Raw genomic sequence first — 54,502 nt, 5'->3', positions numbered from 1 at the left:
TTCACGGTGCCAGCACTGAAGAAGGACCAGCTCCAACCGCAGCCGGCCTGGTTCAACTGGGCCGAGACCGCCCTGCGTGAGGCTCATAGCGCAGGCGATCTGGACGGGTTCGCTCAGCCCAGCAGCGGGCTAATAGCCACTGGAGATCGTTTCATCAGCAATCCAGCCGTGCTGCAAACGCTGCGAAATGCCCTGCCCGACCTGCGGGCCGTTGAGATGGAAGGCGCGGCCGTCGCACAAGTGGCTGAGCAAGAAGGCGTCCCCTGGCTGGTGCTGCGAGTGATTTCCGATGGTGCCGATGCGGCGGCGGCCCAAAGCTTTGAAGACTTCGTCAAACTCTACGAACAACAGGCCTGGCGGCTCATTGAGGCCCTGCTTCAGCGCTGCAACAACACGCCCCGACACTGCGCATGATGCCTCTGCTCAACTGATTGCTGCACTTTGGCCTGATGTTGGAGGGGCACGGCCGCAGCCGTTCACATCAGCGTGTGCTGCTGCTGGGCCCAAAGATGCGCCTGAGCCTGGCCAACCCCATCGCCTCCGTGGCATCGGACGAACCGTCATCAATGAGCAGAAGATGATCCACATCCGGCAAGGCCATGAGCCGCTCTAAGAAGACGCTGATCACCTCGGCTTCGTTGAAGCAGGCCGCCACCACCCACACCTGCTCGCTGGCCATCAATGCGCGGTCTGCACTGTTTGAAACCGAAGGGCTCCCGGCTCAGTCATAGGCTCAGCCTGCTGACGCCCGACCAACCGCCATGGCCCAGTTCGAGAAGCTCACCGCCCCCAGCCAGGGCACACCGATCCGCTTCGAGAACGGCCAGCCCGTGGTGGCCGAAAACCCGATCATCCCCTTCATCCGGGGCGATGGAACCGGCGTGGACATCTGGCCCGCCACCCAGATGGTGCTGGATGCGGCGGTGGCCAAGGCCTACGGCGGCAGCAAGAGCATCGAATGGTTCAAGGTCTACGCCGGCGATGAAGCTTGCGACCTCTACGGGACCTACCAATATCTGCCGGAAGACACCCTCGAGGCGATCCGCACCTATGGCGTGGCCATCAAAGGTCCCCTCACCACTCCTGTGGGTGGCGGCATCCGTTCGCTGAACGTGGCCCTGCGCCAGATCTTTGATCTGTATTCCTGCGTGCGGCCCTGCCGCTACTACGAGGGCACCCCAAGCCCCCATAAGCGTCCCCAGGATCTGGACGTGATCGTTTACCGGGAGAACACCGAAGACATCTACATGGGGGTGGAATGGGAAGCCGATGACGCCGTTGGACAGGAGCTGCGCAAGCACCTCAACGAGGTTGTGATCCCTGCCAACGGCAAACTGGGCAAGCGCCAGATCCCAGAAGGGTCAGGCATCGGCATCAAACCGGTGAGCAAAGCCGGCAGCCAGCGCCACATCCGCAAGGCCATCCAGCACGCCCTGCGTCTTCAGGGCGACAAGCGCCATGTGACCCTGGTGCACAAGGGCAACATCATGAAGTTCACGGAAGGAGCCTTCCGCGACTGGGGCTATGAACTGGCCACCACCGAATTCCGCGATGTGTGCATCACCGAGCGGGAAAGCTGGATCCTCGGCAACCTCGAGAAGGATCCCAACCTGAGCGTGCAGGCCAACGCCCGCATGATCGAGCCTGGCTATGACAGCCTCACTCCAGAGAAGAAAGTCGACATCGACGCCGAGGTACAGGCGGTGATCGACGCCATCGGCAGCAGCCATGGTGGCGGCAAGTGGAGGTCGATGGTGCTGGTGGATGACCGCATCGCCGACAGCATTTTCCAGCAAATCCAAACCCGGCCCCAGGAGTATTCGATCCTCGCCACGTTGAACCTCAACGGCGATTACATCTCCGACGCCGCCGCCGCGATGGTCGGTGGCTTGGGCATGGCCCCCGGCGCCAACATCGGCGAGAACGCCGCCATCTTCGAAGCCACCCACGGCACCGCCCCGAAACACGCTGGCCTCGACCGGATCAACCCCGGTTCGGTGATCCTCAGCGGCGTGATGATGCTGGAGTTCCTCGGCTGGCAGGAGGCTGCTGATCTCGTGACCAAGGGCCTCAGTGCCGCCATTGCCGACAAGCAGGTCACCTACGACCTGGCCCGACTGATGGAGCCCCAGGTGGATCCGGTGAGCTGCAGCGGTTTCGCCGAAGCGATCATCCAGCGCTTCTGATCACCAGAGCTGCCATTCACGCCAGACTCAGGCGATGGCCTCTCCAACCCAGCTCCCCGGGCTTCCCGCAGGTGCAGCAGACCCCTGCGTGCACTGCGGCTTCTGCCTGCCCACCTGTGCCAGCTACCGCGTGCTGGCCAGTGAGATGGACTCACCCCGCGGCCGCATCCATGCGCTGCGGGCGATCGAAACCGGTGACCTGGAGCTGGATGCCACGGTGGCCAGCCATTTCGACACCTGCCTGGGCTGTTACGCCTGTGTTTCCGCCTGTCCTTCGGGAGTCCGCTACGACCAGCTGATCGAAGCCACCCGGCCCAAGCTGAATCAGGCCAACCAGCGCAGCAGTTGGCAAACCAGCTTCCGCAAGGTGCTGCTGCAGGTGCTGCCCTACCCCAAGCGCCTGCGGGCCCTGCTGCAACCCTTGCGGGCCTATGCCGGCACACCGCTGCAACAGCTGGCCCGCCGCTCCGGGCTCACCCGTCTGTTCGGGCCGGAAATCGAAGCGATGGAGCAGCTGCTGCCACCCCTGGTGCCGGAGAGCTTCAGCGACCGACTGCCCCAGATCAATCCCGCCTCCGGCAAACGCCGCGGCCGCGTGGCGCTGTTGCTGGGCTGCGTGCAGCGCTGCTTCGATCCCAGCGTCAGCACCGCAACGGTGAAAGTGCTGCAGGCCAACGGATTTGAGGTGGTCATCCCAGCAGACCAGGGCTGCTGCGGGGCGGTGAGCCATCACCAGGGGGAGCTGGAACTCACGCGCCAATTGGCAACGGATCTGGTTCGGAGCATGAATGCCGTTGAGGGAGATCTGGATGCGGTGCTGGTGGCTGCTTCGGGCTGCGGCCACACGATGAAGGCCTACGGCGAGCTCCTGAACGGCAAAGCGGCCTTCCGCGCTCCGGTGTTGGATGTGCAGGAATTCCTGGCGGACCGCGGCCTTTTGGAGTCGTTCCGCGCCCAACTGCAACCACTTCCCGGCGTCGTGGCCATGCATGACGCCTGCCACATGATCCATGGCCAGGGCATCCAGGCCCAGCCCCGCCAGCTGCTGCGGGCCATCCCCAACGTTCAGCTGCGGGAAGCAACCGAGGCGGGGGTGTGCTGCGGCAGCGCCGGCATCTACAACCTGGTGCAGCCAGAGGAAGCCGCCGAACTGGGCCGAATCAAGGCCGACGACCTCAGCAGCACAGGCGCCGAACTGGTGGCCAGCGCCAACATCGGTTGCACCCTGCAGCTGCGGCGCCATCTAGGCGATCGGGCCCAGGTGCAGCATCCGATGGAACTGCTGGCCGCCTCAGCCGGCCTCCATCCGCTGCCAGGCGTCCCTCAACGTGCCAGCAACGCCGAGATTGCCGGGGAAGGTGAGAATCGGCAGTCCGCTGAAGGGTCCCGCTGACGGACGCACCAACGACAGACCCGGCAGCAGCTGCCCTTCCAGCTGCACCGACTCGAGGGCCAGACCCCGGGCCAGCAGCGTCTGGGTGGTGATGCCACCTTTGCTGAGCAGATAGCCCAGATCAGGAGCCAGGGCTGACGCGAGTCGCCCCATCAACTCGGCCAGAGCGCAGGACAAGCGCCGGCCCTCCTGTTCGGAAGCACAACGCAGCTCACCGCGGCTGGTGAACAACACCGGCGTCAGACCTTGATCCAGCAGTGCCCGCAGCTGCTGCAACCAGACCCGCTCAAGATCCGCCAGCAACAGATCGGGTGTCGGCCCCTCCAGCACCCGAGCGATGCGCGGCACCGACAGTTCAACCCCTTGGCAACCCGATTCCTGCAGCAACAGCTCCAGCTGCTGATCCGCCAAGGGCACGTGGGAGCCCACCATCACCAGGCCCGGCAGAGGCGTTCCATCGTCAGCTAACCGTCGCAACCCCGCTAAGCCCTTGGGATCAAGCGGCGGCGGCCCTGGATCCGCCAGGGCCTTCACCATGCTGGCGGCGGAACGGAACAGAAAGCGTTTCTGCCCCTGAAGGGCGCGCGCCGCTGCTGCCAGAGCGGTGAGCTGCTCCTGCCGCTCGGCATCCACCACCACAGAGGCATTGCCCTGGAGCCCACGCAGACGCTCGATCAACAGCGGCAGGCCTGCTGCGCAGGCGGCATCAAGCTCCCGGCCACAGATGCGCTGCACGGACGCCGCGGCAATGGACCCATCACTCTTCTCCTCCAACCAGCGGGCCAGATCACTGCTGGTGAAACCGAACAGCCGATCCTGAGCGAACGGCGTGGTGTGCACCGGTTCCCCGTGGAGGAGATGCACCCCGTTCACGGTAGTGCGGCCCCCTTCCAAGAACGCCGGAACATGGAACGTGGCATCAAAGGGCCCGAAGGACGCCTGCAAAACCTCAGGCTCCAGCACCCCATGGCCGCGCAAGGTCGAATCACCACGACTCACCAGCAGCACCTGATCACGGGCCAATCCCTCCAGCTGCAGCGCCTGATCCAAGGCCACCGCAATACCGCGGTTGCGTTCCGCGGCATCCGTGGGCATCAGCGCCCGGGTGTCAGCCAGCAGAAACAACAGAGGCGACGCATGACGCAGCCCCTTACGCAGAGTGTCGACATCCCAGCGCAGCAGCAGCGGGCAGCTGTGCACCGTCTGCGAGCCGGTGGGATCGTCGTCAATGACAACAACCTTCATGGCACCATCGTGCCGTGAGCCATTCCCCCGCCAGCCGCAGTGCCCTGATTGATCTGGTGCGCCAGTGGCACCAGAGCGGCACCCCCTGGAGTCCCAGTGGCCTGGGCACACGCCTGGACTGGGGTCCGCCGCTGGATCCCCGCCATGAGGTGCTCTCCTGCCGGCAGCTCAACCAGGTGATCGACCATGCCGTGGACGATCTGACCATCACGGTGGAAGCCGGCATGCCATTGCAGGACCTGCAGGATCTGCTGGCGGAGCAGGGGCAATGGCTGCCCATTGACTGGCCACGAGCCGGCGCTGCCGGAAGCATCGGCGGCCTGGTGGCCCGTGGACTGGCGGGGGGACTGCGGCAGCGCCATCTGGGGGTGCGCGATCAGATCATTGGCATCGGCCTGTTGCGAGCGGATGGCGTCGAAGCCCACGCCGGTGGACGGGTGGTGAAAAACGTGGCGGGCTACGACCTGATGCGGCTGCTCTGCGGCAGCTGGGGAAGCCTGGCGCTGATCACCGAACTCACCCTGCGGCTGCAACCGCTGCGGCCCGCCCGGAGCGGCCTGCTTGTGGAAGGCGACCTGAAGGCCCAGGAGGCCTTTCGCAGCGAACTGCTGCGCTCCAGCCTGACGCCGGAACGCTGTGACTGGATCAACGGCGGCGATGGTGCCTGGCGGCTGCGGCTGGTGGTGAGCAGCGTCTCGGAGCAGGCGGTGAACGATCAGCTGAAGCAGCTCGAGGCGTTGGCGCTGAACCAACAGCTCAGCTCCGAACGCCAGACATGTTCCGATGCCCTCACCACACCCTTCGATGCCAGCCCCTCTGCGCAGCTGGTGCGGCTGGTGCTACCGCCGGCCCAGTTGCACCGGTTGTTGCGGGATGAGGCGATGAGGGCCCTCAAACCATGGACCTGGGAGCTGGCCGCAGGAGCCGGCTGCGGTGATGGCTGGCGCGACGCGGCGACAGCGGATCACCAGCTGGAGGCGCTACGCCGCAGCGTGATCAGCCTCGGCGGCGAAATGACGCTGTTGAAACGGGCGGCCAGATCAACCGTGCCGGTCTGGCTTGACCGTCCTTCCCGACCGCTGATCGAAGCGGTGAAACGCCAGTTCGACCCCAAGCTGCAGCTCAGCCGCGGCCGCCTGCCGGGGGTGAATCAGGAGACGCTGTAGCGACAGGCGAGGGTCTGCATTGCACCGGGCTCGAGCACTAGTTTTCGATCACCACTCACCAGGGCCTGGCGCGGACCGGTCCACGGTTCCAGACAAACCATTGGCCGCGGGGGCTCGGTCCAAACCACACTGAGGTCCAGCGGTGCCTGATGCTGCAGCTGCAGCGTCACGCCGGTGGCGTCGTCGATCAGGCTGACAGGACCCGCAGGCCGGCAGAGGAAATCCACCCCTTCGGGCAAGCGCTTGAGCTGATCGGCGGTGGCGGCCTCCGCCATCTCCAGATGATTGAGGCAGCGCTCTGCCAGACCCGTGAGCCGGGTCTGGGCCAGATCGCTCACGTTGAAGTAGGGGTGCAAGCCGAAACTGAACGGCATGGCGGTATCACCGCAGTTGTGCACCGTGGTGGAGATCTCCAAGGCAGAGACCACCGGGCGCAGCTCCATCTCCAAACGGAAGGGGAAGGGATAGGCCTTCAGCGTTTCGTCGGTGCTGGAGAGGCTGAGGCACACACCGCACTGATCCTCCAACAACTGAAGCTGCCAGGGAAGATCCCGGGCGAAGCCGTGCTGCTTGAGGGGATAGTCGACGCCATCCACCGGCAGAACATCTCCGGGCAAATTGCCGCAGATCGGAAACAACACCGGAATGCCGCCGCGAATGCTTTTGCTGGGATCGGCGTAACGCTCTTGATCGAAATACAGGATCTCCCGCCCCCCGCAAGACCAACCACTCACCAAACCACCCCGCTCGGGAATGATTCGCAACCGATCACCGCTGCTGGGATGCATGAAGTCCCAGTGGGCGTAGGGGGCCGACTGCTGGGTGAGGGTCATGGGCATCCGCCGATGCGGGGTGGCTCATCCATTCACTTAGCCAGCAGATCCGCATTTGTCGGTGTCGCAGCCAACTTGAGGCTCTCCAGCCATTGCAGCAACGCCGCATTCACCTGATCCGGCACCTCATCGTGGGGGCAGTGCCCGGCCTCCAGAACCACCTCAGTGGTGGCCTCAGGAGCATGGCGCTGGAAGGTGGAGCGGCGACCGGGGGCGTTGATCCAGGGATCACGAATGCCCCAGAGCAGCAACAGCGGCGCCGTCAGTTCCGCAAAAAGCTCATCGAGGGGCTGACCGCGAGGGATATCGAAGACCGTGCGGAACACCCCGAAGGCGCCGGGATCGAGGGAGGGGCGCCGGATCGACTCCACCAGCCAATCGTCGACGTTTGTCTTGTCGACGTACACCTGATTGAGGGTGCGGCGGATCGTGGCGGGTCGGCGCAGGTTTTCGAACAGCAACCGCTGCAGCAGCGGACTCTTCAGCAGGGCCGTGCCGATGCTCTGGCGGGCGATGGAGCCCCAGCCTTGCGGCGGTTTCTGCTCATCACTGAAAGGACCGGCGGCATTGAGCAGCACGACGCCCGCACAGTCCGATCCCAACGCGGCCCCGGCAGCAAGGGCCGCAAAACCACCGAGGGAATTGCCCGCGATCACCGTCGGACGGCCGATCCGCTCGCGCACATAGGCCACCAGTTGATCGCGCCACAGAGCGCCGCCGTAATTCAGACCCGCCGGCTTGGCACTTCTGCCGAAGCCCAGCAGATCAATCGCATGCACGGCATGGGTCTGGGCCAACACAGGGATGTTGTGGCGCCAGTGATCGGTGGATGCCCCGAACCCATGCACCAAAAGAAGCGCCGGATGATCGGTGCTGTCTTGCTCGGGATGCTGCTGCACCGTATGCACGGCGTGGCCGAGATGGCTCCAGGTGACGCGATCCACAGCCGGTTGCGAAGGACGCGATGCTAAGCAGCACTGAAGCGGCCTGGATGGTGAGCTACGAGGTGATGGGCGGACCGCTGGCGGACGCATCCGTCTGGCGCGGAGCTTTGCTCTGGGCCATCGCCCTTTACGTGCCGCTGAGCGCACCGCTCAGCACATTGGAATCCAGCCTGGAGGAGGGTGGGCTCCCCGAAGCGGTGCGTCAACCAGTCCTGGTGATCAGCAGCCTGATGCTTGCAATAGGCACCGGCATCGTCACCCAGCTCGGATTCAGTTGGGTGCTGGGTCCGAGCTGGGCCTCCAGCCTTGGTGTTGTGGCCGTGGGCTGGAGTGTTCTGATCGTCCTCGCCAAGGCCGGAAAAGACGACTGATTCAGGAAGCACCCGCCAGGGGATCGGCAGCGAATTCGTCGGGAACCTGATTGCCGTCTTCAGGGGGCTTGTCTTTGAGGACGATGCGCAACAGCACCGGTGCGAGGAACGTGGTGCCGATCACCATCAGCAGAATCGCCGCCTCAAGGCCAGGGCTGAGCAGCCCTGAAGCGGTGCCCAGGCCCAAAAAGATCAGGCCAACTTCGCCGCGGGGCATCATTCCCAGCCCCACCACCAGGTTGTTGGTCTTTTCCTTACTGAAGATGGCCCAGCCTGCAGCCACCTTGCCGATGATCGCCACCACAAACAGGAAGGCTGCCACCACCAGGGCGGAACGGGCCCCCGGATCAGAGGGGTTGATCACTGATAGGTCCATTCCTGCACCCACCAACACGAAGAAGACGGTGGCGAACAACCCAACAATGGGGGTGACCGCCGCTTGAATCTCGTGGCGGTGTTTGGATGTGCTGGCAATCAAGCCGGCAGCGAAGGCCCCGAGGGCTGCCTCCAGTCCGATGGCTGAAGCGACGAAACAGCTGACGGCCAGCAGCAAATAGGAGCCGATCAGCTTGTCACCGGGAGCCTTGAGCTGGTCAATCACCCAGTCGAAAGCTGGGGCAGCTTTCTGGCTCAACAACAAGGCCACCACCACAAACAGAACGGCCGCCACCACCAGCTGAACGATGGGCCCGATCTCCAGAGTTCCGCCGGCCGCCAGGGACACGACGATGGCCAGGATGACGATGCCGAGGATGTCGTCAAGCACGGCGGCGCCGATCACGATCTGGCCTTCTCGGGTGCGCAGATAGCCCAGTTCACCGAAAACGCTGGCGGTGATGCCGATGCTGGTGGCTGTCATCGAAGCACCGGCGAAGATGGCCGGGATCGCATCCACGTGGAAGATCGCCATCAAGCCAAGGGTGCCGAGGGCGAAGGGCAGCACCACGCCGACCACGGCAACACTGAAGGCCTGGGCCCCCACCGCCATCAGTTCCTCCAGCTCACTTTCAAGACCCGTGAGGAAGAGCAGGGAATAAAGCCCCAGCGTGGCCACCACCTGCAAGGCACCGAAGCTCTCGTTGTAGAGGGCCGGAATCTCATCCACTGGCACATGCGAAAGGCCGGCCACCACCTCGGAGAAAGCTCCGGAAAGTTGCACCTGGGTCTCCGGTGGCACCAGAAGGTGAAGGCCCGAAGCACCAATCAGCACGCCAGCGAGGAGTTCCCCAAGAATCGTGGGGAGCTCAAAGCGCACCAGCACCTCAGCGAGGGTGCGGGCCGCCACAAAGATCAGCATGAAGCGAAGGACACCGATCAGCGTTTCCGCCAATTCGAGGTCGTGACTGCTGATTTCGCTCAGCAGGGTGGGCAACAGCATCAAGCCGGGCATGTCTCACGCCGAACCTTAATGGTGATTCCGCCGCTGAACTGTTCGCTGGATGATCCCAATTGACCGGGAATGCTGTATTAAGCGCTTTTTTTCAGGCAGCCCCAGTTGTGATGGCTACGGTCCGGGTAATTCATTGAGTTGGGCTCCGAGCACCCCTGGCCTGACGGTGATTCCACGCTCCATGGCTCGCTGAACCCCCATGACCACGTCACAACCGTTCGATCTGCGTCTGCCGACCCCCGGCTGTCACAACGACCCAGAACGCGCCGGCCTCGATGCCAAGAGCGTGTTCGACGGCATGACGGAACACCTGTTCTTCACGCTCGGCAAGCTCGCCCCCACCGCCAGCCGCCATGACCTCTACATGGCCCTGAGCTATGCGGTGCGTGATCGGCTGATGATGCGCTATCTGGCCACCACTGAAGCGATGCGGGCCCGCCCGCAGAAATCGGTGGCCTACCTGTCGGCGGAATTCCTGATCGGCCCACAGCTCAACAGCAACCTGCTGAATCTTGGAATTCAGAAGGAAGCCGAAGAGGCACTGAAGAATTTCGGCATCGAGTCGTTGCAGCAGATCCTGGATGTGGAGGAGGAACCGGGCCTGGGCAATGGAGGCCTCGGCCGTCTGGCCGCTTGCTACATGGAGTCGTTGGCCAGCCTGAAGATCCCGGCCACCGGCTACGGCATCCGCTACGAGTTCGGCATCTTCGATCAGCTGATCCGCGACGGCTGGCAGGTGGAGATCACCGACAAATGGCTCAAGGGAGGCTGGCCCTGGGAACTGCCCCAGCCCGATGAGGCCTGCTTCGTGGGCTTCAGCGGCCGCACCGAGAGCTACATCGACGACAAGGGCAACTACCGCTCCCGCTGGATCCCGGCGGAACACGCCATCGGCATTCCCCATGACGTGCCGGTGCTGGGCTATCGCGTCAACATCTGCGACCGGCTGCGGCTCTGGCGTGCCGATGCCACCGAAAGCTTCGACTTCTATGCCTTCAACATCGGCGACTACTACGGCGCCGTTGAGGAAAAGGTGGGCAGCGAAACCCTCTCCAAAGTGCTGTACCCCAACGACGGCACCGACGAAGGCCGGCGTCTACGCCTGAAGCAGCAGCACTTCTTCGTCAGCTGCTCGCTGCAGGACATGCTGCGCAGCCTCGACAACCGCGGACTGTCCGTCGAGGACTTCCCCAACTACTGGACGGTTCAACTCAACGACACCCACCCGGCCATCGCCGTGGCGGAGCTGATGCGACTGCTGATCGACGATCGGCATCTGGAGTGGGACCGGGCCTGGGACATCACCTCCCGCTCCGTGGCCTACACAAACCACACCCTGCTGCCCGAAGCGCTGGAGAAGTGGGACCTCAACCTTTTCAGCAGTCTGCTGCCGCGCCATCTGGAGCTGATCTACGAGATCAACCGGCGCTTCCTGCAGCAGGTGAGGCTGCGCTACCCCGGCAACGACGCGATCCAGCGCAAGCTCTCGATCATCGATGAAGAGGGCAGCAAGGCCGTGCGCATGGCCCACCTGGCCACAATCGGTGCCCACCATGTGAACGGTGTGGCTGCGCTGCACTCCGATCTGGTGAAAACCGATCTGCTGCCTGAGTTCGCGGCGCTGTGGCCGGAGAAATTCACCAACGTCACCAATGGCGTCACCCCGCGCCGCTGGGTCGCCCTGGCCAACCCCGAGATGTCGGCTCTGCTGCATCAGCACGTTGGCCCCGACTGGATCTCCAACATGGAGAGCCTGCGCAAGCTGGAGGAGCGGCAGAACGACCAGGGCTTCCTCGAGCTCTGGGGCAACACCAAATTGTCGGTGAAGCGCAAGCTGGCCACCTACATCCACCGCAACACCGGTGTGCTGGTGGACCCCGCCAGCCTGTTCGACGTGCAGGTGAAGCGCATCCACGAGTACAAGCGTCAGCACCTCAATGCCCTGCAGGTGATCACCCAATACCTGCGGATCAAAAACGGCCAGACCGACGGCATGGCGCCCCGCACCGTGATCTTCGGCGGCAAGGCCGCTCCCGGCTATTACATGGCGAAGCTGATCATCCGCTTCCTCAACGGCATCGCCGACACCATCAATGCCGATCCGGACATGGATGGCCTGCTGCGGGTGGTGTTCCTGCCGGATTACAACGTGAAGTTGGGGGAACAGGTGTATCCCGCCTCCGACCTCTCCGAACAGATCTCCACCGCCGGCAAGGAAGCCTCCGGCACCGGCAACATGAAGTTCGCCATGAATGGGGCCCTCACCATCGGCACCCTTGATGGGGCCAATGTGGAGATCCGCGAGCTGGTGGGAAGCGAGAACTTTTTCCTGTTCGGCAAGACCGTGGAAGAAATCACGGCCCTGCAGCAGGACGGTTACCGCCCTGGCGATGTGATCGCCGCACTGCCGGAACTGCAGGAGGCCCTGCGGCTGATCGAGATGGGGCACTTCAGCAACGGCGACGGCGAACTGTTCCGCCCCCTGCTCGACAACCTCACCGGGAACGACCCCTTCTATGTGATGGCCGACTACGCCGACTACCTGCGGGCCCAGGAGGCGGTGAGCCGTGCCTGGAGCGACCGGATGCACTGGAATCGGATGTCACTGCTGAACACGGCCCGCACCGGGTTCTTCTCCTCCGACCGTTCCATCGGCGAGTACTGCAAGAACATTTGGGCCGTGGATCCACTCAACGTGGAAATCACCTGCGACGTGCGCTGAAAACGACCACAAAAAGCCCTGGATTCATGTCCAGGGCTTAAACCAAAAAGCAAGTACTTCAGTCAGCTTCGATCGGGTAAGTCCGGCGTCTGGTGCAACAGGCGGTTGAGCCGCAGACGGTCCACATTCAAGGGGTCTGGAGCCAGCTCACCGGCCAGTTCACGGAATTTCTGCTCGATTTCTTCCGGGACGCGCACATCAAACACCCGCTCCATCAACGCCTCAATCGAGAACAGATGGGCGTTGATGTTCTCCAGATCGGCAATGGCCTGCTGGATGCCATCACCTGAATCCTCAGGCACAGGCGCGCCGGATGCTGCGGGCTTCGAAGCGCCTGCATCGGCGGTCTGGCGGGAGCCATGCTGCTTCTGCAGATCCTCGAGCACCCGGCCCGACAGGGTGCGGAACGACTGGAGTGCTGCCCAGTTGAGCTCCTGTTGCTGACGAAGCGTGGGGGACTCCCGGATCAGCCGGTCATGCTCCCGGTAAAACCGTTGGCAATCCGGGCACTGGCAGGGCTCTTCCGGCAATGCAGTCCCTCGCGGTCATTCCCCACTATGCCACCGATCAAGCCGCCTGAGGCCCCAGATCCTCCTCGGCCTGAGGGCCATCCTCACCAGCGGTGTCGGGCAGAGGGATCTCAATGGACGACACCACACCAATCACATCCCGCAGCCGCATCGAATCGGCGAACCAGCCCATGGCCTGTTCCGTGTCGCCGCGACGTTCCGCGTCACTGGCCTGGTCTTCGTGGGCTTCCGCCAGGAGAGCAAGCCAACAAAGGCAGCGGGCCTGCACCACGGATAAATCCAGATCCGTGGGCTGGGATTCCGCAATCCGCTCACTTTCCTGCTGCACCAACAGCCGCAGACGGAGATCGTGAAGCTGGGTCATGGCACCCAAACCCGGTTGCACTAACCCTAGCGGTGGTGAACGATCTGAACACCCCACCAGATGTAGCGCTCACTACCTCTTGAGCAAGTCTGACGGGGCTGGCGGGACTCGAACCCACGACCTACGGTTTAGGAAACCGCCGCTCTATCCAGCTGAGCTACAGCCCCAAACTTCTGAATTATGCCCACGAGGCATGATGAGATCTGAAAGCAGGCGAGGTGGTTGCGGCCGATCTCTTTGAGTGTCGGCTGAGGAAAGTCCGGGCTCCCTGATGGCCAGGCTTGCTGGGTAACGCCCAGTGCGGGTGACCGTGAGGAGAGTGCCACAGAAACACACCGCCGATGGCCGGTTCGCCGGCACAGGCAAGGGTGCAAAGGTGCGGTAAGAGCGCACCAGCAGCATCGAGAGGTGCTGGCTCGGTAAACCCCGGCTGGGAGCAAGGCCAAGGAACGACGGCTGGCCATTGGCCCCGTTCCGCTTGAACGCGCCGCTTGAGGCCGTCGGCAACGGCGGTCCCAGATAGATAGCCACCCACCCTCTGCAGACCAACCTCTGTGGGGCGTGAACAGAACCCGGCTTATGTCCTGCTTTCACCCCTTTTTCAGCGTTGCTCAGGAGTCCTGATGGATTCATCCCGCGCCGCAGAGCTCACCGACTTCATCCAGCAGCTCGACGCTGAGATCCCCATCAACGCTGAGCTGCTCGCCCTGGTGGATCAGGCCCTCACCCACGTGTCGAGCGGCCGGGCCCGCAACCTGGAACGGCTGGAGTTCCTTGGTGATGCGGTGCTGCGGCTCGCCGCCACCGAATTCATTGATCGCCACCACACCGATCTGGCGGTGGGTGCCTGCTCCAACCTGCGGGCCCAGCTGGTGAGCGATCGCTGGCTGGCGGACGTGGGTGCAGCACTTGGCATCGAACAGCATCTGCTACTGGGGCGGCACGCCCAGGGGGATCGTTCCGCAGAATCCAGGCTGCGAGCCGATGCCACCGAAGCTCTGATCGGTGCGTTGTATAGCGCCCTCGGCAACGTTGAAGCGATTCACCGCTGGCTCACCCCGCACTGGTGCGCCACTGCCGAAGCGGTGCTGGCGACTCCCCATCAGTTCGCCGGCAAAACAGCCCTGCAGGAGTGGAGCCAAGGCCAGGGACTGGGACTGCCCAGCTACACCACCGAAGAATGCAGCCGCCAACACGGCGACCCCGAACGCTTCCGCTGCCGGGTGAGCATCCAAGGCCAAGATCTGGCGGAGGCCAAAGGCCGATCCCGCAAGGAGGCTGAGCAGAACGCGGCAACAGCCGCTCTTCAGGCCCTGGAGGGCAGCGACTCACCGCAGGCATCGCAGTGACGGGCATCCCTGCGGTGCCCCTGACGCCCAAAGCTGCTGCAGACCAGTTCAGCCGACCGCTGCTGGTGATGGCGCACCCCCGACACCGTCAGGATCCTTGTGGGAATGGCAATGATGCCGAAACCCAAGAGCATCACCACTGAGGCCAGCAGCCGCCCCAATTCCGTCTGGGGAACCACGTCGCCATAACCCACGGTGGTCATGGTGACGATCGCCCAGTAGACGCCGCTCGCCACCGTCTGGAACTGGGAATCAGGCCGGGCACTCTCGATCACAAAAATGCTGTAGCCGAGCACCACCTGCAGCAGGAAGACAAAGAACAAGAAGACGCTGATGGTGCGGGCACTTCCCCGCAGGGCCTGCCCCAGCACGCGGGCTTCATCGATGAACTTGAGCAGCTTGAACACCCGCAGGATGCGGCCGAACTTGAACACCCACAGCAGCAGTTCACTGCGCACCTGCGGCACGAAGAAAAACAGGACTGCCGAGGCGTCAATCAGCCCGGTGAAGCTGAACAGGTAACGGCGAGGCCTCTCCACCAAGGCCAGATGAAGAACGAAATCCGCCGCGAACACCGCCAAGCAAACGTTCTGAACCAGATCGATCCAGGGCACATTGGATTGGCGCAGGGCTGAGTTGCCCAGGGGGTCGGGTTCCAGCAGCAGCGCCAAAACACTCAGCAGCATCGCCCCGAAAATGACAACGTTGTAGGTCTTGCCCGCCGGGGTGCTGGCTTCCAGCACCGTGGACTGCAGCCGTTGTCGCAGGCTTCGGTGGATCTCTATCGCCTCAGGCCGGCTGGAGGTCCTTCAACCGCAGGGTCACCAACTTGTCCCAGTTGCCACCTTCGAACAAAACAGCCGCACGGTCGCCGCTGATTCGCTGCACGAAGCCGGTGTAACCGTTGTAGATCGAGGTGGCATCCGCCACGGTGACGGTGGAGCCGGGGAGGATCGGAGCGGTTGCAGGCGCCATGGCTCGTTCACGGACGGGTCTGGCGCCATTATCGGCAGAGTGCGTGGCGGATGGCATGACGGAGAGCGACGACTGGCTCAGCGTCGGCAAGATCGTGGGGGTCCAGGGGCTGCAAGGGGAACTAAGGGTGAACCCCGCCAGCGAGTTTCCCGAGCGTTTCACAGCGCCGGGGCCCCGCTGGCTGCGCAGTCGCAAGGGGGTTGAGCCGACAGAGATCCAACTCAAGAAAGGCCGGCAACTGCCCGGCAAGTCGCTCTTCGTGGTGCGGCTTGAAGGAATCGACAGCCGCAGCGCCGCCGAAACTCTGGTGGGCCAGGAACTGCTGGTGTCAGCGGATGACCGGCCCGAATTGGACGAGGGGGAATTTCACCTGCTCGATCTGCTGGGCCTGGAGGCACGTCTCGCAGCCAATGGACCTGCCGTTGGCACCGTGAGCGATTTGATCAGCGGCGGCAACGACCTGCTGGAAATCACCACAGCGGAAGGCCGCAAGCTGTTGATTCCGTTTGTGGAGGAGATCGTGCCGGAGGTGCAGTTGGAGGACGGCTGGCTGCTGCTCACCCCACCGCCGGGCCTGCTGGAGCTCTGAAAGATTTCTCTGGGCATCGACAGAACCCCCTGGGGCAAGCGATTCTGAGTCACCGTTTTCAGGACGTGATGGCCGCCACACCGCTGATTCCTGTGATCCTTTGCGGAGGAACCGGCACACGGCTGTGGCCGCTCTCGCGGGCGAGTTACCCCAAGCAGTACTGGCCTTTGAGCGGTAACGGCGAGGCAACGTTGCTGCAGCAGACCCAACAGCGGCTCCAAGGCCTGGATGCCCTGGAGGCTCCCCTGCTGATCTGCAACGAGGACCATCGCTTCATCGTGGCCGAACAGATGCGGCAGATCGGGGTCGAGCCGAACGCAATCCTGCTGGAACCGATGGGCCGCAACACCGCTCCAGCGGTGACGGTGGCCGCACTGCAGGCCACCGCAGATGGAAGTGATCCCCTACTGCTGGTTCTGGCGGCGGATCACCTGATTCGCGAGGGCGCCCATTTCCGCCAAGTCATCGACGCTGGTCGTCAGCCTGCCGAAGAAGGGCGACTGGTGACCTTTGGAATCGTGCCGACGGCCCCCGAAACCGGGTACGGCTACATCGAAGCCAGCGAACCTTTCTCCCTTGGGGGACTGGCCCATCTGCCGATCAAGCGTTTCGTGGAGAAGCCCGATCAGGCCACGGCGGAGCAATTCCTGGCCACCGGCCGCTTCACCTGGAACAGCGGCATGTTCCTGTTCCGCGCCAGCGCCATGCTGGCGGAACTGGAGCGACTGGCCCCGGAAGTGGTGAGCTGCTGCCGGGCAGCTCTGGAGCAGGACACGGCTGACCTGGAATTCCAGCGGCTGGAGCGAGAGGCCTTTGCTAAGTGCCCCAACGTGGCCATTGACGTGGCCGTGATGGAAAAAACGGAACTGGGTAGTGTGCTGCCGCTGGATGCGGGATGGAGTGACGTCGGCAGCTGGAGCGCCCTCTGGGAAACCTCAGAGCACAAGGATTCCCAAGGCAATGTGTTGCAGGGCCACGTAATTAGCGAAGACAGTCGCGACTGCTACCTACGCAGCGAGCACCGCCTGGTGGTGGGGCTAGGGGTTAAAAACCTCGTGGTAGTAGAAACCGACGACGCCGTATTGATTGCGGATCGCTCCAAAGCCCAGGACATCAAAAAAGTGGTGAAGCAGCTGGAGGCCGCCGGCAGCCCAGAGGGCAAGGCCCACCGCAAGATTTATCGCCCCTGGGGCCACTACACCAGTGTGGTGGATGACAGCCGCTGGCAGGTGAAACGAATCTCTGTCAAGCCTGGCGCCAGCCTTTCGCTGCAGATGCACCACCATCGCGCCGAACACTGGATCGTTGTGCATGGCACTGCGATCGTCGAACGCGACGGAGAGGAGCAACTGCTGGGTGAAAACCAGAGCACTTACATCCCCCTGGGATGCAAACACCGGCTCAGTAATCCCGGGAAAATCCCTGTGGAGCTGATTGAAGTGCAAAGCGGGGAGTATCTCGGTGAGGATGACATCGTGCGCTTCCAGGATCGCTATGGCCGTAGCGACCTCAACATCAGCGCAAGCTGAGGCTCACTCCACCGTGACGCTCTTGGCCAGGTTGCGGGGTTGATCCACGTCCAAGCCCCGATGGGCGGCAATGTGATAACTCAGCAACTGCATCGGCACCACTGTGAGCAGAGGGCTGATCCACTCGCTCACAGTGGGCACAGGCAGCAATTCATCAAAGAGTTCAGTGTCGGGCCCCTGGGGCGCCACACCGATCAACTGGGCGTCGCGGGCCTTGGCTTCCTGGGCGTTGCTGAGCACCTTCTCAAACACCACACCGGGCACAGCGATCGACACCACCGGAACCCGGGAATCGAGCAGGGCGATCGGACCGTGCTTCATCTCCCCGGCCGGATAGCCCTCGGCGTGGATGTAGCTGATCTCCTTGAGCTTCAAGGCTCCCTCCAGAGCGATCGGATAATTGATGCCCCGGCCCAGGAAGATCACATCCTGGGTGTCGGCAAAACGAGGAGCCAATGCCTCAGAACGCTGATCGTGCAGATCCACCAGCTGGCGCAGTTGCTGGGGCAGACCGCGCAGTTCGTCCGCCAGAGCATTGATCTCAGCCGCGGGGCGAGCACCACGGCGAACCGCAAAGGCCATGGCCAGGCCATAGAAGGCCAGCAGCTGACCGAGGAAGGTCTTGGTGGCCGCTACGCCCACTTCGATGCCGGCCCCAATGTCGAGGATGTGGGGCACCTGGCGTGACAGGGAGCTCTCCGGACGGTTGGTCACCCCCAGCTGGCGGGGGGCAAATGCTGGATCCCCATGGGCCAGACGCCGCTCCGCCTCCATAGCCAGGGCAGCCAGGGTGTCGGCCGTTTCTCCGGACTGGGTCACCCCAATAGTGAGGGTGTGGGGAGCCAGCGGCGGCGGCGCATAGCGAAACTCACTGGCGTAGTACACCGATGTGGGAATCCCGGCGAACTGTTCCAGCAGGTAGGCCCCCACCATCGCGGCGTGGCGGCTGGTGCCACAGGCCAGGATCTGAATCTGCTCAATCCCGGCGTAAAAGGCATCGTCCATCGGCAGCGCCACCGGCTGTTCCGGCGGCAGTCCCTGGGGGAGATGGCGCGCCACCCACAACTCTGCGGTCTCCGGTTGCTCATGGATCTCCTTGAGCATGAAGTGGCGGAATTCGCGCTTGTCGGCAACGTGATCCACACCGCTGAGCTGGGTGGGCATGCGTTGCTGGCGCACCCCTGCCGCGTCGTAGAGCTCAACCCCGAGGGGGGAGAGCAGGGCCACCTCGCCGTCTTCCATCGGCAGGATCGTGCGGGTGAAGCCCGCCAGGGCCGGCGTGTCGCTGGCGCAGAGGAATTCGCCTTCCCCCAATCCGATCAACAGCGGTGCCGCCTTACGGGCCACCACCAATGCCCCCGGCGCCTGATCCCAGATCACCGCCAGGGCATAGGCCCCCTGCAGCCGGGGCAGCACCTGCTGAAGGGCCTCCAGCAACAGCCCACCGCCTGGTCTTCCACCCGCAGATTGCAGCTGCTGCAGTTCTGCAGCCAAGAGATGGGGAATCACCTCGGTGTCGGTTTCCGACTGGAACACCACCCCTAAGGCCTCCAGCTGCTCCCGCAGGGCCCGGTGGTTCTCAATGATTCCGTTCTGCACCACAGCCACCGCCCCGCCATTGCTGCGGTGCGGGTGGGCATTGCGCTCTTCCGGTTTGCCATGGGTGGCCCAGCGGGTGTGGCCAATGCCGCATTGCCCGGGGGCACCTTCTGCCTCAAAACAAGCAGTGAGGTTGCGCAGCTTGCCTTTGGCCCGCAGGCAGGTCAGCTGCCCCTGAGCAGCCACCGTGGCGATCCCAGCGGAGTCGTAACCGCGGTACTCCAACTGCCGTAAGCCTTCCAGGAGCTGAGGCGCCGCTTCTCGGGCACCCACCAGGGCAACGATTCCGCACATACAAAAAAAGCCCGGCTGAAGCCGGGCCGAGCTTATGAGGTAAAACTGGCCAGATCAGTAGGCCAGACCCATGGAGCGCGTTGTCTCGTCTCCGAGATAAACGCGGATGCTGAGGAAGTCGGTAGGGCAGGCAGTTTCGCAGCGCTTGCAACCAACGCAATCTTCAGTACGAGGAGAAGACGCAATCTGGCCGGCCTTGCAACCGTCCCAGGGAACCATCTCAAGCACGTCGAGAGGGCAGGCACGCACACACTGGGTGCAGCCAATGCAGGTGTCGTAGATCTTGACGGCGTGGGACATGTGCCCGATGCATACGAAGGCTTGCGGCAAACGTACCCGTCCTTCGCCGGTCCATGGCCATGCCGTCACCGTTGTTAACGGCACAGTTATTGATGAGGAGACACTGAAGGCGTGCCCGTAAGATGCAGCGTCCCGTTGCCACGGCTATGTCCCAGGAAGCGATTCTCGAAAAGGTGCGTTCGATCGTTGCGGAGCAACTGAGTGTTGACTCCGGCGAAGTGAAGCCCGAATCCAACTTCCAGAACGATCTGGGTGCTGATTCTCTGGATACCGTGGAACTCGTGATGGCCCTGGAAGAGGCCTTCGACATCGAGATTCCTGACGAAGCAGCTGAGGGCATCACCACCGTTGGTGACGCCGTCAAATACATCGAAGACAAGCAGGCCTGAGCAACGCAATGGTGGATGGTCTCCATCGCGTCGTCATCACCGGCCTCGGCGCGGTCACACCGATCGGCAACACGGTTCAGGACTACTGGAAGGGCCTCACCTCCGGCACCAACGGAGTGGACGCCATCACCCTGTTCGATGCATCCGCACACGCCTGCCGCTTTGCAGCGGAGGTGAAGGATTTCGATCCGTCCGGCTTCATCGAACCGAAGGAAGCCAAGCGCTGGGATCGGTTCTGCAAGTTCGGCGTAGTTGCAGCCAAACAGGCTGTGGCCCATGCCGGCCTTGAGATCAACGACGCCAATGCGGATCGGATCGGCACGATCATCGGTTCCGGCGTCGGTGGCCTGCTGACTATGGAGACGCAGGCCCATGTGTTGGAGGGCAAAGGTCCTGGACGGGTGAGTCCGTTCACGGTGCCGATGATGATCCCCAACATGGCTACAGGCCTAGCCGCCATTGCCCTGGGCACCAAGGGGCCCAGCTCCGCGGTGGCCACCGCCTGTGCTGCCGGCTCCAATGCTGTTGGCGATGCCTTCCGTCTGCTGCAGCTGGGCAAGGCTGACGCCATGGTGTGCGGTGGCGCCGAATCGGCGATTACTCCCTTGGGGGTGGCCGGCTTCGCCAGCGCCAAGGCCCTGTCGTTCCGCAACGATGATCCGGCCACGGCCAGCCGTCCGTTCGACAAAGAACGCGATGGCTTTGTGATCGGCGAAGGTGCCGGTGTGTTGGTGCTTGAAACCCTCGAGCACGCCCAGGCCCGTGGCGCCACGATCCTCGGCGAAGTGGTGGGTTACGGGATGACCTGCGATGCCCACCACATCACATCACCCACACCGGGCGGCGTCGGCGGTGCCGAGGCCATGCGCCAAGCCCTGACCGATGGCTGCATTGATCCTTCTGAGATTGACTACGTCAACGCCCACGGCACCAGCACTCCAGCGAACGACAAAAACGAAACCTCGGCGATCAAAAGCGCCCTGGGTGAGCGGGCGCTGCAGATTCCGGTGAGCTCCACCAAATCGATGACTGGTCACCTGCTGGGTGGCTCCGGTGGTATCGAAGCGGTGGCCTGTGTGCTGGCGCTACAACACGGCGTCGTGCCCCCCACGATCAATCACACCACCTCGGATCCCGACTGTGATCTGGATGTCGTGCCGAACGAGGCACGGGATCAGACACTTGGAACCGTCTTGTCCAACTCCTTTGGCTTCGGCGGCCACAACGTCTGCCTGGCTTTCAAACGCGCCAGCTGAGCCTTCGCGCTCACGTCGTGCGTCAAAATCGCTTCAACTTTTCCTCTTAACACCATGGTCGCTGCGCCCGCGTCACTCGACACGCTCTGCATCAACAGCATTCGGATGCTGGCTGTCGACGCCATCAACAAGTCCAACAGCGGCCACCCCGGCCTGCCGATGGGCTGCGCACCCATGGGTTATGCGCTCTGGGACAAGTTCCTCAAGCACAACCCTAAGAACCCCAAGTGGTTCAACCGCGACCGCTTCGTGCTGTCGGCCGGCCACGGCTGCATGCTGCTCTACGCGCTGCTGCACCTCACCGGATACGACTCGGTCTCCATCGAGGACATCAAGCAGTTCCGCCAGTGGGGCTCCAAGACTCCCGGTCACCCCGAAACCTTCGAGACCCCTGGTGTTGAAGTGACCACCGGCCCTCTGGGTGCCGGCATCTCCAACGCTGTGGGCCTGGCCATCGCTGAATCCCACTTGGCGGCCAAGTTCAACAAGGCCGACGCCACCGTGGTGGATCACTACACCTACGTGATCATGGGCGACGGCTGCAATCAGGAGGGTGTGTCTTCTGAAGCGGCCTCCCTGGCTGGACACCTGAAGCTGGGCAAGCTGATCGCCCTGTACGACGACAACAACATCACCATTGACGGACGCACCGATGTGTCCTTCACCGAGGACGTGCTGAAGCGCTACGAGGCCTACGGCTGGCACGTGCAGCACGTGGCCGAGGGCAACACCGACGTGGATGCCATTGCCAAGGCAATCGAAGCCGCGAAGGCCGTGAGCGACAAGCCGTCGATCATCAAGGTGACCACCACCATCGGCTACGGCTCCCCCAACAAGGCCGACACCGCCGGTGTTCACGGTGCAGCTCTTGGCGAAGAGGAAGCAGCCCTGACCCGTCAGCAATTGGGTTGGGACTACGCACCCTTCGAAATACCCCAGGACGCCTACGACCAGTTCCGCCAGGCCATCGACCGCGGCGCCAGCCTCGAGGCCGAGTGGAACCAGACCCTGGCCACCTACCGCACCAAGTACCCCATCGAGGCCGCCGAGTTCGAGCGGATGCTGCGCGGTGAGCTGCCCCAGGGCTGGGACAAGGACCTGCCCACCTACACCCCCGAAGACGGTGGCCTGGCCACCCGCAAGCACTCCCAGATCTGCCTGGGTGCGCTGGGCCCCAACCTGCCCGAACTGATCGGCGGCTCCGCCGACCTCACCCACTCCAACTACACGGACATCAAGGGTGAAACCGGCTCTTATCAGGCCAGCAGCCCTGAGAAGCGCTACCTGCACTTCGGTGTGCGCGAGCACGCCATGGCCGCCATCCTCAACGGCATCGCTTATCACAACAGCGGCTTGATCCCCTACGGCGGCACCTTCCTGGTGTTCGCCGACTACATGCGCGGTTCCATGCGCCTGTCAGCCCTGAGTGAGCTGGGAGTGATCTACGTGCTCACCCACGACTCCATCGGCGTCGGCGAAGACGGCCCCACCCACCAGCCGATCGAAACCATCCCCTCCCTGCGGGCGATGCCGAACATGCTGGTGTTCCGTCCTGGCGACGGCAACGAGACCAGCGGCGCTTACAAGGTGGCCATCCAAAACCGCAAGCGCCCCAGCTCCCTCTGCCTCAGCCGCCAGGGCATGGCCAACCAGGCCAACTCCTCGATCGACAAGGTGGCCCTGGGTGGTTACGTGCTGGAAGACTGCGCCGGCACTCCCGATCTGATCCTGATCGGCACCGGCACCGAACTGGACCTCTGCGTCCAGGCCGCCAAGCAGCTCACCGCTGAAGGCAAGAAGGTCCGCGTGGTCTCCATGCCCTGCGTCGAGCTGTTCGACGAGCAGACCGACGCCTACAAGGAAGAGGTGCTCCCCACCACCGTGCGCAAGCGCATGGTGGTGGAAGCCGCTGAATCCTTCGGCTGGCATCGTTTCATCGGCCTGGATGGCGACAGCGTCACCATGAACCGCTTCGGCGCTTCCGCCCCCGGCGGCACCTGCCTCAAGGAATTCGGCTTCACGGTTGAGAACGTGGTGGCCAAAGCCAAGGCTCTGCTCGGCTGATCACCAGAACACTTCAACAACAAGGCCTCCTGCATCGACAGGGGGTCTTTTTTTATGCCGCCAACCCAATCAATGGCCTTACGCAAAAAAGCCCGACGTCCAAAAGGACGCCGGGCCAACTGCTGACTTTAGTCAACACAATCAATCAGCTTTGTCGAGCTTGACCGATGTGAGCTCGGCGGCTCCTCCTTTGGTTTCGAGCACCTTCTCAAGGCCCTCAAGATCTTCATCAGTGATCTTGGTCTGCATCGGGCAGTGCTTGGGTCCGCACATGGAGCAGAACTCCGCCTGCTTGTAGATGTCAGCCGGCAGGGTTTCGTCGTGATATTCCTTGGCCCGCTCAGGGTCCAAGGACAGCTCAAACTGCTTGTTCCAGTCGAAGTTGTAGCGGGCGCGGCTGAGCTCGTCGTCACGGTCACGGGCACCGGGGCGATGACGAGCGATGTCTGCCGCATGAGCAGCGATCTTGTAAGCGATCAGGCCTTCGCGCACATCCTCAGCGTTGGGCAGACCGAGGTGCTCCTTCGGCGTCACGTAACAGAGCATCGCCGTGCCATGCCAACCAGCCATGGCCGCGCCGATGGCTGAGGTGATGTGGTCGTAGCCGGGAGCAATGTCAGTGACCAGGGGGCCGAGCACATAGAAGGGTGCTTCGCTGCACTCCTCCATCTGCTTCTTCACGTTGAACTCGATCTGATCGAGGGGAACATGGCCGGGACCCTCCACCATCACCTGCACGTCGTGCTTCCAGGCGCGACGGGTCAATTCACCGAGGGTGTGCAGTTCAGCCAATTGAGCGGCGTCGGACGCATCGTGCTGACAACCGGGGCGCAGCGAGTCACCGAGGGAGAAGGTGCAGTCGTAGCGCTTGAAGATCTCGCAGATGTCGTCAAACCGCGTGTAGAGCGGGTTTTGACGGTGGTGGTACAACATCCATTGAGCCAGGATGCCGCCGCCGCGGCTGACGATGCCGGTGATGCGCCCCTTCACCTTGGGCAAGTGCTCGATCAACAGGCCGGCGTGAATGGTCTGGTAGTCGACCCCCTGCTGGCAGTGCTTCTCGATGATGTGGAGGAAGTCGTCCTCATCCAGCTTCTCGATCGATCCGTGAACGCTCTCAAGGGCCTGATAAACAGGCACGGTGCCAATCGGAACGGGGGATGCACCGATGATCGCAGTGCGCACCTCATCGAGGTTGACGCCGCCGGTGGAGAGATCCATCACGGTGTCGGCGCCGTATTTCACCGCCAGCTTCAGCTTCTTCACCTCCTCGGCCGCATCAGACGCATTCGGGGAGGCGCCGATGTTGGCGTTCACCTTGCACTTGCTGGCGATGCCGATCGCCATCGGCTCCAGATTGGTGTGGTTGATGTTGGCCGGGATGATCATCCGCCCCCGGGCCACTTCTTCCATCACCAGCGATTCGGGCAAGTTCTCCCGCTTGGCCACATGGGCCATTTCTTCGGTGACCACGCCCTGACGGGCGTAGTGCATCTGAGAGACGTTGGCCTGACCCTTGCGGGACTCAACCCAGGAAGCGCGCATGATCTGAGGTGCGACGGACAGCCCAGGGGTCGACGTTTGGCCGAAGATCACGCTCAAGCACTTCCCTGCGCCGGCATGACCCGGAATCAGGTTCGGAGGGTGTGATCTCAGTCTGAGTTAATGGTGAAACCCAGACACCCCTAGTGATGTTTGAACGCTAGCAAGCGTTGCCCAAAGGCCCGTTCAGCTGACCTGCAAACCATTGAGCACCGCAGCCACCACCCGGTGATCGCTGTCCTGCTGCAGAGATTGCAACAGGCCTCTGGCCTGCACCGCAATGGGATCGGTCCCCCCCTCCCGAACAATCCGACTGAGAATTTCAGCCCCACTCACCCGCACCGTGCCATCAGCATCGGCAATCGCCATGGTTGCCAAGTCCAGCAACCAACCCAGATCAATGTCGGGCTGTTCCGCCAAGGCGGACAAGATGCTGCAGCGCACCAACCAAGCAGCATCAACTTCAAAGGCCGTACGCAGCAAAGGCCAGGCCCGCTCGACCCCGTAGCTGGCGAGGGCATTGGCTGCCTCAGCCCGAACATTGGGGTCTTCATCGGCAGTGATCAACGCACTGAGCACAGTCCAGCCCTGTTCGGTGCGCTTGTAGCCCAATCCACTGCAGCTCAAAGAACGCACCAGAAAGGGCTTCTGCTCCGTGCCCAGCACCAGCAACGGCACAGCCTCAGCATCCGAGCAATGGCGGAGCTTTGTGATCGCCGGCATCGCCTGAACCGGATCCCCACTGGCAATGGCCTGGCGGACCTCCTCGAGATCAGGGCGTTGCGGATCGGTCTCGTTCATGGGTTGCTGCCAGGGGTGCGCGCCCGTTGAAGATCGGCCAACAGCTTGGCGCGGCGGCGCTGCCGACCGAGAGCGCTGCTGATGATCAGACCTGAACCAACCAATATCCCGGGCAACGCCTGCACCCGGTCCTTGCCCTGGCGCTGGTTGGTGGCCAGCAACGCGAGCAGGATCAGCAATGGAGCCCCGAGTGAAACCCAAATCACCGCACGACGTTGGTTCATGCCGAGGTGTTCTCCGTGATCCACGCCAGCACGGTGGCCGTGAGAACCGCAATACCAACACCGAGGGCATCTTCCTCCAGTGCGAACGCTCCGTTGTGAAGCGGCGCACACCCCTCGGGCCCGGCCACGCCCAGCCGCACCATCATTCCCGGCACATCCCTAAGCAGCTCAGCAAAGTCTTCCGCCCCCAGGGAGGGCTGCTCCACCGGCAGCACCTTGTCGCGCCCCAGACACTCCACCGCACAACGTTCCAGCAAGGTCGTGAGCTGCGGATCGTTGTGCACCGGTGGCGCGATGCAGCGGTAATTCACCACTGCCGTACCCCCTCCAGTGGCACAGATCCCCTGCACCGTCTCATCGATCCAAGCCGGCAGCTGGGCGTGCTGCTGCAGATCCAGACAGCGCACCGTGCCCAACAAACGCACCTGATCGGCAATCACGTTGAAGGCGCGGCCGCCCTCCACCTTGCCAAAACTGATCACCACCGGATGCAACGCATCCAAGCGGCGGGCGATGGTCTGCTGAAGCTCCGTGATCACCCGAGCCGCCAACCAAACAGCATCCACCGACTGATGGGGACGAGCACCATGGCCGCCCTCTCCATGCACCAGGATTTCCAGCTCGCCGGCCGCTGCCGTAAGACAGCCCCGCCGGATCCCAACGGTGCCCACCGGAAGATTCGGAACCACATGCACGCCATACAACGCGTTAAGGCCCTCCACCGCCCCTGCATCCCGCATCCACACCGCTCCCTGGGCCAGCTCTTCCGCGGGTTGAAACAGCAAGCGCACCCGGGCCCCCAAAGCCGGCTCCTGAGCCAGCAACCGCGCCACCCCCAGGCCCGTGCAGGTGTGCAAATCGTGGCCACAGGCGTGCATCAGACCCTGCCGAGTGGAGGAATAGCTCAGCCCGGTGCGCTCTTCCACCGGCAAAGCATCCATGTCCACCCGCAAGCCCACCGTGGGGCCGTGATCAGGTCCCAACTCGGCCACCACGCCAGTACGGCCAACGCCTTCACGGACCCGCCAACCCAGCTGACGCAGTTCACCGGCTACCAGGGCGGCGGTCTGGTGTTCCTCACCGCTGAGTTCAGGGTGGGCATGAAGATGCCGACGCAGCTGCAGCAGCTCAGGCAGCTCAAGGCTGAGTCGATCGGCAAGGGACGCCGCGTGGGTCATCTCAGGACGCCTCCAAGGCCAGGAACGCCATCAGATCCGCCGTCGGCTGCGGTGGCCAGCGGCGCACCTGTTGCAGCCAGTCGGCCTGGCGGTAACGCTGATCCAACCCGGCCGCAGCGGTCCAGTGGCTTTCGGCTTCACCACTGGATCCTTCACGCCAGAGCAGGCCGCTGAGGGCCGCCCGAGCATCGGCGAACAAGGGATAGCGACGGATCAGTTTGCGCAATTCCGCCTCCGCCCAATCGAGATCTCCCGCTTGCCAGGCCGCCAAGGCCTCGCTAGAGCGGGCCATGGCGAAGCCGGGGCGGGCGAGGGCCGCCTGGCCATAAAGCTCTCGAGCCTCAGGCCAGTCCCCTTGCGAACCGCGCACATTGGCCAGGTTGTACAGGGCTGAGGCATCTTGCGGATCGCGCTCCAGAATCCAGAGATAGTCGTCCGCCGCCGCGGACCAGTCCTGAAGCGCCTCCTCTGCCGTGCCCCGGTTCAGATGCGGGTCGCTTTCCTCCGGCGCCAGCGCAATCGAGGCGCTCTGATCGTCGATGGCCCCGGAAGGATCACCCAGAGCGAGACGCACATTGCCGCGGTTGCTCAGCGCTGCTGCATCTTCTGGAGCCTGCTCCAGAAAGCGGTCCCAAAGGGGCAACGCCTCCACAAAATCCCCCTGACGGCTTGCCGTCAGCGCCTGCTCATAAAGCCCCTGCAGATCGAGGGCCTGCACCGGCAGGGCCAGCACCAGACTCATCAACAGGACGAGAAACCGATTATTCATGCCGCCTCGGCCAGATGACTGCGGGCCGCATCCGTGACCATTCGGCCGCGGGGGGTGCGCATCAGCAACCCCTGTTGCAACAAAAATGGCTCCACCACGGTCTCCAGGGTGACGGGATCGTCGCCAAGGGCCGCCGCCAAAGTCTCCAGGCCCACCGGGCCACCACCATGGTGTTCGATCAGCAGCTGCAGCAAACGCCGATCGCTGGCATCGAGGCCCCGATGATCCACGCGGTGCAGGCTCAGGGCCTCTCCCACCAGGGCCTGATCAATGGCTCCACCACTACCGCCACGCACGCTGGCCACATCCCGCACCCGGCGCAGCAGGCGGTTGGCAATCCTGGGCGTACCGCGGCAGGAGGCGGCAATGCTGCTGCGGGCCTGCGGTGTGAGGGTGACCCCGATCAGCTTGGCGGTGCGCTCGACGATCGCTTCCAGGTCGTCCTGGCCGTAAAACTCCAACCGCTGGATAAGGCCGAACCGGTCCCGAAGCGGGGAGCTCAGCGATCCGGCGCGGGTGGTGGCGCCCACAAGGGTGAAGGGGGGCAAGTCGAGGGAACGGGTTCGTGCTGTGCTGCCCTTGCCCACGGTGAGATCGAGGCGACGGTCTTCCATCGCCGGATAAAGCAGCTCCTCCGCCACCCGGCTCAGGCGATGAATCTCGTCAATGAACAGCAGATCACGAGGCTGCAGGTTGACCAACAACCCAACGATGTCGCGCGGGCGTTCCAAGGCCGGTGCACTGGTGACCTTGCACTGCACCCCCATCTCTTCGGCCAGCACCATGGCCATGGTGGTTTTGCCCAAACCCGGCGGGCCATAGAGCAACACATGATCGAGGGCATCGCCGCGGCCAAGCGCCGCTTCCACCGCAATGCCCAGCACCTGCTTGAGCTCGCTCTGGCCGATGTAGTCGTTCAGGCGCTGGGGCCGAAGCTTGTCTTCCGGCCGACTCACCACCTCTTCAGGTGCCGGCTGGGGATCCACCAGCGCTTCAGGGCGGCGTGGTGGCTTGCGACCGGAGCTGGAGGAGACAATCGCCATGCGGGCAGGGTACCCAGACCTGGATAGGGTCGGAAGACACAGCCGCAGCCATGGCCAAGGGAGGAGCGAAAAAAGCAGCCGCAGCCGCGGCAAGGGCCGCCGCCAATCGGATGCTGGCGGACAACCGGCAGGCACGGCACCAATACGAAATCCTCGAAACCCTCGAAACCGGCATCGAGCTGGTGGGCACCGAGGTGAAGTCGATCCGCAACGGCAAGGCCAACCTGCGCGATGGCTTCTGCCTGATCCGCAATGGGGAACTGCAGTTGCACAACGTGCACATCTCACCGCACACCCACGCCAGCAGCTACTTCAACCACGACCCGCTTCGCACCCGCAAACTGCTGGCCCATCGCCGTGAAATCGACAAGCTGCGCGGTTTGGTGGATCAAAAAGGCCTGACGCTGATCCCCCTCAACATTCACCTCAAGGGGTCCTGGATCAAGCTCACCATCGGCCTAGGCAAAGGCCGCAAGTTGCACGACAAGCGCGCTGCCGAAAAGGAAAAGCAATCCAAGAAGGACGTGAAAGCAGCGATGGAGCGCTACTGATCGAGCGGGTCCGCCCGACAGGACAGGGTGAACAGACTCGAAGAAACCCCTTCGTTGGTGACCAACACCTGCAGGGGCGAGCCCGCTTGCGGAGAAATCCGAGTCACCCGCAGGGGACCACGCTCCGCCTCCACCTGCCCATTGACGCCGAAAACCATCATCTGCATCAGCGGTGTGCCGTTGATGCCCAGAGCGACGGCATCACCTGCTGGAGCCTCCACCAGCACCAAACGCGCACCACCGGCAGGGATAGGCAACGACGTGATGGCGGGTTCAAGCGGGCGCGCTTTGAGCCGCACGATCTCAACGTCATCAAGGCTCTGAATCGCCGCTGCAATCCAAAGCTGAAGGAAGGGGTCGGCGGGTTTCCGGCCACGCATGGTGACCGGCAGCAGATCCTGGGCTCCAGCACTCACCAGCTGCTGCACGACCCGCGGATGAACGCCCTGTTTCAACAGCACCTCACGCAGCTGCTGCCAGTCCCCTGCCCCCAGACGCCCCAACTGGGCCCGAATCGCCGGCGGCAGCAAGGCGATCCGAGCCAGCCATTGCTCGGCCAGCTCGGTCCAGTTCCTACGGAGCGGCGCAACCCCCAGCGCCTCCATGCTGAGCAGGCTGGCATCCACAAGTCCAGTAAACCAACTGCGATCCACCTGCAGGGCCCGCAAGCGGCTGAACAGCTGCTCGCGTTGATCCAACTCCTCTGGCGGCGGACTGACGGCCGCTATAGCCCCATCCCTGCTGGGGCGAGGAGTCCTGTCTGCAGTGGAGATGCGCGGAAGCAGGAACCAACCGATGACGGAACCCACCAAGGCCGACAGGACCAAGCCGATCACCACAGGCCAGAGGTGCCCCTCCGCTCCCTGCTCGCGAGCCATCGCTCGCTTCTGACGCGGAGATGTTGAGAAGGGAGCCATCGCAGCGAAGCGTCCCGATGCAGCAATTGGCTTCTCGATCGGAACGGTTTGTTCAGGCATCGCCAGCTGCTGCAAGGCCTCCTGGGCACTTGCAGCATCAGGGAAGCGGCGGTTCGGATCCTCCGTAAGCAACCGCTCGAGCACAGCTTGATACTCGGGATCCAGCCCCAGCCTTTCGAGACTTGAAGGGGGATTAGACGGCTGGCCCGTCAACAAGGCCACGGCTGAAACGGCCAAATCCCGTACATCCATCCAGCCGGCAGCGTCTTCAGCAGGAACAAGCTCACCGTTGAATACAACCGGCAATCCATCACTGGTGCGGCGCCACAGGTTTTGGAGACTGATGTGCCCATGCACCAGGTCATCGGAATGAAGCGCTCCCAAGACTGGTAAGACCTGCCTCAGCAGCAGAAGCACTTCGCCAGCGCTGAAAACCATCTGGCGTCGCGCGCGTTGTTGTTGAAGCGAAGCGAGGCTGCTGCCTTCGATCCAGTCGCGAACGGCCCACAAACCATCCTCCAGTTCAAGCAACTGACCAAAGCGAGGCAACTGATGCGACCCGATCGTCTGCAAAACGTCCCAGCGCTGACGGAAAGGCTCTTGGCTGGGCAAGTCGTTCAGCTGACGTAGCGCTACAGGGCAATCGCCTGCCATCACATCCACCGCACGCCAGAGGGAACCACGCAGCGGATCGGGTCCACTCAGCCGTTCCTCCAGGCGATATCGCTCCACCAGCACCGTGCCGGAACCGCTCAAGGGATTCAGCAACATCGATGGGCTGATGGTACCGATGGTACCGATGGTTCGCTGCACCCCCTGGGGCCCTCGAGGGATGGATCAGCCCCGTGCCGCTGGACCCAGCCGCACCAACAGATCGCTCTGGATCTGCTTTTGCCGGCAAACTGAACCCACAGACTTATCCAACAGACGGAGCCCAGGAGCTCAGGCGGCATGAAATCAGACGAACGGCGTCAGGCGATCAAACGGCAGCGTGAGCAGCTGATCCAAGACCTGGAGGCCGTCTACATGGCGGCCTTCGATCGCCTGGGAGACCTGGAAGGTGAAGTGGGAGAAGTGAAAGCAGCGCAACTCACCCAGATGATCCTCAACTCCAAAACGGCCGCGATCGAGCCGCTGGAGAAAGAGATCGAAAAACCGGTGATCACCACCCCAGGCGAAGCATGAGCAGCTGGCTGGAGCAGTTGGAGCGGGAGCTGGACGCGAGGCTCTCGGCCTTTCTGCGCAACAACCCCGTCCAGGAGCACCTGTTCAGCGAACAGCACCTGAAGGATCGGGCGGCAGCCCTGCAACGGCAACATCAGCAACTGCAAAGCGAAGCGAAGCAGCAACGCCAACAGCTGCTGAGGCTGGCCGAGGACGTACGGGCCTGGCGCGACCGGGTGGAGCGTGCCAGGGCAGCCGGCGCGGCCGAACTAGCCGGACGCGCCGAACAACATCTCACCAGCCTGATGAACCAGGGCCGCGCCCTCTGGGCCGACCTGGACGATCTGGGACGCCGCTTCAACGAGGTGGAGCGACAGCTGCAGGAACTTCACCAGCAGAAGCGAACGCCCAGTCCTTCAACACTGGAGAAGGATTGGGCGTTGTTTGAAGCGGAACAGGAGCTTGAACAGCTGCGCCGCGACGCCGGGCTGAGTTAAATCAGGCCTTTGGCGCGGGGGGCTCCAGGCTGACACCCTCGGGCGGAGGTGTGGGATCCGGATCGGCGATCAGCATGTGCTGCAACACGATTTCCGGGCGCTCACTGTCGCGCCAGCGGATGCGGTATGCAGGCATTTTGGTGCCACGGCTGGTGGTCTGCTCCACCGGCTCCATCACCCATCCCCGGCGGGAACGGCCCTGGGGATTCCGCTTGACCACGGCATCAGCGTGCTTGAAGCGAAATCCGACGCGTTCTCCACTCATGGGGATAGGACCATGCCACTCCTCCCATTATTCCACTGAGGGTGGTTCTCCCTTGCGAGACTCCGGCCGCAGCAGCGGGAAAGCGATCACATCCCGAATCGAAGGGCTGTCGGTGAGCAGCATCACCAAACGGTCGATGCCGATCCCCAAACCTCCGGTGGGGGGCATGCCCACCTCCAGGGCTGCAACGAAATCCTCGTCCAACCCCTGGGCCTCCAAATCACCCGCCGCCTTGCGCGCCTGCTGAGCCTCCAGGCGCTGACGTTGATCCACGGGATCGGTGAGCTCACTGAAGGCATTGGCGTGTTCACGGCCGACGATGAACAACTCAAACCGTTCCACCAAGCCGGGCTTGCTGCGATGGGGCCGAGCCAGGGGCGAAATCTCCACCGGGTAATCGGTGACGAAGGTGGGCTGAATCAGGGTTGTCTCCACCGCTTGCTCAAAGGCTTCGTTGAGCAGACGGCCCACCGAGTCGGCCAACTCAGGCGCATGCAGGCCCTTGGCGGTCATCGCCGCGGCCGCCTCCTCGCGGCTGCTGAAGCTATTGAAATCAAGCCCCGTCGCATCCTGCACGAGCTCGTGCATCGTGGCGCGCCGCCACGGCGGAGCCAGATCGATGTCGGTGCCCTGATAGGTGATGGTGGTCGTGCCGCAGACCTCCTGGCACACCGCGCTGACCATCTGCTCGGTGAGCTCCATCATCCCGAGGTAATCGCTGTACGCCTGATAGATCTCTACCGAGGTGAACTCGGGGTTGTGGCGGGTGCTGACCCCCTCGTTACGGAAGATTCGGCCCAGTTCATAGACCCGCTCAAAGCCACCCACCACCAGGCGCTTCAGGTGCAGTTCCGTCGCAATCCGCAGGGTGAGGGGCAGGTCGAGAGCGTTGTGGTGGGTCTCGAACGGCCGAGCATCTGCACCACCGGGTTCGCTCTGCAACACGGGGGTCTCGATCTCGAGAAAATCACGCTGGTCGAGCCAGCGGCGAATGCCGCTCACCAGGCGAGCCCGGCGCCGGAAGGTCTCACGGCTGTCGGGGGACACAACCAGATCCAGATAGCGCTGGCGGTAGCGCTTCTCCACGTCGGCCAGACCATGCCACTTGTCGGGAAGGGGCTGCAGCGCCTTGGTGAGCATGCGCCAGTCGCTCACTTTCACCGACAGCTCACCACGGTCGGTGCGACGCAGGGTGCCGCTCACCCCGAGCCAGTCGCCACTGTCCACCAGCGTGGTGATCTGTTTGAACCAGCCCTCCTGCTGAGCCTCGAGACCCGCCTTCTCCAGGAACAGCTGAATGGAGCCCGTCTCATCCGCCAGGGTAAAAAAGGCCAGCTTTCCCATCACCCGGCGAGTCATCACCCGTCCCGCCACGGAAACGCTGACGTCCCGCTCTTCCCCCTTGGCCAGATCGGCATGGGTCTCCTGCAGCTCAGCCATGCGGTGGCTGGGACTGAAGGTGAGGGCATAGGGGCCCTGCCCCAACTCTTCCAAGGTCTTGGCCTTGTCCAGACGGGTGTCGCGCAGCTCAGACACAGCAGCAGGTCAATCGGGCGCCATCCTGCCCGCCCGCGGGTTGATCAACCGGCAGCGGAGGCCTCGCCCATGCGCTGGGAGGCATAACCAATGCCTCGCACCGTGAGGATCAGCTCTGGATTGCGAGGGTCAGGCTCCAGTTTTCCGCGCAACCGAGCCACGTAGACATCCACCACCCGCAGATCGGCGGCACGGCGGGGGGGATAACCCCAGAGCTGCTCCAGAATTTCGGCCCGGGGCACCACATGGCCGGGGTCGCGGAACAGCAGCTCAAGCAGGCTGAATTCCGTGTAGGTGAGGTTGATGCGCTCCGAACCCCGGGTGACTTGGCGTCGATTGGTGTCCACCACCAGATCGCCGAGCCGCAAAACGCCCTGACCTGTGGGCAGTTCGCGACTTTCAACAACAGCATTGCCCCGACCCACCCGGCGCAAAATTGTGGCGATGCGTGCCTCGAGTTCCTTGGGGCTGAAGGGCTTGGGCAGGTAGTCGTCAGCGCCCAGATCCAGGCCAGCCACCCGCTCCGAGATCGCTTCCACCGCCGAGAGGAAAATGATCGGCACGCAGGATTCAGCCCGCAGGCGGCGGCAGACGGCAAAGCCATCCAACTTGGGCAACATCACATCGAGCACCACCAGGTCGGGCGACTCGTTGTGGAACATTTCCAGGGCCTGCTCACCATCCTCAGCACAGATGACGCGGTAGCCCGACAGCTGCAAGCGCATCACCAGAACGCGCCGGACTGCAGCCTCGTCATCAACGACAAGAATGGTCGCTTTCGGTTGTGAGGGCAGGTCGCCCGTCATCCGAATCAAACCCTTAACGAGCTGCAACCTTACTGGTCAGGGCCTGGACACAGACGCAAACACCCTGGCGCGCAGCCGGTTTACCGATTGTTTTAAGAATTGCCGGCGGCCTCAGGCCAGCGCGAACGGGCGTAACGGTTCCATTCCGACGCCGCAGCTGTTATGGCCTGCTCAGGGCTGATCTGGGCCAACATCGCCCGCTGCATCTGGGTGTAGATGATTTTCTGCAGGCGCTTGATCCCCGGCAGCGCCGGCACCAACACCCTGGCCCGGTGCAACGTGCTGGCCGACAACAAACGGGCCTGGTGAATCTGACGCTCCGCGGTGGTCGCGGGCTCCTCCTGCTCCAACCCCTCACGCACCCGAGCCAAGGCCTCCAACGACGACGGCAGCACCCGAGCCTCAGCAGCGAAGCGCACCTGTTGATCGGCATTGGTCAGAAACAGCGCCAGATCCACGGCCTCTCGGGCGCGCTGGCTCTGACGCGGCACCGCCAACGTCATCAAGGCCACATTGGCTGAGCCATCTGTGCCGGTCACCGGGGGATGGGGCTCCGTCACCGCGGCCACCCCGGGCGCATTGGTCTGAATGCTGCGAAGGAATTCTGCGCCCGTGGCCGCCAGGGCCAGATCACCACTCTGGAACAACTCGATCGCCCGGCGTTGCCCCTGACTCACCACCTCTCTGGGCAACAGCCCCTCTCGGTAGAGATCACTCCAGAAACGAAAGGCCCGGAGCCCCGCAGGACTGTCGAAAGCGGCCCTGCGTTGGGAATCCAGCAGGGTCACTCCCATCTGCACCAGGGTTTCCAGAAGCTCAGCCGAGTCGTCGGGAACGGTGGTGAGGAACAGGCCGTAACGGCCCGTGCTCTCGCGGATCCGACGGGCGAAGGCCGGCACCTGATCCCAGCGGCTGGGCGGCGCTGCAATGCCGGCTTGATCCAACAGCGCCCGATTCACCAGACTCAGCCGCACCGTGAGGTACCAGGGCACAGCGATCTGCCCGGCATCCGGATCACGGCAGGCCTGCCACACCGAGGGCAAATAACGGCCAGCGGCAGCAGCCGGCAGCAGCGGGGTCAAGTCGGCCAGCCCCCCCTTGCTGGCCAGATTGGCTGCGAAGGGCGGATTGAGGTTCACCACATCCGGGGCCGTGCGCGCAAACACCGCCGCCAGCAACTTGCGTTCCACGGACCCCCAGGGCAGATCCGTCCAACGCACGGGCGCATCGGGATGGAGGCCGCCCCAGGCCCCCAGAACATCGGCGAAATAGGGGTTGAATTTGGGAGCCAATTGCAGGGTCCACAACTCCAGAGCCCTGGCCTGTGGGCTCCTCGGGCCGCAAGCCGCCAGCCCCATCGCCGCTGTCCCCAGCAGCAAATCCCGACGCGTCAGCCTCATGATGGAACCCTCCTGCGCCAGAGCAGCAACTGCAACGACACCAACACTGGCGCCAGCAAACCCGTCACCAGGGCCTGGCACCAGAGGGTCTGCAGGCCCCAGCTCTGGGTGAGGGGATCCAACACTCCTCCTTGGCGCCACCAGAGCTGAAGGATCAACGACAAACCATGACCCACGGACCCGAGCCAGGCCAACAAACCCAGATTCAGGCTGCGTTGGATCGGGGCTGCACGCCGCCCCAGCCGTCCCCACCACCAGCCCAGCAGCAGCAGCGCCGGCGCCTGACTGACACCGTCCAGATTGAGACCATCCAGCACCAGCCCCAACGCCACACCCGATAATGCCCCCGACACCGGACCATCCACGAGAGCCCAAGGCAAGAGCCAGAGCACATCCCAGGCGGGACCAACCCCATCGATGGCCAACCAAGGCGGCGACGCCAAGGCCAGAAAGGGCACCACCAAAGCTGAGGCCACACAGATCGGTTGTCGGTGCAGACGCGTCATGTCAGTGGTTCATCTCAACGGGTCTGCACTTGCACCCAGTCGATCGCCTCCGGTGCTGCGATCAACTGCACCACCGCAACAGGTGCAGGAACAGCCTGTTCATCCACCGACTGGATCACCCCCACCGGCACGTTGGGGGGCAACAGGGTGCTGGCCGGAGACGTGGCCACCAGATCCCCCGGACGCACGTCAGGGTCCTTGTCGATGAAGCGAAGCGACAGCCGGCTGCTGCCATGGCCCACCAACAATCCATGGCGGCGGCTGCGGGGCAGCCAGACGCCGATCTCATGGCCCGGGGCAGTGAGCAACTTCACCCGCGCCGTGGCGGGGGTAACACTGTCGATGCGGCCCACCAAACCGCCGGGGCCAAGAACCGCATCGCTGCGACCGATGCCCTGCAGCGAGCCCTTGCCGAGTTGCAATTGCTGCCACCACCCTCGCGACGAGCGGGAGATCACGGCAGCCGAAACCTTTCCTTGCGCTGATCCTTGTTGCTGCAACTCCAGCAGAGCGCGCAAGCGACGGTTGTCGTCTTCCAGCAGCTGCAGGCGAGACCGCTCGTCCAAATCGGTTGCAGCCATAACCCATTCCCGCTGGGCAGACCCAGGCCAGAACGGACGGCTAAGCAGGGCATAAGCATCGGTGAAACCAGCACCCTTGCTCAGACGCACCATCCACAGCCCGGCCACAAGCAGCAGCCAAGGGGTGAGTTGCCCCAATCCACGCCAGCGGCTCTTGCCGGGACGGAGCGTCGGGGCCATCGCTTCAGACGCCTGCCGCGGTTCGGACGAATTCCGGGGTATCCACCACCCGCTGGAGGCGTTTCCAGTCCTCCAGCACCTGACCACATCCGTTCACCACACAGAGCAGGGGGTCTTCGGCGATGTGCACAAAGATGCCGGTCTCATGGCTGATCAGGTCGCTGATGCCCCGCACCAACGCACCACCACCAGCAAGCATGATGCCGCGGTCCACGATGTCGGCCGCCAGCTCAGGTGGTGTGCGCTCCAGGGTTCGCTTCACCGCTTCGACAATGACATTGAGCGGTTCGGCGATGGCTTCCCGCAGATCACCGGCCTTGAGATTGATGGTGCGCGGCAAACCAGAGAGCAGGTGCAGACCCCGCACATCCATGGACTGCTGGTCGAACTCGTCGTCGGGGAAGGCGGAGCCGATGCGGATCTTGATTTCCTCGGCCGTGCGCTCACCCACCACCATGTTGTGCACCTTTTTCAGGTAAACGCTGATGGAGTCGCTGATCTCATCGCCGGCAACGCGGACGGATTCACTCAGCACCGTTCCGCCCAGGCTCAACACCGCCACCTCAGTGGTGCCGCCGCCGATATCAACAATCATCGTTCCAACGGGCTCGGTGACCGGAAGGCCCGCGCCGATGGCAGCTGCCACCGGCTCATCAATCAGATGCACCTCACGGGCCCCAGCCATGCCCGCCTCACGAACGGCCCGACGCTCTACACCGGTCACGCCACTGGGAATGCCGACCACGAGCCGAGGGGCCATGATGCCGCGCCCCTCATTGCCTTTGGTGATGAAGGTTTTGAGCATCTGCTCAGCGGCATCAAAATCGGCAATCACCCCATCGCGCAACGGGCGGACGGCCCGGATGTTCCCCGGGGTGCGGCCAAGCATCAACTTGGCTTCATCACCCACCGCCATGGTGGTGCCACGTTCGAGATCAAGAGCCACCACGGAGGGCTCCTGCAGCACGATCCCCCGGCCTGAAACGTAGATCAGGGTGTTGGCGGTGCCCAGGTCGATGCCGATGTCGCGCGACAGCTGGAAACGACGAAAGAACACAGACACCGCAGCCAAGACCGCCGGATCATAGGGGCGTTCTCAGCGGTTGCCTGTTACGCCCAGCGGCGTGGGTGGAACTTTTTAAAAGCAGTCACCCAACCGGTGCCGCATCATGAATCCAAATTCAGGAGATGAATTGTCTATGGGCGTTAATTCCGTCACCCTCGTCGGCCGTGCCGGCCGCGATCCCGAAGTGCGTTACTTCGAGTCCGGCAGCATGGTGGCCAACCTCACCATGGCGGTCAACCGTCGCAGCCGCGACGATGAACCCGACTGGTTCAACCTCGAGATCTGGGGCAAGCAGGCCCAGGTTGCTGCGGATTACGTGAAGAAGGGCTCCTTGCTCGGCATCATCGGCAGCTTCAAGCTGGACCGCTGGACCGACCGTGCCAGCGGCGAAGAGCGCAGCAAGCCCGTGGTGCGTGTGGATCGGCTCGAACTGCTGGGATCCAAACGTGACAACCAGGAGGCCGCCGGCAGCTTTGGCGGCCAGGCTTCCGACGAGGACATCCCTTTCTGATCCTCTCCCCCAGGGAAACCCTCGCGCCGGTGCTCAGTCGGACGACTGACGCCGGCACCAGATGCGCAGACCCAACCAGATCGCACTCGCCAGCAGCGACACCACCAGCAACACCTTGACAGCCTTGGAAACAGGGTCAATCCAGAGCTCAACGTTGCTATAGCCCTCTCCAAGCACCATGCCGGCCACGGTGAGCAGGGCCGTCCAGATCAGGCTGCCGGCGGTGGTCCAGACCAGAAACGGCGCCATCGGCATCATTTCAATGCCCGCTGGGACCGAGATCAGCGTGCGAATGCCAGGCACCAAGCGCCCCCAGAACACCAAGGCAGTGCCGTAGCGGCTGAACCAGCGGCGGCTGCGGGCCAGCTCATCGGCACTGATGCCAATCCAGCGACCGTGGCGTTGCAACCAGGCTTCGATTCGTTCCTCGTTGATCAAGCGACCGACCCCATACCAGGGCAGGGCACCGAGCACCGTGCCCACCAAACCCGCCAGCACAACGGGCACCAGATCCAGCTGACCCTGCTGCACATAGAACCCCCCGAGGGGCATGATCAGCTCGGACGGAATCGGCGGGAAGAGATTCTCAAGAAACATCGCCGCGAAGATCGCGGTGTAACCCAGCCACTGGTTCGCCTCCACCGCCTGGCCGATCAACTCCGGCAGTTGTGTGATCAGATCAGAAAGCCCCATGGAGACTGCGCTTGATCGCGCAAGTCTTCCATGGGGCCGTAAGGATCAGGTTCCGATCCGCTGGATCGTGATCAGTAGCGGTAGTGGTCGGGCTTGTAGGGACCTTCCACGGGCACATTGATGTAGTCGGCCTGGTCTTTGCTGAGCTCGGTGAGCTTGGCCCCGATGCGACCGAGGTGCAGGCGAGCCACCATCTCATCGAGGTGCTTGGGCAGCACGTACACCTCCTTGGCGTACTCATCGCCCTTGGTGAACAGCTCGATCTGAGCCAGCACCTGGTTGGTGAAGGAGTTGCTCATCACAAAGCTGGGGTGGCCGGTGGCGCAGCCCAGGTTCACCAGGCGGCCTTCCGCCAGCAGGATGATCTTGTTGCCGCTGGGCAGGGTGATGTGATCTACCTGCGGCTTGATGTTCTCCCACGCGTACTCCTTGAGAGAGGCGACATCGATCTCGTTGTCGAAGTGGCCGATGTTGCAGACGATGGCCTCGTCCTTCATCTTCACCAGGTGCTCGTTGCGGATCACCTGGTAGTTGCCGGTGGCGGTGACGAAGATGTCCATATCTTCGACCACGTCCTCAAGACGCACCACGCGGTAGCCCTCCATGGCCGCCTGCAGCGCGCAGATGGGATCCACTTCCGCAATGCAGACGGTGGCACCGAGGCCGCGCAGGGACTGGGCGGAACCCTTGCCCACATCGCCGTAGCCGATCACCAGGGCCTGCTTGCCCGCCACCATCACATCGGTTGCGCGCTTGATGCTGTCCACCAGTGACTCGCGGCAGCCGTAGAGGTTGTCGAACTTGCTCTTGGTGACCGAGTCGTTGACGTTGATGGCGGGGAAGGGCAGCTCACCGCTCTTCTGCATCTTGTACAGACGTGCCACACCTGTGGTGGTCTCCTCGGTCACGCCCTGGATCTGAGCCTTGGTGCGCGAATAAAAACTGGGGTCCTGAGCCAGCTTCTTCTTGATCGAAGCGAACAGGAAGGTCTCCTCTTCGTTGCCGGGGTTGTCGAGAACGGTGATGTCCTGCTCGGCCTTGCTGCCCAGCATCACCAGACCAGTGGCATCACCACCGTCGTCCAGGATCATGTTGGGGGACCCGCCGTCACCCCACTCGAGGATGCGGTGGGTGTAGTCCCAGTACTCCTCGAGGGTCTCGCCTTTGACGGCGAACACGGGGATGCCCTGGGCGGCAATGGCCGCAGCAGCGTGATCCTGGGTGGAGAAGATGTTGCAGGAGGCCCAGCGCACCTCGGCGCCCAACTCCACCAGGGTCTCGATCAGAACCGCGGTCTGAATCGTCATGTGCAGGGAGCCGGCGATGCGGGCTCCTTTCAAAGGCTTCTCGCTGCCGTACTTCTCGCGCAGCGCCATCAGACCGGGCATTTCGGTCTCGGCGATGTCGAGTTCCTTGCGGCCGAAATCGGCCTGGTTGATGTCGGCAATGACGCAATCAACGCCGAGCTTCAGCTCAGCCGGGGACGTGGGCGCTGCCACCATGGATCTAATGCTCCCTAAAGCAATCGTGGAGTTGAATCTCTGCAGAGGCGCCGAGGCTTCGGGCTCGCTAGACCCGTACTCTACAGGGCATGTCTGGGCTCTTGAGAACCTTGAGACGACCCGGGCCCTGGGCCGATGGCTGGCGCGCGAGCTTCCGACGGGAGCAATTCTCCTGTTGAGCGGGCCCCTTGGCGCCGGCAAAACATCATTGGTGCAAGGCCTGGCCGAGGGTCTCGGGATCAGCGAGGCAATTACCAGCCCCACTTTTGCCCTGGCCCAGCACTACCCCCAGGGGGAACCACAGCTGGTGCACCTTGATCTCTATCGCCTGGAGCAACCTGCCTCCGCCGATGAACTGTTTCTTCAGGAGGAGGAGGAAGCCAGCGCTACCGGGGCTTTGATGGCCGTGGAGTGGCCAGAACGGCTGGGGCTCGATCTGGCCGAGGCCTGGCACCTGGAGCTTCGCCATCAAGACGAAGGGCGGCTCGCTCAGCTCACCTCTCCAAGAAAGGCCTCCACCTGAGCCTGCGTGGGCTGAGGATCAATGCCACCGGCTCCGCCGCAGACCAAAGCACCACAGGCGGCAGCAAAACGGATGCGCTCCTGGGGCGCGGCGGCCCAGCTGTGCAACAGCCCAGCCGTGAAGGCATCACCAGCACCGGTGGTGTCGACGACACTGGGAGGCTGAAAGGCAACCTGCTGACCAGAGTCGTCAGCCAATTGCCAGCGCACCGGGGCCGCGCCATCGGTCACCACCACATCCGGCCGCTGGGGCAAGGCCTGCTGGATCGCACCGGGATCGTCGGTGTTGAACAACCAGAGCGCTTCCTCCCGCGCCAGCTTGATCAGGGCCGCCTGGGCCAGAAGCGGTTGAATCGCAGCCTTCGCCGCAGCCGACGGGCCCGCCGCGGGATCAGCGGTGGCATCCCAGAACGTGGGACGCCAATTCACATCAAGGGCAATCGCCGTGCCTTTGCTGCTGGCCTGGCGCACGGCCGACAACAAAGCCGAAGCCGACGTTGGTGCTGCCAACGGAAGGGTGCCAATCAACAACCATCGGGCCGGGGGTAGGGCAACCGGCTCCAACGCCTGGTCGGCAAAGCCGGCCCCCTGATCTCCGTCAAAGCCCTGAAACTGTCGTTCCCCATCCCGCGCACGGCGCACCAGCACGATGCGACTTGGACGCTCGGCATCCCGCTGCAGGAGCGAGGTGTCGACACCACGCTCAGCAAACAACCTGGAAAAGGCTTCACCGATGGCGTCCTGCCCCAGTCGACCGGCAAAGGCCACGGGGGTCTCCAGGCGGGCCAGGCCAGAGGCCACATTCGCTGGCGCTCCTCCCAGACGGTCGTCGACCGGACGATCCACCGCCGGATCACCACCCGGTGGACCGAGCCGGTCAATCAGGGCTTCACCGAGACAAACGACAACGGAACCAAGCGCCATCCGACCGCATCAGAACCTTCCCTAAGGGTGGGCAGAGCTTTCCAACCTGCCAAGCAACGCCTCAATGATCCGAGCATTGGCGGCCGGAAAGGCGTAATTCCCCAGGTCCTCCGGCCGCACCCAACGCACCTGCTGACTGGCAAGGGGCTGCGGCTCCCCAGAGACCCTGTCGCAGAGATGCACCACGAAGCGCAGCTTCTTGTGGCTGTAGGCGTGATCAACGGTGATCAGTTCAGCGCCCACCGTCACCGCAATGCCCAGCTCCTCCTTCAACTCGCGGGCGATGCAGGTTTCGATCGTTTCGGCCTGCTCCTGTTTGCCACCGGGGAACTCCCACATGCCTCCCAGCAGGCCTTCCTCCAGGCGCTGGTCAATCAACACCTCCCCGGCCGCGTTGAGCACAACCCCCACACCGATCACCTGGAAGGGCAGGGGCTTGGGGGCTTCGGTCACGGGCCAGCGGCAAGGATCGCCGGCAGCGTAGGCAGCGCAATGGGATTGCCAGGGGCAGCGATGGCAGTCCGGCTGGCGGGGGGTGCAAAGCGTGGCCCCAAGATCCATCAAGGCCTGGTTGGTGTCCCGTGGCCGAACCGGATCAAGCAGAGCCTCACTCCAGCACCAGAACAAGGCGTCGTCACGGGCCGGTGGGCGCGGATGGGCCGTCAATCGAGCCAGCACCCGTTTGACGTTGCCATCCAGAATCGGCAACGGTGCATTAAACGCACTGGAAAGAATGCTGCCGGCGGTGGTGCGACCGATGCCCGGCAAGGCCATCCAGCCCTCCAACGTGCGGGGCCAGGATCGGTCCACCAGCAGCTGCGCCGCCTCATGCAGCCGGCGGACCCTGGAGTAATAACCGAGGCCCTGCCACTGCAGCCGGACCTCATCCAGAGACGCCGCGGCCAGGCTCTCGACAGAGGGAAACACCTCCATCCAACGCGTCCAGTAGGGGAGAGCCACGGCCAACTGGGTCTGCTGCAGCATCACCTCGGCGATCCAGATGCCGTAGGGATCGAGATCCTGGTCCGGCGCTGGACACGCGCCGCCAGGCAACTGCTTCCAGGAGATGCCGCCGCGGCCATGCCGCTCCCACCAGGCCAGCAAGGCTGTCGATAGAACAGCAGCTTCGGCCTCGGTCAACGCGTCCATGGGTTCGCGATTGGTGTCAGAACAGGATCCGAGCAACGACCGTCCATCCAAGTGCTCCTCTCGCCAGGATGCACGGGCGCAGCAAGCCAAGGCGTGATCCCAAGCCACAACCTCTGGAGTTGGAACGAACGATCGATCGGCTGGAGCCTGATGGGCGATGCCAACGCCGACCAAGCCATGCTGCTGATCCATGGCTTCGGGGCCAACACCAACCACTGGCGTTTCAACCAACCGGTCCTGGCCGAACTGCTGCCCACCTACGCCATTGATTTGCTTGGTTTCGGCCGCAGCGATCAGCCCCGCGCCCGCCTGAAGGATGAACCCGATTCAGCGGATGCCGTTCATTACGGCTTTGATCTCTGGGGCCAACAGGTGGCTGACTTCTGCAATGCAGTGGTGCAGCGGCCGGTGCTGTTGGTGGGCAACTCCATCGGCGGGGTTGTGGCGCTGCGAGCCGCACAGCTGCTGGAGGAACGATGCCGGGGCGTGGTGCTGATCGACTGCGCCCAGCGCTTGATGGACGACAAGCAACTGGCAACCCAACCCGCCTGGATGGCCTGGATCCGACCGTTGCTCAAGACGATGGTGCGGCAGCGCTGGCTCAGCACCGCGCTGTTCCGCAATGCGGCACGGCCCGGCGTGATCCGCAGTGTGTTGAAGCAGGCCTATCCCAGTGGCGCCAACATCGACGACGACCTGGTGGATCTGCTGTTTCAACCGACCCAACGCAGGGGTGCGGCTGAGGCCTTTCGCGGCTTCATCAACCTGTTCGACGACTACCTCGCCCCACGATTATTGGCGGAGATGTCGACCCCCGTGGATCTGATCTGGGGCGAACACGATCCCTGGGAGCCGATTGCTGAAGCCGAGCGCTGGGCCCAGACGCTGAGCTGCGTTCAATCCCTCTCAGTGGTTCAAAACGCAGGCCACTGTCCCCACGACGAAGCACCGGATCAGGTGAACCCGGTGCTACGAAAGCTGATCAAGAGAACGGCAACTCAGCAGGCGACGTAGGCCTCCACCTGATCACTCACCCGGCGCAAACCGGCCAAACCATCCCGCTCAAGGTTTCGGACACGGTCGCGACTCATACCCAGGATGCGACCGATGCCCGTCAGGCTCATGGGATCCTCGCCATCCATGCCGTAACGCATGCGCAACACCTGCTCCTGCAGATGTGGCAACTGCCCCAGAAGGCTGCGCAGATCACCTTTGAGGCAATCCTCTTCCACCTGATCGCTGGGAAGGTCACCATCGCCGGAGAGCAACTCCAGCAGTTCGGTGTCATCACCATCGCCAACCTTCATTTCGAGGCTGACCGGCTGGCGTGCGCGACACATCAAATCCTTGACGTCGTCCTCGGGTAGCTCAACGAACTCGGCCAGCTCGGTGACGGTGGGGGTGCGGCCCAGCTCCTGACTCAGCTCCCGCTGACCCTTTTTGAGCTTGTTCAGCATCTCGGTGATGTGGATCGGCAGCCGAATCGTGCGGCTCTTCTCCGCAATGGCCCGAGTGATGCCCTGGCGAATCCACCAATAGGCGTAGGTAGAAAACTTGTAACCGCGAGTGGGGTCAAATTTCTCCACACCACGCACCAGGCCGATGGTGCCTTCCTGGATCAGGTCCAGGAGCTCCATGTTCCGCTTGGTGTACTTCTTGGCCACGCTCACCACCAGCCGCAGGTTGGCCGCCACCATGCGCTCCTTGGCGCGACGTCCGTGCTGCAGCTTGCGCTTGAGCTGCATGGACGAAAGCCCTGAAGCCTTGGCCAGCTGATCACGGCTGGGCTTTTCACCCGCCTTGCTCTCCAGCTCCGACTCGAGCGATTCCAGATCCATCAACTCCTGAACCTGTCGGCCCAGGGTGATCTCCTGCTCATGGGTCAGCAGCGGAACACGGCCGATATCACGCAGATAGGAGCGAACCAGATCAACGTCTGCCGTAACGGTCTTTGCCGACTTTGCAGCAGTTTTGGGCTTGGAAGCAGCGGTCGCAGCCGGAGCCATGGAGTGCTTCTTTGAGTTATGTGAAGCGTACTCCTAAGAAACGTAAACAGGCTCTCAGAAAACGCCGAAGGCAAAGAAATGGGTAGAAATACCTGTGGCTTGCACCAGCTGCGGCAGATGCACAAGCAGCCACCCCGCCGTCTTCAGGTAGATCAGCGTGCCCGCCACATCCGTGCAGGTGGTGATGAAGGGCGTCGACATCAACGCCGGATCCAGACCCATGCGGTCAAACAGCAGCGGAAACGCGGCACCGGCCGTTGCCGCCAGGGTGGTGATCGCCAGCAGGCTCATCCCCACTGAGAGTCCCACCAGGGCGCTTTCGCCACGCCACCAGGCGAAGGGGACCACCAACAGCATCATCAACACCCCAAGCAACGCCCCCGCCATGGCTTCGCGGCCAATCGCCCGCAAAGGTCCGAGGCTGGAAATGCTCTGGGTGCTCAAACCACGGATCACCACCGTGGAGCTCTGGGCCCCTACGTTGCCGCCGGTGCCACCGAGCAAGGGAATGAACGCCGCCAACAACACCACCTGCTGCAGCACGTCTTCATTGGCGGCGATCACCTCTGAGGTGAAAAAGCTGGCCAGCACCAGCACCGCCAGCCACACCACACGGCGGCGAGCAACGGTGAACAGATTGCTGCTGAAGTAATCGTCGTCATCGCCGGCCTGCACCGCGCCGGCGGCGTAGAGATCACGGGTAGCCTCCTGCTCGATCACATCGATCACGTCATCCACGGTGACGATGCCGACGAGACGCTGTTCCAGATCGACCACGGGAACGGCGAGGAAGTCGTAGCGCTGAATCGTGCGCGCCACCTTTTCTTGGTCGGTGTCGGTGCTGACGCTGAGCACCTCCTCGGTCATCACATCGCCGATGCGGGCCTGGGGATCTGCTGTGACCAGATCCCGGAGCGAGAGAATGCCAGTAAGGCGTCGCTCGGCGTCCGTCACGTAGAGGGAATAAATCGTCTCGGTGTCGCGAGCACGCCGCCGCACGATCTCCAGCGCCACTGCCGCCGTCTGGTTTTCCTTGAAGGCGATGTACTCGGTCGTCATCAAACGACCGGCCGTTTCAGAGCGGTACCCCAACAAACGTGCCGTTACCTGACGCTCATCAGGGCTGAGCTCGCTCAGCAGCTTGCGCACCACCTTGGCGGGCAGCTCCTCGAACAACCGGGCCCGGTCATCCGGCGACATCTCCTCCATCACCTCCCGCATCTCACCGGAGCGCAGCAGGCTCAGCAGGCTCTGTTGGGTCGCCGTGTCGAGATATTCATAAACGCTAATGGCTTCGTCCTTGCTGAGCAAACGAAAGGCAATGGCCTGCAGGTTGGCAGGGAGGTTGCTGATCGCTTCAGCGATGTCCACCGGCTGCACCGGCTCGAGCAGCAGCTTCACCGCGTCGTAGTTGCCCACAACAAGCATCCCTTCCAGCTGCTGGGTGACAACCTCCGCCAGCAGGTGGTGTTCCACCGTCACGCTGCCGCTGCTCAGCCCCGATGCCTCCGTCATGCCCCTCCGGCCGGGAGCCCAGTGTATGGCCGTTACAGCCGGTTAACCTCTGCGCTCCATCCTTGTTTCACCATGGCGATCAGCGTCAGTGCCGTCTCCGTCACCACCCCTGACGGCAGCAGCAAATCCCTGAGCGATTACGCCGGCAAGGTGCTGCTGATCGTGAACGTGGCCAGCCGCTGTGGCTTCACCAAGCAGTACGCCGGTCTGCAGGCCCTGAACGAGGCCTACGCCGCCAAGGGGCTGGCGGTGCTGGGTTTCCCCTGCAACGATTTCGGCGCCCAGGAGCCCGGCACCCTGGACGAAATCAAAAGCTTCTGCTCCACCACCTACGGCGCCGACTTCGAACTGTTCGACAAGGTGCACGCGAAGGGCAGCACCACGGAGCCTTACACCACTCTCAATCAAATGGAACCCTCCGGCGATGTGGAGTGGAACTTCGAGAAGTTCTTGGTGGGCAAGGACGGCACCGTGATCGCCCGCTTCAAGAGCGGCGTCACCCCTGAAGACCTCAAGTCGGCGATTGAGGCGGCTCTGGCGGCTTGATCAGCGCAGCTCCAATGCGGCCAGCAACTGCTGGCCGTAATCCGACCAGGTTCGAAGCGGTCGCTGCTGAGCAGCTTTGTTGAGATCGACCACGCGATTAGGAAAGGCCAGCAGGGAAGCCATGGCCGCCGCCAACGATCGCCAGCTGCGGGTGTCCACCGTCAAACATCCACCCTCTGCAGCCAGTTCTCCGAGGGCACCATTACCGCTGCACAGGCAGCCACGGCCATGCCAGAGGCTTTCGGCGACGGGCAGACCGAACCCCTCATCGATCGAGGGGTAAACCGTGAACTGCGCCCAGGCATACAGCTGATTGAGGCGGTCATCGTCGGCATCACGGATCCAGCCGACAGGCAACCCCAGAGAGATCGCACGCTCGACCAACGCTGCAGTTGCAGGGTCGTTGGCCCATCCAACAATTCGCAAATCCACTGCCTTTTCCTCAAACGCCAGCAGCCAGGCCAAGGCCTTCAGCAGTGTGCGATGGTTTTTGCGCGCTTCCAACGATCCAACGCAAAGAAGCCGCAGAGGCTGCTCCAGTTGATGGAAGTCCATGTGGCGGACCCGCTGAGTCCCTGGACAGGCTTGCGCCAAGGGAAGCCCCTGAACGTGGGCGTAGGGCAGCTGCTCCTGCTTAAGGAAACTGCGGAGATGGTCCGCCGTGGTGAGGGAATTGGCCAGAACCCGATCAGCACGTGCCAGACCACGCATGTAATCCGCATGGGATCGCGCTGCGATTGAGTTCTGCCCCCCATACAGATGGGCCAAACGAATGGGGATCGCGTCGTGAAACACCCACGCCACCTTGAGCCCAAGCGTCCTCGCGGCACGGGTTAACTCATCAACGGACGGCCCGACACGGCTTCGAACGAGTTCGACCACAAGGAGCCAAGCCGGCTCGATGGCCGTGTCGAGATCAAGGGTCCATGCATTCACAGGCGGCCCGTTCCAACGTTCCAGATGTCGGAGTTGAGCTGGGGTCGCCAGCACAAAGCCCTGACCAGGCCGCCAGCAGACCGGCCGTAGCGGAATGCCCAGCTCGAGCAAGGCCCGAGCCGTCAGTCGCACACAGCGCTGAATCCCGGTGTTGTGGGCAAAGCGCGTCGTGTGATCGACGTAAAAGAACATCCAGAACGGTTCAGTGGCCGAGGCGGCGCCCGCACCAGAACCCGAGCCCTGCAGCACCGAGCCCCAGCCCCAGGGTCAGCCCGATCAAACCCAATGCGGCGGCCCAATCACCAGCACTCAGGTGCTTCATGGCCGCCAGCATCCAACTACTGAATGTAGTGAGCGAGCCGCAGAAACCAATACCTAGAAGCAGTTGTCGGCGCGGAGCGGCGGGGAGCCCGGCCAGCAAGCCCAACAGGGCGGCCCCCAGCACATTCACCAGCAGGTTCTGATCCCCCAAATCCAGAGCCAGCTGCCAGCGAAAAAGAGCACCAGGCACGGCGCCCGCTCCAACGAGCAGCAGCTCCTGCAATTCCAGTTGCAGGCTGGGTTTGGTCTCAGGCATGGGTTCCTATTCCATAACCCAAAGCAGAGGCCAGAAGACCGACTGCGATGGAGGCCAATGCCAATACCAAGGCGGTTATCGCCTGGCCGGCCCGGAGCTCGTTCAACAGCTCCACGGCAAAGGTGGAAAAGGTGCTGAGGCTGCCGAAAAAGCCCACCCCCATCAGCAACACGATGCCCGTGCTGGCGGAACAAGTTTCATTGAGCGCCAGCACCAGGCCCAGGGCAAAACAGGCCAGCACATTCACCAGGAATGTGCCCCAGTGCTTCTTGGGCACCATGGGTTCGAAATGGTTCACCACCTTCAAGCGCAGCCAGGCTCCAGGGATCGCCCCCAGACCCACCAAAACCGCCTCAGACGCGGAGCCAGCCACGGTGTTGCTCTCCGGAAAGGGTTTGCACATGTAGCCAGTCCTGGCCATCAGCGGTGGACCAACGCCGCAGCAGCCGCAGGGAGGATCCCGCCTTGAGGGTGCTCAACCGTGGGGCGACGGCCAGCGGACTGAGCCGCAAAGGTTGATCGGAACTGATGTGCAAGGGCCCGGAGGCTGCGCGACGCCGGGGCTGCGGTTGACGCCGGTCGGAACCACCGGCCGGCAGGTCAGCTGGAGCCATCAACGCCACCCCCAGCAGCCAACTCCATCGCAGAACACTGCTTGTCGAAACAATCCCTGACCGAACAGCCGTCATCAAATGTCGAGGGTTGCCATATCCAGCTCAGCGCTATGGGTCTCGATGAATTCCCTACGGGGCGCCACCTTATCGCCCATGAGGATCGTGAAGATGCGATCAGCCTCAAGAGCATCTTCGATCTCCACCCGCTTCATCGTGCGGGTGGTGGGATCCATCGTGGTTTCCCAGAGCTGTTTGGGCATCATTTCGCCAAGGCCCTTGAAGCGCTGAATCGTGTAATTGGCCTTTTCGCCGAAGCCCTCCAGGGTCTTCTGCAGATCACCTTCGTTGTAGCAGTAAGTGTGGTTCTTGCCGCGCTCAACTTTGTAGAGCGGAGGGCAGGCGATGTAGATGTAACCGCCCTCCACCAGCTCCTTCTGATAGCGGTAGAAGAAGGTGAGCAGCAGGGTGCGAATGTGGGCGCCGTCAACATCGGCATCGGTCATGATCACGACCCGGTGGTAACGGAGGTTCTTCACGTCGAAGTCCTCACCCTTGATCCCCAGACCTAAGGCGGTGATCAACGCCTGAATCTCCGTGTTTTTGTAGATCTTGGCGTCGTCTGTTTTCTCGATGTTGAGTATCTTGCCCCGGAGCGGCAAGATTGCCTGAAAGCGACGATCGCGCCCCTGCTTGGCGGAACCGCCAGCGGAGTCACCCTCCACGATGTAGATCTCGGATTCGCCGGGGTCGCGGGAGCTGCAGTCAGCCAGTTTTCCGGGAAGGGTTGAGCTTTCCAGAACGCTCTTGCGCCGCACAAGCTCGCGGGCCCGACGGGCGGCTTCTGCGGCATTGAAAGCTTGGATCGCCTTCTCCAGGATCAGGCCGATCACCGAGGGGTTGAACTCAAGAAATTGGCTGAGGGATTCACCCACCAGGTTGTCGACAATGCCCCGCACCTCGGTGTTGCCGAGTTTGGTCTTGGTCTGACCTTCAAATTCAGGCTCCGGAACCTTCACCGAGAGCACTGCTGTCAGTCCTTCACGGATGTTCTCACCAGCCAGATTGGAATCGGATTCCTTGCGTTTTCCCAGCTTCTTGGCGAAGGCATTAAGGGTGCGGGTGAGCACCGTCTTCAAACCTTCGATGTGCGTACCACCATCCACGGTACGGATGTTGTTGGCGAAGCCAAGAATGCTGTCGGAATAGGCATCGGAGCACCACTGGAGAGCGGCCTCCACCTGAACACCGTCTTTCTCAGAATTCACATAGATGATTTCGGGATGAAGGGCGTCCTTCTCCTTGTTCATGTAGGCGACGTATTCCTTGATGCCGCCTTCGTAGAAGTAGGTCTCCTCATGGGGGTTCCCCTCCTCATCGCGGGCCGACTCCCGCTCATCGCGGAACACGATCCGAACACCACCGTTGAGGTAGGCCAGCTCCCTCAAACGGGCCGAGAGGGTGGCGTAGTCGAAGACGATGCCACCGGTGAAGATTTCAAGATCAGGCTTGAAGCAGACGGTGGTGCCGGTCTCACCGGACTCCTCTGCGGGCTGCGACTCCGACGCCAGCGCCCCGATGGCCGCGCCTCTCTCAAAACGCTGGCGATGCACCTGGCCCTGACGGCGCACCGTCACCTGCACCCATTCGCTCAGGGCGTTCACCACCGAGACGCCAACCCCGTGCAGACCGCCGGACACCTTGTAACCACCAGCGCCAAACTTGCCGCCGGCATGCAACACGGTGAGCACCGTCTCCAGGGCGCTCTTGCCGGTGCGCGGGTGCACATCGGTGGGAATACCGCGGCCGTTATCACTCACCGAGGCGGAACCGTCTTCCCCCAGCACCACAACAATGCGGTCGCAATGGCCTGCCAGGGCTTCATCAACCGAGTTATCAACAACTTCGTACACCAGATGGTGCAGGCCTCGCGGCCCGGTGGAGCCGATGTACATGCCCGGGCGCTTGCGTACGGGCTCAAGCCCCTCCAGCACCTGAATCTGCTCGGCGCCGTAGGCGTTCTGGACCTTGGAAGCGTCGCTCATTCAGAAAGTCTCAAGCCAGGAAACCGGGTCATGGGCGGGCGCAACGGCTCTAAACCTCGACCTGACAATGTCAATCTACCACCGGCTGTCTATAGAGGCTTGCAGAGGCCTCTCAGCGCCCATTCCACGCCGGGCTGCACCCCCTCACCCTTTTGAACAGCTCCCACCCCCTGGTGATCACCCTGCTCGGGCCCACCGCCAGTGGCAAAACCGCCCTGGCGCTGGACATCGCCGAACGGCTGGATCTGTCCGTGATCAACGTGGATTCCCGCCAGCTCTATCAGGAGATGGACATCGGAACCGCCAAGCCCACGGCGGAGCAACAGGCACGGGTGCCGCACCATCTGCTGGACCTGCGCACGCCCGATCAGCCGATCACCCTCCAGGAATTTCAGGCGATCGCAACCCCTTGCATCGACACCGCTCTGGAGCAGCGGGGTGTGGCGTTGCTGGTGGGCGGCAGCGGCCTGTATCTCAAGGCCCTCACCAGTGGCCTTCGGCCTCCGGCCGTGGCACCCCAGCCGCAGCTTCGCCAGCAGCTGACGGCCCTGGGCCAGAGCATTTGCCACTCCCTGCTGCAGGCCGCCGACCCAACGGCCGCCTCCAAAATCGCCCCCGCTGATGCGGTACGCACTCAACGCGCCCTGGAAGTGCTTTATGCCTCCGGGCAACCGATGAGCCGCCAAGCCACGGCCACTCCTCCGCCCTGGCGGGTTCTGGAACTGGGCCTCAACCCCGCCAACCTGCGCCAGCGCATCCAGCAACGCACCGAGCAGCTTTACCGCGATGGGCTGGTGGAGGAGACCCGGCGCCTGAGCGAGCGCTACGGCGCTGATCTACCGCTGCTGCAGACCATCGGCTACGGCGAAGCGCTGCAAGTGATCGGCGGCAGCCTGAGCACTGCAAATGCCGTGAGGATCACCTGCCAACGCACACGCCAGTTCGCCAAACGCCAACGCACCTGGTTCCGGCGTCAGCACAACCCCCACTGGATGGCCGACCAGGCAACGCTGACGGATGCCATGACTCTGATCGAGCAACATCTAAGGTGAAGGATGCAGACGTTGTATTAAGCGAAGTTGTCTGTACCTGTCCCCGTCACCGCCTGAATGCCCCCACGTCCCCGTTTTGACCGTCGTGCCCCGGTTCGGGAGCTGCCCAACATCAACGATCGGATCAACTACCCCCAGTTGCGGGTGGTCGACTCAGACGGCGCTCAGCTGGGCGTGATCAGCCGCGAAGAAGCCCTGGATGTGGCCCGCGACCGGGAACTGGATCTTGTGCTGGTGAGCGAGAAGGCTGACCCCCCGGTCTGCCGGATCATGGACTACGGCAAGTTCAAGTTCGAGCAAGAAAAGAAAGCCAAGGAGGCCAAGAAGAAGTCGCACCAGACCGAAGTTAAGGAGGTCAAGATGCGCTACAAGATCGATCAGCACGACTACGACGTGCGGATTGGTCAGGCCCAGCGCTTCCTCAAGGCCGGCGACAAAGTGAAGTGCACCGTGATCTTCCGCGGCCGTGAGATCCAGCACACAGCGCTGGCCGAAACCCTGCTGCGGCGGATGGCAAAGGATCTGGAGGAAAAGGCCGAGATCCAGCAGGCGCCCAAGCGGGAGGGACGCAACATGATCATGTTCCTCACCCCCCGCAAGACGCCGCTGGTGAAGAAGGAGGAAAAGGAGCAGGCCGCCAACAAGGCCGTGCGCACCATCCCGGCACCGCCAAAACCCACTGCTGCCAAGGTAACCAGCCCCCAGGGCTAAACCAAAAGCTCGTCACCAAGTAGTAGGCGCCATCCCTGGGCTGAAGCCTGGGGATCGAAGCTGCTGCGGGCTTCGCACATGAAGCCATGATCGACGCCGGCACACTCCACGCAACGCAGGCGCTGGCCGGCGGGATCAGCTCTGCGTATGGCATCACCAATCGCCTCACGATCCTCGGCGGGGATCAAGTGGTCAGCTGTGCCGAACACACAGGTGAGCCGCGCCTGGACCTCGGGCAGAAGACTGAGAGAGGGTTCACCACCACCGGGGCGCATCCGGCTGACACCGGCACCGTAAAAATCAAAGACCTGGGCAACCCCGGGCAACGTGGCCGCCAGAAAGGCGGCATGCCCCCCGAAGCAGAAGCCCACCACATGGATGGCAGCTTGGGGATATCGCGCCCGCAGCCAACTAATTGCTGCGGAGACATCGCCGAGGATTTGATCTGCGGTGGTGGCGTCCTTGTGGCGCCGGCCTTGGGCCAGATCGGACGGCTCATAGGCCAACTCCAAATCAGGCGCCGTGCGGGAAAACAAGGGCAGCGCCAGGGCCGGATGGCCGTGAGCGGCCAGGCGATCCGCCACGCTGCGGACCCAGGCATTCACACCGAACACCTCAGGCAGCACGATATAAACACGATTTGCTAACGATTTCGAGTCAATATCGTTCGCATTGGCCTGCGGCGGCG

At 63.1% G+C, this 54,502-nt stretch carries 58 protein-coding genes, 1 tRNA gene, 1 other RNA gene and 1 riboswitch (1 of these 61 cut by a window edge); of the genes, 22 read left to right on the top strand and 38 right to left on the bottom strand.

Annotated features, from left to right (window positions below):
• On the top strand, positions 1-414 hold the 3' portion of the coding sequence (locus DXY02_RS03595) for a 5'-methylthioadenosine/adenosylhomocysteine nucleosidase (RefSeq protein WP_114988172.1). Its footprint begins 342 nt before the window's first position; the window shows 414 of its 756 coding nt (coding positions 343-756); its start codon lies off the left edge, out of view; its stop codon occupies positions 412-414.
• A 67-nt stretch (positions 415-481) separates the two neighbouring features.
• Here DXY02_RS03595 and DXY02_RS03590 read toward each other — a convergent pair whose 3' ends face one another.
• Positions 482-679: a glycosyltransferase gene (locus DXY02_RS03590; protein WP_371639909.1), complete on the bottom strand. Its 198-nt coding sequence runs from the start codon at positions 677-679 to the stop codon at positions 482-484.
• 82 nt (positions 680-761) lie between these two features.
• Here DXY02_RS03590 and DXY02_RS03585 point away from each other — a divergent pair, with 82 nt between their 5' ends.
• Both DXY02_RS03585 and DXY02_RS03580 read left to right on the top strand, forming a co-directional pair.
• Positions 762-2,186, top strand: a complete 1,425-nt coding sequence (locus tag DXY02_RS03585) for an NADP-dependent isocitrate dehydrogenase (protein ID WP_114988070.1) — start codon at positions 762-764, stop codon at positions 2,184-2,186.
• Positions 2,187-2,220: 34 nt separating this feature from the next.
• A complete protein-coding gene (locus DXY02_RS03580) occupies positions 2,221-3,579 on the top strand; it encodes a (Fe-S)-binding protein (protein ID WP_114988069.1) in 1,359 nt (452 codons plus the stop codon).
• Here the strand turns inward: DXY02_RS03580 and DXY02_RS03575 are convergent.
• Positions 3,478-4,824, bottom strand: coding sequence for a four-carbon acid sugar kinase family protein (locus tag DXY02_RS03575; protein ID WP_114988068.1), 1,347 nt, complete (start codon positions 4,822-4,824; stop codon positions 3,478-3,480). The two genes, DXY02_RS03580 and DXY02_RS03575, sit on opposite strands and share 102 nt — an antisense overlap.
• 14 nt (positions 4,825-4,838) lie before the next feature.
• Here DXY02_RS03575 and DXY02_RS03570 point away from each other — a divergent pair, with 14 nt between their 5' ends.
• A complete protein-coding gene (locus DXY02_RS03570; protein ID WP_114988067.1) occupies positions 4,839-5,990 on the top strand; it encodes an FAD-binding oxidoreductase in 1,152 nt (383 codons plus the stop codon).
• Here the strand turns inward: DXY02_RS03570 and DXY02_RS03565 are convergent.
• On the bottom strand, positions 5,975-6,829 hold the full coding sequence (locus tag DXY02_RS03565) for a galactose mutarotase (RefSeq protein WP_170951464.1): 855 nt from the start codon (positions 6,827-6,829) through the stop codon (positions 5,975-5,977). The two genes, DXY02_RS03570 and DXY02_RS03565, sit on opposite strands and share 16 nt — an antisense overlap.
• Positions 6,830-6,855: 26 nt before the next feature.
• Positions 6,856-7,767 carry an alpha/beta fold hydrolase gene (locus DXY02_RS03560; RefSeq protein ID WP_114988065.1) on the bottom strand — a complete coding sequence of 304 codons (912 nt, stop codon included), beginning with the start codon at positions 7,765-7,767 and terminating at the stop codon, positions 6,856-6,858.
• A gap of 20 nt (positions 7,768-7,787) precedes the next feature.
• Between DXY02_RS03560 and DXY02_RS03555 the strand changes: the two genes are divergently transcribed.
• Positions 7,788-8,138 carry a hypothetical protein gene (locus tag DXY02_RS03555; RefSeq protein WP_114988064.1) on the top strand — a complete coding sequence of 117 codons (351 nt, stop codon included), beginning with the start codon at positions 7,788-7,790 and terminating at the stop codon, positions 8,136-8,138.
• Position 8,139: 1 nt separating this feature from the next.
• Here DXY02_RS03555 and DXY02_RS03550 read toward each other — a convergent pair whose 3' ends face one another.
• Positions 8,140-9,516: a cation:proton antiporter gene (locus tag DXY02_RS03550; protein ID WP_114988171.1), complete on the bottom strand. Its 1,377-nt coding sequence runs from the start codon at positions 9,514-9,516 to the stop codon at positions 8,140-8,142.
• A gap of 211 nt (positions 9,517-9,727) precedes the next feature.
• On the opposite strand from DXY02_RS03550, the gene DXY02_RS03545 reads away from it, so the two are divergent.
• The gene (locus DXY02_RS03545; protein ID WP_114988063.1) at positions 9,728-12,250 is read left to right on the top strand and encodes a glycogen/starch/alpha-glucan phosphorylase; all 2,523 of its coding nucleotides are present in this window, start codon (positions 9,728-9,730) and stop codon (positions 12,248-12,250) included.
• A 62-nt stretch (positions 12,251-12,312) separates the two neighbouring features.
• On the opposite strand, the gene DXY02_RS03540 is transcribed toward DXY02_RS03545, so the two are convergent.
• The 3 genes from DXY02_RS03540 to DXY02_RS03530 form a co-directional block, all read right to left on the bottom strand.
• Positions 12,313-12,780 carry a hypothetical protein gene (locus tag DXY02_RS03540; RefSeq protein WP_114988062.1) on the bottom strand — a complete coding sequence of 156 codons (468 nt, stop codon included), beginning with the start codon at positions 12,778-12,780 and terminating at the stop codon, positions 12,313-12,315.
• Between the two features lie 37 nt (positions 12,781-12,817).
• On the bottom strand, positions 12,818-13,144 hold the full coding sequence (locus DXY02_RS03535) for a hypothetical protein (protein ID WP_025362017.1): 327 nt from the start codon (positions 13,142-13,144) through the stop codon (positions 12,818-12,820).
• Positions 13,145-13,237: 93 nt separating this feature from the next.
• Positions 13,238-13,311, bottom strand: a tRNA-Arg gene (locus DXY02_RS03530).
• Positions 13,312-13,349: 38 nt separating this feature from the next.
• Here DXY02_RS03530 and rnpB point away from each other — a divergent pair.
• Both rnpB and rnc read left to right on the top strand, forming a co-directional pair.
• Positions 13,350-13,740: RNase P RNA component class A (rnpB, locus tag DXY02_RS03525), an RNA gene on the top strand.
• Positions 13,741-13,767: 27 nt separating this feature from the next.
• Complete coding sequence (gene rnc / locus DXY02_RS03520; RefSeq protein WP_114988061.1) at positions 13,768-14,493, top strand: ribonuclease III; 726 nt, start codon at positions 13,768-13,770, stop codon at positions 14,491-14,493.
• Here the strand turns inward: rnc and DXY02_RS03515 are convergent.
• Both DXY02_RS03515 and DXY02_RS03510 read right to left on the bottom strand, forming a co-directional pair.
• Positions 14,451-15,278 (bottom strand): ion transporter, encoded by an 828-nt coding sequence (locus tag DXY02_RS03515; RefSeq protein ID WP_114988060.1) that lies wholly within the window; start codon positions 15,276-15,278, stop codon positions 14,451-14,453. The two genes, rnc and DXY02_RS03515, sit on opposite strands and share 43 nt — an antisense overlap.
• A 4-nt stretch (positions 15,279-15,282) precedes the next feature.
• Positions 15,283-15,468 (bottom strand): NAD(P)H dehydrogenase subunit NdhS, encoded by a 186-nt coding sequence (locus DXY02_RS03510; protein WP_114988059.1) that lies wholly within the window; start codon positions 15,466-15,468, stop codon positions 15,283-15,285.
• A gap of 55 nt (positions 15,469-15,523) precedes the next feature.
• Here DXY02_RS03510 and rimM point away from each other — a divergent pair, with 55 nt between their 5' ends.
• Positions 15,524-16,057, top strand: a complete 534-nt coding sequence (gene rimM, locus DXY02_RS03505; protein WP_114988170.1) for a ribosome maturation factor RimM — start codon at positions 15,524-15,526, stop codon at positions 16,055-16,057.
• 68 nt (positions 16,058-16,125) lie between these two features.
• A complete protein-coding gene (locus DXY02_RS03500) occupies positions 16,126-17,586 on the top strand; it encodes a mannose-1-phosphate guanylyltransferase/mannose-6-phosphate isomerase (RefSeq protein ID WP_114988058.1) in 1,461 nt (486 codons plus the stop codon).
• 3 nt (positions 17,587-17,589) lie between these two features.
• On the opposite strand, the gene glmS is transcribed toward DXY02_RS03500, so the two are convergent.
• Positions 17,590-19,479, bottom strand: a complete 1,890-nt coding sequence (glmS, locus tag DXY02_RS03495) for a glutamine--fructose-6-phosphate transaminase (isomerizing) (protein WP_114988057.1) — start codon at positions 19,477-19,479, stop codon at positions 17,590-17,592.
• 54 nt (positions 19,480-19,533) lie between these two features.
• Positions 19,534-19,779, bottom strand: a complete 246-nt coding sequence (psaC, locus tag DXY02_RS03490) for a photosystem I iron-sulfur center protein PsaC (protein WP_006850103.1) — start codon at positions 19,777-19,779, stop codon at positions 19,534-19,536.
• A gap of 146 nt (positions 19,780-19,925) precedes the next feature.
• Between psaC and acpP the strand changes: the two genes are divergently transcribed.
• Genes acpP through tkt form a run of 3 tightly spaced genes read left to right on the top strand, consistent with a single transcriptional unit; the run spans position 19,926 to position 23,488 of the window.
• Entirely contained in the window at positions 19,926-20,168 is a 243-nt protein-coding gene (gene acpP / locus DXY02_RS03485; protein WP_011363161.1) for an acyl carrier protein, read from the top strand.
• An 8-nt stretch (positions 20,169-20,176) separates the two neighbouring features.
• Positions 20,177-21,424: a beta-ketoacyl-ACP synthase II gene (gene fabF, locus DXY02_RS03480; protein ID WP_114988056.1), complete on the top strand. Its 1,248-nt coding sequence runs from the start codon at positions 20,177-20,179 to the stop codon at positions 21,422-21,424.
• Between the two features lie 54 nt (positions 21,425-21,478).
• The gene (gene tkt, locus DXY02_RS03475; RefSeq protein WP_114988055.1) at positions 21,479-23,488 is read left to right on the top strand and encodes a transketolase; all 2,010 of its coding nucleotides are present in this window, start codon (positions 21,479-21,481) and stop codon (positions 23,486-23,488) included.
• A gap of 141 nt (positions 23,489-23,629) precedes the next feature.
• Here tkt and thiC read toward each other — a convergent pair whose 3' ends face one another.
• From thiC to ruvB, 6 genes are all read right to left on the bottom strand, one after another.
• Positions 23,630-25,033, bottom strand: a complete 1,404-nt coding sequence (gene thiC / locus DXY02_RS03470) for a phosphomethylpyrimidine synthase ThiC (RefSeq protein ID WP_114988169.1) — start codon at positions 25,031-25,033, stop codon at positions 23,630-23,632.
• A 45-nt stretch (positions 25,034-25,078) separates the two neighbouring features.
• A riboswitch (TPP riboswitch) is annotated at positions 25,079-25,185 on the bottom strand.
• 31 nt (positions 25,186-25,216) lie between these two features.
• Positions 25,217-25,831: a HEAT repeat domain-containing protein gene (locus DXY02_RS03465; protein ID WP_114988054.1), complete on the bottom strand. Its 615-nt coding sequence runs from the start codon at positions 25,829-25,831 to the stop codon at positions 25,217-25,219.
• Entirely contained in the window at positions 25,828-26,055 is a 228-nt protein-coding gene (locus DXY02_RS03460; RefSeq protein WP_114988053.1) for a DUF3188 domain-containing protein, read from the bottom strand. The genes DXY02_RS03465 and DXY02_RS03460 overlap by 4 nt, the downstream gene beginning before the upstream one ends.
• Complete coding sequence (locus DXY02_RS03455) at positions 26,052-27,233, bottom strand: amidohydrolase (RefSeq protein WP_114988052.1); 1,182 nt, start codon at positions 27,231-27,233, stop codon at positions 26,052-26,054. The genes DXY02_RS03460 and DXY02_RS03455 overlap by 4 nt, the downstream gene beginning before the upstream one ends.
• Position 27,234: 1 nt before the next feature.
• Positions 27,235-28,002 (bottom strand): tetratricopeptide repeat protein, encoded by a 768-nt coding sequence (locus DXY02_RS03450; RefSeq protein ID WP_114988051.1) that lies wholly within the window; start codon positions 28,000-28,002, stop codon positions 27,235-27,237.
• Positions 27,999-29,045, bottom strand: coding sequence for a Holliday junction branch migration DNA helicase RuvB (ruvB, locus tag DXY02_RS03445; protein ID WP_114988050.1), 1,047 nt, complete (start codon positions 29,043-29,045; stop codon positions 27,999-28,001). Before ruvB ends, DXY02_RS03450 begins: the two co-directional genes overlap by 4 nt.
• 50 nt (positions 29,046-29,095) lie before the next feature.
• Here ruvB and smpB point away from each other — a divergent pair, with 50 nt between their 5' ends.
• Positions 29,096-29,596 (top strand): SsrA-binding protein SmpB, encoded by a 501-nt coding sequence (gene smpB, locus DXY02_RS03440; protein ID WP_114988049.1) that lies wholly within the window; start codon positions 29,096-29,098, stop codon positions 29,594-29,596.
• On the opposite strand, the gene DXY02_RS03435 is transcribed toward smpB, so the two are convergent.
• Positions 29,590-31,326, bottom strand: a complete 1,737-nt coding sequence (locus DXY02_RS03435) for a serine/threonine protein kinase (RefSeq protein ID WP_244276133.1) — start codon at positions 31,324-31,326, stop codon at positions 29,590-29,592. The genes smpB and DXY02_RS03435 overlap by 7 nt on opposite strands.
• Before the next feature lie 138 nt (positions 31,327-31,464).
• Here DXY02_RS03435 and DXY02_RS03430 point away from each other — a divergent pair, with 138 nt between their 5' ends.
• Together DXY02_RS03430 and DXY02_RS03425 are read left to right on the top strand one after the other, a co-directional pair.
• On the top strand, positions 31,465-31,698 hold the full coding sequence (locus DXY02_RS03430) for a hercynine metabolism small protein (RefSeq protein ID WP_114988048.1): 234 nt from the start codon (positions 31,465-31,467) through the stop codon (positions 31,696-31,698).
• Positions 31,695-32,174, top strand: coding sequence for a hercynine metabolism protein (locus DXY02_RS03425; RefSeq protein ID WP_114988047.1), 480 nt, complete (start codon positions 31,695-31,697; stop codon positions 32,172-32,174). The genes DXY02_RS03430 and DXY02_RS03425 overlap by 4 nt, the downstream gene beginning before the upstream one ends.
• Position 32,175: 1 nt before the next feature.
• Here the strand turns inward: DXY02_RS03425 and DXY02_RS03420 are convergent, their stop codons facing one another.
• From DXY02_RS03420 to DXY02_RS03390, 7 genes are all read right to left on the bottom strand, one after another.
• On the bottom strand, positions 32,176-32,439 hold the full coding sequence (locus DXY02_RS03420; RefSeq protein ID WP_006851112.1) for a hypothetical protein: 264 nt from the start codon (positions 32,437-32,439) through the stop codon (positions 32,176-32,178).
• Between the two features lie 27 nt (positions 32,440-32,466).
• Entirely contained in the window at positions 32,467-33,975 is a 1,509-nt protein-coding gene (gene lysS, locus DXY02_RS03415) for a lysine--tRNA ligase (protein ID WP_114988046.1), read from the bottom strand.
• Positions 33,976-34,019: 44 nt separating this feature from the next.
• On the bottom strand, positions 34,020-34,781 hold the full coding sequence (gene rpaB, locus DXY02_RS03410) for a response regulator transcription factor RpaB (RefSeq protein WP_114988045.1): 762 nt from the start codon (positions 34,779-34,781) through the stop codon (positions 34,020-34,022).
• A gap of 92 nt (positions 34,782-34,873) precedes the next feature.
• Complete coding sequence (locus tag DXY02_RS03405; RefSeq protein WP_114988044.1) at positions 34,874-36,181, bottom strand: ABC transporter substrate-binding protein; 1,308 nt, start codon at positions 36,179-36,181, stop codon at positions 34,874-34,876.
• Complete coding sequence (locus tag DXY02_RS03400) at positions 36,178-36,687, bottom strand: rod shape-determining protein MreD (protein ID WP_114988043.1); 510 nt, start codon at positions 36,685-36,687, stop codon at positions 36,178-36,180. The genes DXY02_RS03405 and DXY02_RS03400 overlap by 4 nt, the downstream gene beginning before the upstream one ends.
• Positions 36,688-36,701: 14 nt before the next feature.
• Positions 36,702-37,448, bottom strand: coding sequence for a rod shape-determining protein MreC (gene mreC / locus DXY02_RS03395; protein WP_114988042.1), 747 nt, complete (start codon positions 37,446-37,448; stop codon positions 36,702-36,704).
• Between the two features lie 4 nt (positions 37,449-37,452).
• The gene (locus tag DXY02_RS03390; protein ID WP_025362008.1) at positions 37,453-38,505 is read right to left on the bottom strand and encodes a rod shape-determining protein; all 1,053 of its coding nucleotides are present in this window, start codon (positions 38,503-38,505) and stop codon (positions 37,453-37,455) included.
• Between the two features lie 142 nt (positions 38,506-38,647).
• Between DXY02_RS03390 and DXY02_RS03385 the strand changes: the two genes are divergently transcribed.
• Positions 38,648-39,025: a single-stranded DNA-binding protein gene (locus tag DXY02_RS03385; RefSeq protein ID WP_114988041.1), complete on the top strand. Its 378-nt coding sequence runs from the start codon at positions 38,648-38,650 to the stop codon at positions 39,023-39,025.
• Between the two features lie 33 nt (positions 39,026-39,058).
• Here the strand turns inward: DXY02_RS03385 and DXY02_RS03380 are convergent, their stop codons facing one another.
• Both DXY02_RS03380 and ahcY read right to left on the bottom strand, forming a co-directional pair.
• The gene (locus DXY02_RS03380; RefSeq protein WP_114988040.1) at positions 39,059-39,718 is read right to left on the bottom strand and encodes a DedA family protein; all 660 of its coding nucleotides are present in this window, start codon (positions 39,716-39,718) and stop codon (positions 39,059-39,061) included.
• Between the two features lie 71 nt (positions 39,719-39,789).
• Positions 39,790-41,220: an adenosylhomocysteinase gene (gene ahcY / locus DXY02_RS03375; RefSeq protein ID WP_114988039.1), complete on the bottom strand. Its 1,431-nt coding sequence runs from the start codon at positions 41,218-41,220 to the stop codon at positions 39,790-39,792.
• Positions 41,221-41,227: 7 nt separating this feature from the next.
• On the opposite strand from ahcY, the gene tsaE reads away from it, so the two are divergent.
• Complete coding sequence (gene tsaE, locus DXY02_RS03370; RefSeq protein WP_170951469.1) at positions 41,228-41,743, top strand: tRNA (adenosine(37)-N6)-threonylcarbamoyltransferase complex ATPase subunit type 1 TsaE; 516 nt, start codon at positions 41,228-41,230, stop codon at positions 41,741-41,743.
• Here the strand turns inward: tsaE and DXY02_RS03365 are convergent.
• A complete protein-coding gene (locus DXY02_RS03365) occupies positions 41,710-42,666 on the bottom strand; it encodes a carbohydrate kinase (protein WP_114988038.1) in 957 nt (318 codons plus the stop codon). The genes tsaE and DXY02_RS03365 overlap by 34 nt on opposite strands.
• A 21-nt stretch (positions 42,667-42,687) precedes the next feature.
• Positions 42,688-43,815 carry an 8-oxo-dGTP diphosphatase MutT gene (gene mutT / locus DXY02_RS03360; RefSeq protein WP_114988166.1) on the bottom strand — a complete coding sequence of 376 codons (1,128 nt, stop codon included), beginning with the start codon at positions 43,813-43,815 and terminating at the stop codon, positions 42,688-42,690.
• 150 nt (positions 43,816-43,965) lie between these two features.
• Here mutT and DXY02_RS03355 point away from each other — a divergent pair, with 150 nt between their 5' ends.
• Complete coding sequence (locus DXY02_RS03355) at positions 43,966-44,829, top strand: alpha/beta fold hydrolase (protein WP_244276139.1); 864 nt, start codon at positions 43,966-43,968, stop codon at positions 44,827-44,829.
• On the opposite strand, the gene DXY02_RS03350 is transcribed toward DXY02_RS03355, so the two are convergent.
• Together DXY02_RS03350 and mgtE are read right to left on the bottom strand one after the other, a co-directional pair.
• Entirely contained in the window at positions 44,814-45,821 is a 1,008-nt protein-coding gene (locus DXY02_RS03350; RefSeq protein WP_114988037.1) for an RpoD/SigA family RNA polymerase sigma factor, read from the bottom strand. The two genes, DXY02_RS03355 and DXY02_RS03350, sit on opposite strands and share 16 nt — an antisense overlap.
• Before the next feature lie 54 nt (positions 45,822-45,875).
• Positions 45,876-47,336, bottom strand: a complete 1,461-nt coding sequence (mgtE, locus tag DXY02_RS03345; RefSeq protein WP_114988036.1) for a magnesium transporter — start codon at positions 47,334-47,336, stop codon at positions 45,876-45,878.
• A gap of 72 nt (positions 47,337-47,408) precedes the next feature.
• Here mgtE and DXY02_RS03340 point away from each other — a divergent pair, with 72 nt between their 5' ends.
• Entirely contained in the window at positions 47,409-47,882 is a 474-nt protein-coding gene (locus DXY02_RS03340; RefSeq protein WP_114988035.1) for a glutathione peroxidase, read from the top strand.
• Here the strand turns inward: DXY02_RS03340 and DXY02_RS03335 are convergent, their stop codons facing one another.
• Genes DXY02_RS03335 through gyrB form a run of 5 tightly spaced genes read right to left on the bottom strand, consistent with a single transcriptional unit; the run spans position 47,883 to position 52,051 of the window.
• Positions 47,883-49,067 carry a glycosyltransferase gene (locus tag DXY02_RS03335; protein ID WP_114988034.1) on the bottom strand — a complete coding sequence of 395 codons (1,185 nt, stop codon included), beginning with the start codon at positions 49,065-49,067 and terminating at the stop codon, positions 47,883-47,885. It abuts the gene before it with no gap.
• A complete protein-coding gene (locus tag DXY02_RS03330) occupies positions 49,021-49,395 on the bottom strand; it encodes a CrcB family protein (protein ID WP_114988033.1) in 375 nt (124 codons plus the stop codon). Before DXY02_RS03330 ends, DXY02_RS03335 begins: the two co-directional genes overlap by 47 nt.
• Positions 49,388-49,768 carry a CrcB family protein gene (locus DXY02_RS03325; RefSeq protein WP_114988032.1) on the bottom strand — a complete coding sequence of 127 codons (381 nt, stop codon included), beginning with the start codon at positions 49,766-49,768 and terminating at the stop codon, positions 49,388-49,390. The genes DXY02_RS03330 and DXY02_RS03325 overlap by 8 nt, the downstream gene beginning before the upstream one ends.
• Positions 49,749-50,084 (bottom strand): SH3 domain-containing protein, encoded by a 336-nt coding sequence (locus DXY02_RS03320; RefSeq protein WP_114988031.1) that lies wholly within the window; start codon positions 50,082-50,084, stop codon positions 49,749-49,751. Before DXY02_RS03320 ends, DXY02_RS03325 begins: the two co-directional genes overlap by 20 nt.
• Positions 50,084-52,051, bottom strand: coding sequence for a DNA topoisomerase (ATP-hydrolyzing) subunit B (gyrB, locus tag DXY02_RS03315; RefSeq protein WP_114988030.1), 1,968 nt, complete (start codon positions 52,049-52,051; stop codon positions 50,084-50,086). Before gyrB ends, DXY02_RS03320 begins: the two co-directional genes overlap by 1 nt.
• Before the next feature lie 152 nt (positions 52,052-52,203).
• Between gyrB and miaA the strand changes: the two genes are divergently transcribed.
• Positions 52,204-53,103, top strand: a complete 900-nt coding sequence (gene miaA / locus DXY02_RS03310; RefSeq protein ID WP_114988029.1) for a tRNA (adenosine(37)-N6)-dimethylallyltransferase MiaA — start codon at positions 52,204-52,206, stop codon at positions 53,101-53,103.
• Between the two features lie 57 nt (positions 53,104-53,160).
• Positions 53,161-53,814: a translation initiation factor IF-3 gene (gene infC, locus DXY02_RS03305; protein WP_114988028.1), complete on the top strand. Its 654-nt coding sequence runs from the start codon at positions 53,161-53,163 to the stop codon at positions 53,812-53,814.
• On the opposite strand, the gene DXY02_RS03300 is transcribed toward infC, so the two are convergent.
• Complete coding sequence (locus DXY02_RS03300; RefSeq protein WP_371639923.1) at positions 53,811-54,443, bottom strand: dienelactone hydrolase family protein; 633 nt, start codon at positions 54,441-54,443, stop codon at positions 53,811-53,813. The two genes, infC and DXY02_RS03300, sit on opposite strands and share 4 nt — an antisense overlap.
• Positions 54,444-54,502 lie beyond the last annotated feature (59 nt).

This window comes from Synechococcus sp. N19, assembly GCF_900474045.1.
Classification (GTDB): Bacteria; Cyanobacteriota; Cyanobacteriia; order PCC-6307; family Cyanobiaceae; genus Parasynechococcus.
This window is presented reverse-complemented; position numbering and strand designations above follow the sequence as displayed.

Bases quoted from the DNA above. Each gene is read 5' to 3' on its own strand.
- rnc (WP_114988061.1), top strand. From the start codon at position 13,768: ATGGATTCATCCCGCGCCGCAGAGCTCACCGACTTCATCCAGCAGCTC.
- DXY02_RS03355 (WP_244276139.1), top strand. From the start codon at position 43,966: ATGGGCGATGCCAACGCCGACCAAGCCATGCTGCTGATCCATGGCTTC.
- DXY02_RS03565 (WP_170951464.1), bottom strand. From the start codon at position 6,829: ATGCCCATGACCCTCACCCAGCAGTCGGCCCCCTACGCCCACTGGGAC.
- DXY02_RS03460 (WP_114988053.1), bottom strand. From the start codon at position 26,055: ATGAACCAACGTCGTGCGGTGATTTGGGTTTCACTCGGGGCTCCATTG.
- mreC (WP_114988042.1), bottom strand. From the start codon at position 37,448: ATGGCCCCGACGCTCCGTCCCGGCAAGAGCCGCTGGCGTGGATTGGGG.
- DXY02_RS03420 (WP_006851112.1), bottom strand. From the start codon at position 32,439: ATGAGTGGAGAACGCGTCGGATTTCGCTTCAAGCACGCTGATGCCGTG.
- rimM (WP_114988170.1), top strand. From the start codon at position 15,524: ATGACGGAGAGCGACGACTGGCTCAGCGTCGGCAAGATCGTGGGGGTC.
- DXY02_RS03535 (WP_025362017.1), bottom strand. From the start codon at position 13,144: ATGACCCAGCTTCACGATCTCCGTCTGCGGCTGTTGGTGCAGCAGGAA.
- DXY02_RS03385 (WP_114988041.1), top strand. From the start codon at position 38,648: ATGGGCGTTAATTCCGTCACCCTCGTCGGCCGTGCCGGCCGCGATCCC.
- DXY02_RS03555 (WP_114988064.1), top strand. From the start codon at position 7,788: ATGCTAAGCAGCACTGAAGCGGCCTGGATGGTGAGCTACGAGGTGATG.
- DXY02_RS03430 (WP_114988048.1), top strand. From the start codon at position 31,465: ATGAAATCAGACGAACGGCGTCAGGCGATCAAACGGCAGCGTGAGCAG.
- DXY02_RS03350 (WP_114988037.1), bottom strand. From the start codon at position 45,821: ATGGCTCCGGCTGCGACCGCTGCTTCCAAGCCCAAAACTGCTGCAAAG.
- DXY02_RS03455 (WP_114988052.1), bottom strand. From the start codon at position 27,233: ATGACCCACGCGGCGTCCCTTGCCGATCGACTCAGCCTTGAGCTGCCT.
- mutT (WP_114988166.1), bottom strand. From the start codon at position 43,815: ATGGACGCGTTGACCGAGGCCGAAGCTGCTGTTCTATCGACAGCCTTG.
- psaC (WP_006850103.1), bottom strand. From the start codon at position 19,779: ATGTCCCACGCCGTCAAGATCTACGACACCTGCATTGGCTGCACCCAG.
- fabF (WP_114988056.1), top strand. From the start codon at position 20,177: ATGGTGGATGGTCTCCATCGCGTCGTCATCACCGGCCTCGGCGCGGTC.
- DXY02_RS03575 (WP_114988068.1), bottom strand. From the start codon at position 4,824: ATGAAGGTTGTTGTCATTGACGACGATCCCACCGGCTCGCAGACGGTG.
- DXY02_RS03380 (WP_114988040.1), bottom strand. From the start codon at position 39,718: ATGGGGCTTTCTGATCTGATCACACAACTGCCGGAGTTGATCGGCCAG.
- DXY02_RS03365 (WP_114988038.1), bottom strand. From the start codon at position 42,666: ATGGCGCTTGGTTCCGTTGTCGTTTGTCTCGGTGAAGCCCTGATTGAC.
- mgtE (WP_114988036.1), bottom strand. From the start codon at position 47,336: ATGACGGAGGCATCGGGGCTGAGCAGCGGCAGCGTGACGGTGGAACAC.
- DXY02_RS03550 (WP_114988171.1), bottom strand. From the start codon at position 9,516: ATGCTGTTGCCCACCCTGCTGAGCGAAATCAGCAGTCACGACCTCGAA.
- DXY02_RS03545 (WP_114988063.1), top strand. From the start codon at position 9,728: ATGACCACGTCACAACCGTTCGATCTGCGTCTGCCGACCCCCGGCTGT.
- DXY02_RS03320 (WP_114988031.1), bottom strand. From the start codon at position 50,084: ATGACGGCTGTTCGGTCAGGGATTGTTTCGACAAGCAGTGTTCTGCGA.
- DXY02_RS03400 (WP_114988043.1), bottom strand. From the start codon at position 36,687: ATGACGCGTCTGCACCGACAACCGATCTGTGTGGCCTCAGCTTTGGTG.
- ruvB (WP_114988050.1), bottom strand. From the start codon at position 29,045: ATGGCGATTGTCTCCTCCAGCTCCGGTCGCAAGCCACCACGCCGCCCT.
- acpP (WP_011363161.1), top strand. From the start codon at position 19,926: ATGTCCCAGGAAGCGATTCTCGAAAAGGTGCGTTCGATCGTTGCGGAG.
- DXY02_RS03590 (WP_371639909.1), bottom strand. From the start codon at position 679: ATGGCCAGCGAGCAGGTGTGGGTGGTGGCGGCCTGCTTCAACGAAGCC.
- thiC (WP_114988169.1), bottom strand. From the start codon at position 25,033: ATGCGCGCTTCCTGGGTTGAGTCCCGCAAGGGTCAGGCCAACGTCTCT.
- infC (WP_114988028.1), top strand. From the start codon at position 53,161: ATGCCCCCACGTCCCCGTTTTGACCGTCGTGCCCCGGTTCGGGAGCTG.
- smpB (WP_114988049.1), top strand. From the start codon at position 29,096: ATGGCCAAGGGAGGAGCGAAAAAAGCAGCCGCAGCCGCGGCAAGGGCC.
- DXY02_RS03465 (WP_114988054.1), bottom strand. From the start codon at position 25,831: ATGAACGAGACCGATCCGCAACGCCCTGATCTCGAGGAGGTCCGCCAG.
- tsaE (WP_170951469.1), top strand. From the start codon at position 41,228: ATGCTCCCTAAAGCAATCGTGGAGTTGAATCTCTGCAGAGGCGCCGAG.
- DXY02_RS03580 (WP_114988069.1), top strand. From the start codon at position 2,221: ATGGCCTCTCCAACCCAGCTCCCCGGGCTTCCCGCAGGTGCAGCAGAC.
- DXY02_RS03405 (WP_114988044.1), bottom strand. From the start codon at position 36,181: ATGAGGCTGACGCGTCGGGATTTGCTGCTGGGGACAGCGGCGATGGGG.
- DXY02_RS03450 (WP_114988051.1), bottom strand. From the start codon at position 28,002: ATGAATAATCGGTTTCTCGTCCTGTTGATGAGTCTGGTGCTGGCCCTG.
- DXY02_RS03500 (WP_114988058.1), top strand. From the start codon at position 16,126: ATGGCCGCCACACCGCTGATTCCTGTGATCCTTTGCGGAGGAACCGGC.
- gyrB (WP_114988030.1), bottom strand. From the start codon at position 52,051: ATGAGCGACGCTTCCAAGGTCCAGAACGCCTACGGCGCCGAGCAGATT.
- DXY02_RS03340 (WP_114988035.1), top strand. From the start codon at position 47,409: ATGGCGATCAGCGTCAGTGCCGTCTCCGTCACCACCCCTGACGGCAGC.
- DXY02_RS03330 (WP_114988033.1), bottom strand. From the start codon at position 49,395: ATGCCTGAGACCAAACCCAGCCTGCAACTGGAATTGCAGGAGCTGCTG.
- glmS (WP_114988057.1), bottom strand. From the start codon at position 19,479: ATGTGCGGAATCGTTGCCCTGGTGGGTGCCCGAGAAGCGGCGCCTCAG.
- DXY02_RS03510 (WP_114988059.1), bottom strand. From the start codon at position 15,468: ATGGCGCCTGCAACCGCTCCGATCCTCCCCGGCTCCACCGTCACCGTG.
- ahcY (WP_114988039.1), bottom strand. From the start codon at position 41,220: ATGGTGGCAGCGCCCACGTCCCCGGCTGAGCTGAAGCTCGGCGTTGAT.
- DXY02_RS03425 (WP_114988047.1), top strand. From the start codon at position 31,695: ATGAGCAGCTGGCTGGAGCAGTTGGAGCGGGAGCTGGACGCGAGGCTC.
- rpaB (WP_114988045.1), bottom strand. From the start codon at position 34,781: ATGACGGGCGACCTGCCCTCACAACCGAAAGCGACCATTCTTGTCGTT.
- tkt (WP_114988055.1), top strand. From the start codon at position 21,479: ATGGTCGCTGCGCCCGCGTCACTCGACACGCTCTGCATCAACAGCATT.
- DXY02_RS03585 (WP_114988070.1), top strand. From the start codon at position 762: ATGGCCCAGTTCGAGAAGCTCACCGCCCCCAGCCAGGGCACACCGATC.